General features: G+C 28.1%; 52 protein-coding genes and 1 tRNA gene (1 of these 53 running past the window's edge). 9 read left to right on the forward strand and 44 right to left on the reverse strand.

Going from position 1 to position 57671, the window contains the following annotated elements; translation table 11 throughout:
• Together CP960_RS01190 and CP960_RS01195 are read left to right on the forward strand one after the other, a co-directional pair.
• On the forward strand, positions 1 to 974 hold a 974-nt coding region (locus CP960_RS01190; RefSeq protein ID WP_119184484.1), incomplete at its 5' end, for a DUF748 domain-containing protein.
• Positions 975 to 1082: 108 nt separating this feature from the next.
• Complete coding sequence (locus CP960_RS01195) at positions 1083 to 1625, forward strand: hypothetical protein (RefSeq protein ID WP_101183408.1); 543 nt, start codon at positions 1083 to 1085, stop codon at positions 1623 to 1625.
• A gap of 14 nt (positions 1626 to 1639) precedes the next feature.
• Here the strand turns inward: CP960_RS01195 and CP960_RS01200 are convergent, their stop codons facing one another.
• The 9 genes from CP960_RS01200 to aroB all read right to left on the reverse strand — a co-directional run bounded on the left by CP960_RS01200 (position 1640) and on the right by aroB (position 12731).
• The gene (locus CP960_RS01200) at positions 1640 to 2464 is read right to left on the reverse strand and encodes a mechanosensitive ion channel family protein (protein ID WP_101183410.1); all 825 of its coding nucleotides are present in this window, start codon (positions 2462 to 2464) and stop codon (positions 1640 to 1642) included.
• A gap of 10 nt (positions 2465 to 2474) precedes the next feature.
• Complete coding sequence (locus tag CP960_RS01205) at positions 2475 to 4676, reverse strand: endonuclease MutS2 (protein WP_101183412.1); 2202 nt, start codon at positions 4674 to 4676, stop codon at positions 2475 to 2477.
• Positions 4677 to 4708: 32 nt separating this feature from the next.
• Positions 4709 to 6043, reverse strand: a complete 1335-nt coding sequence (locus CP960_RS01210) for an SLC13 family permease (RefSeq protein ID WP_101183413.1) — start codon at positions 6041 to 6043, stop codon at positions 4709 to 4711.
• A gap of 200 nt (positions 6044 to 6243) precedes the next feature.
• Entirely contained in the window at positions 6244 to 6780 is a 537-nt protein-coding gene (gene mog, locus CP960_RS01215) for a molybdopterin adenylyltransferase (protein ID WP_101183414.1), read from the reverse strand.
• Positions 6781 to 6797: 17 nt separating this feature from the next.
• Complete coding sequence (bioV, locus tag CP960_RS01220) at positions 6798 to 7310, reverse strand: pimelyl-ACP methyl ester esterase BioV (RefSeq protein WP_162919075.1); 513 nt, start codon at positions 7308 to 7310, stop codon at positions 6798 to 6800.
• On the reverse strand, positions 7300 to 8775 hold the full coding sequence (locus tag CP960_RS01225) for an AAA family ATPase (RefSeq protein ID WP_101183480.1): 1476 nt from the start codon (positions 8773 to 8775) through the stop codon (positions 7300 to 7302). The genes bioV and CP960_RS01225 overlap by 11 nt, the downstream gene beginning before the upstream one ends.
• Entirely contained in the window at positions 8756 to 10024 is a 1269-nt protein-coding gene (mtaB, locus tag CP960_RS01230) for a tRNA (N(6)-L-threonylcarbamoyladenosine(37)-C(2))-methylthiotransferase MtaB (RefSeq protein ID WP_101183416.1), read from the reverse strand. The genes CP960_RS01225 and mtaB overlap by 20 nt, the downstream gene beginning before the upstream one ends.
• The gene (locus CP960_RS01235; protein WP_101183417.1) at positions 10021 to 11694 is read right to left on the reverse strand and encodes a mechanosensitive ion channel domain-containing protein; all 1674 of its coding nucleotides are present in this window, start codon (positions 11692 to 11694) and stop codon (positions 10021 to 10023) included. The genes mtaB and CP960_RS01235 overlap by 4 nt, the downstream gene beginning before the upstream one ends.
• A complete protein-coding gene (aroB, locus tag CP960_RS01240) occupies positions 11694 to 12731 on the reverse strand; it encodes a 3-dehydroquinate synthase (protein WP_101183418.1) in 1038 nt (345 codons plus the stop codon). Before aroB ends, CP960_RS01235 begins: the two co-directional genes overlap by 1 nt.
• A 170-nt stretch (positions 12732 to 12901) precedes the next feature.
• Between aroB and CP960_RS01245 the strand changes: the two genes are divergently transcribed.
• The gene (locus CP960_RS01245) at positions 12902 to 14548 is read left to right on the forward strand and encodes a BCCT family transporter (RefSeq protein ID WP_101183419.1); all 1647 of its coding nucleotides are present in this window, start codon (positions 12902 to 12904) and stop codon (positions 14546 to 14548) included.
• An 8-nt stretch (positions 14549 to 14556) separates the two neighbouring features.
• Here CP960_RS01245 and CP960_RS01250 read toward each other — a convergent pair whose 3' ends face one another.
• The 4 genes from CP960_RS01250 to CP960_RS01265 are packed head-to-tail and all read right to left on the reverse strand — an operon-like array spanning position 14557 to position 20551.
• Positions 14557 to 15147 carry a TetR/AcrR family transcriptional regulator gene (locus CP960_RS01250; protein WP_101183420.1) on the reverse strand — a complete coding sequence of 197 codons (591 nt, stop codon included), beginning with the start codon at positions 15145 to 15147 and terminating at the stop codon, positions 14557 to 14559.
• A gap of 1 nt (position 15148) precedes the next feature.
• Positions 15149 to 18247 (reverse strand): efflux RND transporter permease subunit, encoded by a 3099-nt coding sequence (locus CP960_RS01255; protein ID WP_101183421.1) that lies wholly within the window; start codon positions 18245 to 18247, stop codon positions 15149 to 15151.
• A 1-nt stretch (position 18248) separates the two neighbouring features.
• Positions 18249 to 19349, reverse strand: a complete 1101-nt coding sequence (locus CP960_RS01260) for an efflux RND transporter periplasmic adaptor subunit (RefSeq protein ID WP_101183422.1) — start codon at positions 19347 to 19349, stop codon at positions 18249 to 18251.
• A complete protein-coding gene (locus CP960_RS01265) occupies positions 19346 to 20551 on the reverse strand; it encodes a TolC family protein (RefSeq protein ID WP_101183423.1) in 1206 nt (401 codons plus the stop codon). Before CP960_RS01265 ends, CP960_RS01260 begins: the two co-directional genes overlap by 4 nt.
• A 68-nt stretch (positions 20552 to 20619) precedes the next feature.
• On the opposite strand from CP960_RS01265, the gene CP960_RS01270 reads away from it, so the two are divergent.
• On the forward strand, positions 20620 to 21096 hold the full coding sequence (locus CP960_RS01270; protein ID WP_101183424.1) for a MarR family transcriptional regulator: 477 nt from the start codon (positions 20620 to 20622) through the stop codon (positions 21094 to 21096).
• On the opposite strand, the gene CP960_RS01275 is transcribed toward CP960_RS01270, so the two are convergent.
• Positions 21093 to 23258 carry a sensor histidine kinase gene (locus CP960_RS01275; RefSeq protein WP_101183425.1) on the reverse strand — a complete coding sequence of 722 codons (2166 nt, stop codon included), beginning with the start codon at positions 23256 to 23258 and terminating at the stop codon, positions 21093 to 21095. The two genes, CP960_RS01270 and CP960_RS01275, sit on opposite strands and share 4 nt — an antisense overlap.
• The gene (locus CP960_RS01280) at positions 23255 to 24211 is read right to left on the reverse strand and encodes a substrate-binding domain-containing protein (protein WP_228151974.1); all 957 of its coding nucleotides are present in this window, start codon (positions 24209 to 24211) and stop codon (positions 23255 to 23257) included. Before CP960_RS01280 ends, CP960_RS01275 begins: the two co-directional genes overlap by 4 nt.
• A 263-nt stretch (positions 24212 to 24474) precedes the next feature.
• Between CP960_RS01280 and CP960_RS01285 the strand changes: the two genes are divergently transcribed.
• The 3 genes from CP960_RS01285 to CP960_RS01295 are packed head-to-tail and all read left to right on the forward strand — an operon-like array spanning position 24475 to position 26643.
• Entirely contained in the window at positions 24475 to 24849 is a 375-nt protein-coding gene (locus CP960_RS01285; RefSeq protein WP_101183426.1) for a RidA family protein, read from the forward strand.
• Positions 24850 to 24860: 11 nt separating this feature from the next.
• The gene (locus tag CP960_RS01290; RefSeq protein ID WP_101183427.1) at positions 24861 to 25955 is read left to right on the forward strand and encodes a threonine synthase; all 1095 of its coding nucleotides are present in this window, start codon (positions 24861 to 24863) and stop codon (positions 25953 to 25955) included.
• A gap of 49 nt (positions 25956 to 26004) precedes the next feature.
• Positions 26005 to 26643, forward strand: coding sequence for a helix-turn-helix transcriptional regulator (locus CP960_RS01295; protein WP_101183428.1), 639 nt, complete (start codon positions 26005 to 26007; stop codon positions 26641 to 26643).
• An 8-nt stretch (positions 26644 to 26651) separates the two neighbouring features.
• On the opposite strand, the gene garR is transcribed toward CP960_RS01295, so the two are convergent.
• From garR to CP960_RS01380, 18 genes are all read right to left on the reverse strand, one after another.
• Positions 26652 to 27539 (reverse strand): 2-hydroxy-3-oxopropionate reductase, encoded by an 888-nt coding sequence (gene garR / locus CP960_RS01300; RefSeq protein WP_101183429.1) that lies wholly within the window; start codon positions 27537 to 27539, stop codon positions 26652 to 26654.
• Positions 27540 to 27613: 74 nt separating this feature from the next.
• Positions 27614 to 28081 (reverse strand): hypothetical protein, encoded by a 468-nt coding sequence (locus CP960_RS01305; protein WP_133121125.1) that lies wholly within the window; start codon positions 28079 to 28081, stop codon positions 27614 to 27616.
• A 41-nt stretch (positions 28082 to 28122) separates the two neighbouring features.
• On the reverse strand, positions 28123 to 28299 hold the full coding sequence (locus CP960_RS13700) for a hypothetical protein (protein WP_162919074.1): 177 nt from the start codon (positions 28297 to 28299) through the stop codon (positions 28123 to 28125).
• A gap of 23 nt (positions 28300 to 28322) precedes the next feature.
• Entirely contained in the window at positions 28323 to 29798 is a 1476-nt protein-coding gene (locus tag CP960_RS01310) for a DUF2779 domain-containing protein (protein WP_101183431.1), read from the reverse strand.
• Positions 29799 to 29843: 45 nt separating this feature from the next.
• Positions 29844 to 30728, reverse strand: a complete 885-nt coding sequence (locus CP960_RS01315; protein WP_101183432.1) for an ORF6N domain-containing protein — start codon at positions 30726 to 30728, stop codon at positions 29844 to 29846.
• Between the two features lie 128 nt (positions 30729 to 30856).
• The gene (locus tag CP960_RS01320) at positions 30857 to 33547 is read right to left on the reverse strand and encodes an AAA domain-containing protein (protein ID WP_101183433.1); all 2691 of its coding nucleotides are present in this window, start codon (positions 33545 to 33547) and stop codon (positions 30857 to 30859) included.
• Between the two features lie 155 nt (positions 33548 to 33702).
• Positions 33703 to 34071 carry a hypothetical protein gene (locus CP960_RS01325; RefSeq protein ID WP_101183434.1) on the reverse strand — a complete coding sequence of 123 codons (369 nt, stop codon included), beginning with the start codon at positions 34069 to 34071 and terminating at the stop codon, positions 33703 to 33705.
• A 14-nt stretch (positions 34072 to 34085) separates the two neighbouring features.
• Positions 34086 to 36065, reverse strand: coding sequence for a UvrD-helicase domain-containing protein (locus tag CP960_RS01330; protein WP_101183435.1), 1980 nt, complete (start codon positions 36063 to 36065; stop codon positions 34086 to 34088).
• The gene (locus CP960_RS01335; protein WP_101183436.1) at positions 36052 to 38010 is read right to left on the reverse strand and encodes an ATP-dependent nuclease; all 1959 of its coding nucleotides are present in this window, start codon (positions 38008 to 38010) and stop codon (positions 36052 to 36054) included. Before CP960_RS01335 ends, CP960_RS01330 begins: the two co-directional genes overlap by 14 nt.
• 11 nt (positions 38011 to 38021) lie before the next feature.
• Complete coding sequence (locus tag CP960_RS01340) at positions 38022 to 41183, reverse strand: SbcC/MukB-like Walker B domain-containing protein (RefSeq protein ID WP_101183437.1); 3162 nt, start codon at positions 41181 to 41183, stop codon at positions 38022 to 38024.
• A complete protein-coding gene (locus CP960_RS01345) occupies positions 41183 to 42394 on the reverse strand; it encodes an exonuclease SbcCD subunit D C-terminal domain-containing protein (RefSeq protein WP_228151980.1) in 1212 nt (403 codons plus the stop codon). Before CP960_RS01345 ends, CP960_RS01340 begins: the two co-directional genes overlap by 1 nt.
• Positions 42395 to 42742: 348 nt before the next feature.
• Positions 42743 to 42818 (reverse strand) — tRNA-Glu (locus CP960_RS01350).
• 57 nt (positions 42819 to 42875) lie between these two features.
• Entirely contained in the window at positions 42876 to 43319 is a 444-nt protein-coding gene (locus CP960_RS01355; RefSeq protein ID WP_101183438.1) for a Sua5 YciO YrdC YwlC family protein, read from the reverse strand.
• The gene (gene carB, locus CP960_RS01360; protein ID WP_101183439.1) at positions 43319 to 46561 is read right to left on the reverse strand and encodes a carbamoyl-phosphate synthase large subunit; all 3243 of its coding nucleotides are present in this window, start codon (positions 46559 to 46561) and stop codon (positions 43319 to 43321) included. Before carB ends, CP960_RS01355 begins: the two co-directional genes overlap by 1 nt.
• A gap of 108 nt (positions 46562 to 46669) precedes the next feature.
• Positions 46670 to 47350, reverse strand: a complete 681-nt coding sequence (locus tag CP960_RS01365) for a HesA/MoeB/ThiF family protein (protein ID WP_191321656.1) — start codon at positions 47348 to 47350, stop codon at positions 46670 to 46672.
• Positions 47351 to 47487: 137 nt separating this feature from the next.
• Complete coding sequence (gene xseB / locus CP960_RS01370) at positions 47488 to 47697, reverse strand: exodeoxyribonuclease VII small subunit (protein ID WP_101183440.1); 210 nt, start codon at positions 47695 to 47697, stop codon at positions 47488 to 47490.
• Positions 47694 to 48803: a homoserine O-acetyltransferase MetX gene (gene metX / locus CP960_RS01375; protein ID WP_101183441.1), complete on the reverse strand. Its 1110-nt coding sequence runs from the start codon at positions 48801 to 48803 to the stop codon at positions 47694 to 47696. Before metX ends, xseB begins: the two co-directional genes overlap by 4 nt.
• Positions 48804 to 48894: 91 nt before the next feature.
• Positions 48895 to 49341 carry a protein tyrosine phosphatase family protein gene (locus CP960_RS01380; RefSeq protein ID WP_101183442.1) on the reverse strand — a complete coding sequence of 149 codons (447 nt, stop codon included), beginning with the start codon at positions 49339 to 49341 and terminating at the stop codon, positions 48895 to 48897.
• Positions 49342 to 49510: 169 nt separating this feature from the next.
• On the opposite strand from CP960_RS01380, the gene CP960_RS01385 reads away from it, so the two are divergent.
• Together CP960_RS01385 and CP960_RS01390 are read left to right on the forward strand one after the other, a co-directional pair.
• Positions 49511 to 49765, forward strand: coding sequence for a hypothetical protein (locus tag CP960_RS01385; protein WP_101183443.1), 255 nt, complete (start codon positions 49511 to 49513; stop codon positions 49763 to 49765).
• Positions 49766 to 49768: 3 nt separating this feature from the next.
• Entirely contained in the window at positions 49769 to 50263 is a 495-nt protein-coding gene (locus tag CP960_RS01390; protein ID WP_101183444.1) for a type II toxin-antitoxin system antitoxin SocA domain-containing protein, read from the forward strand.
• Between the two features lie 24 nt (positions 50264 to 50287).
• On the opposite strand, the gene CP960_RS01395 is transcribed toward CP960_RS01390, so the two are convergent.
• The 11 genes from CP960_RS01395 to CP960_RS01440 all read right to left on the reverse strand — a co-directional run.
• Positions 50288 to 50845 carry an LOG family protein gene (locus CP960_RS01395; protein WP_101183445.1) on the reverse strand — a complete coding sequence of 186 codons (558 nt, stop codon included), beginning with the start codon at positions 50843 to 50845 and terminating at the stop codon, positions 50288 to 50290.
• A 62-nt stretch (positions 50846 to 50907) separates the two neighbouring features.
• Positions 50908 to 51264: a thiol-disulfide oxidoreductase DCC family protein gene (locus CP960_RS01400; protein ID WP_101183446.1), complete on the reverse strand. Its 357-nt coding sequence runs from the start codon at positions 51262 to 51264 to the stop codon at positions 50908 to 50910.
• A gap of 3 nt (positions 51265 to 51267) precedes the next feature.
• The gene (locus tag CP960_RS01405) at positions 51268 to 51480 is read right to left on the reverse strand and encodes a DUF2905 domain-containing protein (RefSeq protein ID WP_101183447.1); all 213 of its coding nucleotides are present in this window, start codon (positions 51478 to 51480) and stop codon (positions 51268 to 51270) included.
• Positions 51481 to 51491: 11 nt separating this feature from the next.
• Entirely contained in the window at positions 51492 to 51620 is a 129-nt protein-coding gene (locus CP960_RS14035) for a hypothetical protein (RefSeq protein WP_265734442.1), read from the reverse strand.
• Between the two features lie 195 nt (positions 51621 to 51815).
• Positions 51816 to 52082, reverse strand: coding sequence for a hypothetical protein (locus tag CP960_RS01410; protein ID WP_101183448.1), 267 nt, complete (start codon positions 52080 to 52082; stop codon positions 51816 to 51818).
• 118 nt (positions 52083 to 52200) lie between these two features.
• Positions 52201 to 52530 (reverse strand): hypothetical protein, encoded by a 330-nt coding sequence (locus CP960_RS01415; protein WP_101183449.1) that lies wholly within the window; start codon positions 52528 to 52530, stop codon positions 52201 to 52203.
• A gap of 325 nt (positions 52531 to 52855) precedes the next feature.
• Positions 52856 to 53104 (reverse strand): hypothetical protein, encoded by a 249-nt coding sequence (locus CP960_RS01420; RefSeq protein WP_101183450.1) that lies wholly within the window; start codon positions 53102 to 53104, stop codon positions 52856 to 52858.
• A gap of 318 nt (positions 53105 to 53422) precedes the next feature.
• Positions 53423 to 54868 (reverse strand): IMP dehydrogenase, encoded by a 1446-nt coding sequence (guaB, locus tag CP960_RS01425; protein ID WP_101183451.1) that lies wholly within the window; start codon positions 54866 to 54868, stop codon positions 53423 to 53425.
• Positions 54869 to 54889: 21 nt separating this feature from the next.
• Positions 54890 to 56251: an Asp-tRNA(Asn)/Glu-tRNA(Gln) amidotransferase subunit GatA gene (gene gatA / locus CP960_RS01430; protein ID WP_101183452.1), complete on the reverse strand. Its 1362-nt coding sequence runs from the start codon at positions 56249 to 56251 to the stop codon at positions 54890 to 54892.
• 167 nt (positions 56252 to 56418) lie between these two features.
• Positions 56419 to 56772: a 50S ribosomal protein L17 gene (gene rplQ, locus CP960_RS01435; RefSeq protein ID WP_101183453.1), complete on the reverse strand. Its 354-nt coding sequence runs from the start codon at positions 56770 to 56772 to the stop codon at positions 56419 to 56421.
• Positions 56773 to 56787: 15 nt separating this feature from the next.
• On the reverse strand, positions 56788 to 57671 hold the 3' portion of the coding sequence (locus CP960_RS01440; RefSeq protein WP_101183454.1) for a DNA-directed RNA polymerase subunit alpha. Its footprint extends 115 nt past the window's final position; 884 of the gene's 999 nt are visible here — the last part of the coding sequence; the start codon falls outside the window, past its right edge; it ends in the stop codon at positions 56788 to 56790.

Consider the following 57671-nt stretch of genomic DNA (forward strand, 5'->3'; position numbering starts at 1 on the left):
ATGAAAATATAAAAGAGCTTACAGATGTAAATTTACTCTTTAAAAATATTGCAATTAAGAACTTTACTCCTTATTCTGGAAAATTTATAGGAAGAGAAATTGATACTGGAAAATTAAATCTTGATTTAAAATATAATATCAAGAAATCAAACCTTGATGCTAAAAACAGTATTATTATAAGTGATATAAAATTTGGAAATAAAGTAAAAAGTGAAGATTCTGTATCTTTACCTTTAGAGTTAGCAATTGCTTTACTTGAAGATTCAAATGGAATAATAGATTTAGATATTCCAATCTCTGGAAATGTAGATAATCCTGAATTTTCTATCGCACCTATTGTATGGAAAGCATTTACAAACATTATAATAAAAGCAGTAAGTGCTCCATTTAGTTTCTTAGCTTCTCTTTTAGGAATTGAAGCAGACCAAATAAAATCAATAGATTTTCATTTTGCAGATGCAAAAATATTACCATCTGAGAAAGAAGCATTAGATAATATTGCAAAAATTATGGTAAAAAGACCAAATATAGCAATCAAAATAAACCAAACTTATACAAAAGAAGATATAAATAAACTAAAAGAGATAAAAACACAAAAGAAAATAGAAAAAACAATGAAAGAGTTTTCAAAAGGAGATAAATATCAACTGGCATTAGAAAAACTATATCTTTCATATGATAAAAATAAAACCTTAGATAAACTAAAAGAAAAGTTTATTTCAAAAAATAAAGAAAAAAAGATTTTTCAAAAAGAGAAATATTTAATCTATTTAAAAGAGTCTATCTCTTCTAAACAAATTATTAGTCAAAAGACAATAGAAAATTTAGCAATTAATAGAATTAAAAACATTAAACACTATTTAATTAATGAAAAAAATATTAAAGAAAATAGAGTAATTATAAAAAAACTAAAAGAGTCAGTATCAAATAAAAACTTTACAAACTTTGAATTAGAAATAAGTGTAGTAAAATAGAAGTAATATCATATTTACTTATATTAATATAATTATATTGACTTTATTTTGGGTTTTTGATAAGATTTCATAATTTTAATTTTATTATAACTTTTATAAGGATAGATTATGACTAGAGTTTTGTATTTTTTCTTGGCACTATTTATTGTGGCAATCTCTTATGGAGTATATACTCAAGTTACTAAAGAGTCAATCAAATCAAAAAGAGTTGCATGTCAAAATAAAACTACTACTTTTGAACGAATTTATAGTAAACAAAATATTCAAAAAGCAAAAAAACTTTTGTTGACTTCAAACTACGACCTTCATCTTACTATTGACTACTCAAAATATATGCCAAGTAATCTAAAAACAATAATAAACAAAGAAAAACTTGAAACAATGATAAAAGATATTATTAGTAATTATGAAGATACAAATAAATCATCTAAAAATAATTTGCAAATTGATGCGTATCTTTATGAAAATGACAAAGAAGATAAAGGTAAAAAAAGTAAAAAAGCTAAACTATATGCTGGATATATAGTTTTTGAATTTAAATTAAACAATAAAAGTATTTATAAAATACAAACTGATTATATGCATTTAGATGCAAGCGATTTAGAAGATAGAATCAACTGCTCGATAAAATCTTTTGTTTCATTAAAATAGAAGAGATAACTCTTCTATTTATTATGAACATAAATATCTCTAATTGGATAAGGTATTTGAATATTATTACTTTTTAAACTCTCAAATATTGCTAAATTTATTTTATATTGTATTTCAAAATAACTATCAGTTTTAGCCCAATATCTATACTCAATATTTACAGATGAATCTGCAAACTCTTTGATACCAACTTGAGGTTTTGCACTATTAGAGATATACTCTTCAAAATCATCAAATACTTTCAATATTAAGCAGATTGCTTTTTGCATATCACTATCATAAGATACACCAATTGTAGCTTCGACTACTCTATATTCATATGAATTTACAATAACTTCTCCAATAATATATTTATTTGGAACAGTTATTTTTTCTCCATCTTCTGTAAGCAATATTGTATGACCAAGTTTTATCTCTTCTACTATTCCAGATACATCTTGAACAGTAATTGTATTACCCACAATAAAAGGTCTTGTAACAATTATAGATAATCCAGCACCATAATTTGATAATGTTCCTTGCAAAGCAAGTCCTGCACCAAGAGAAGCAGCACCAATACCAGCAATAAATGGAGTTAAAGTAATACCTAATTTTCCAACAGCAATAATTACTGCTCCAATTATAATACTAAATTTCACAATATTAACAATAAACTTAGTAAGGGTAACATCAAGACTATTCTTATTGCAAAGTTTTTCTACGGCTAAAGATAATTTTTTCCCAATAAAAAAACCTAAAATTAATATTATAATAGCTCCAAGAATTTGGAAACTATAATTCATAAAAAACTCTATTAGTAGATTATAAATTTTTTGAATTGACTCAATCTCTTGCTGCATTAATTAGCCTTTATAATTTTATAACTTTTGCACCAAATCCACCACTACTTGGATGTGCATCTTCATAAGCTCTAATTTTTGGGTGCTTATCAAGATATTTTTTAACTGCAGCTGCAAGTTTTCCTGTTCCTATTCCATGATAAACAAGTACTTCATCAAAGCCTGCTATTAAAGAATCAGATAAAAATTTATCTAAATTCTCCAATGCTTCTTCAACTCTTTGTCCATGTAAATCTAACTTTACATGTCCTGTTTCTGGTTTAGCTACTGTTATTGTTGCTTTTGGTTTTACAATAGGTTTTGGAATATTTCCACTTCTTGATAAATCTTTTAATGGAACTTTCATTTTCATTCCTGAATCATTCTCAATAAAAGCTTGTTTTCCTTTTATAGATACAATCACACCTTTTGAAGTTCTATACTTAACTCTATCTCCAACTTTTAAGTCTTCAACTTCTGTGACTTTTTTTGTTTTAATACTAGAAGCTTTTGTATGTGCAGTATTTAAATGTCTATGTCCCTCTTTTGAGATTTTTGCTTTTATTGCTTTTTTAGCTTCTTCTCTTGCATCTTTATACTCTTTATGAAGTTTAGATTTTTCAGAATATATTAATTCATCTAAACTCTCTTTTTGTTCCTTTAGACTCTTTTTAAGTCTTAAAGTATCATCTAACTCTTCATTTAATTTCTGAATCTTTTGTTTATACTCTCTTTCAAGCTCACTACTTCTTTCAATAAGTTCATTTAACTTATCCTTATCTTCGCCATAAACCTCTTTTGCATGTTTAATTATATTATGAGGAATACCGTATCTACTAGCAGTTTCAAAGGCATAAGACTTACCAATTGTTCCATGTAAAAACTCATATGTAGGTCTTTGATTCTCTTCATCATAAAGTGCTGCTATTAGTGTCACATCTTCGTTTGAAGCAAGTAGTGCTGCCAATCTTTTATGGTGAGTTGTAATAATAATCTTTATATCTTTTTTAATTAACTCTTCAATTATTACTTTAAATAAACTTGCTGCCTCATCAGAATCAGTTCCAAGCTCTATTTCATCTACTCCAACTATTGCATTTTTCTTTGAAAAAAGTGTAGAAAACTCTACCATTCTACCTGCAAAAGTTGAAATGTCATTTTTTACACTTTGAGGGTCATCTAAAACAGCCAAAATATTCTTAAAACTTCCAATTTGTGAAGACTTATGAGTATTATATGGAATTAAATATTTAGATAATAAAACAGCTGAAAGTATTGATTTTAACATCATTGTTTTACCTCCAGCATTTACACCAGTAATCATAATAACTGATTTTGAGAAATCAATGGTTATTGGTTTAGCATCATGAAGTGCAGGATGTCTAAAATCAATCAATTTACAACTATTTTTTCTACTTGGTAATAAAAAGTTTCTATCATTTGCTTTTGCAAAAAATAGTCTTGCTTGATAGTGGTCAACCCTATCAAACTCTTTATTTATGAACTTTAAAAACATTAAGTTCTTTTCAAACATTGAAGATATTTGTTTACAAAGTTTTAATAAAACCTCTTCTTGTTTATTGATTAAATCGCTTCTTTTTTGTTTTAATTCACTAACATTATGAGGAACAATATAAAAAAATCCTGAGTTTGATCTATGTATAACTGTTGCCTTTACAACATGATTAAAACCACCTCTTACTAAAATAGCTTCTTGGTCATTTACTAAATGCACTTGTGAATCAACCAAATATGGTTTTAATTTTGATGAATTTATTATTTTATATAAAGCCTGTCTAATTAAATCTTTATTTTTATAAATAGCATTTTGAATATTATCAAAATCCTCATCAACACCCTCTTTTAAATTACCTTTTGAATCAAAATAGCCATCTAATTTCAAAATATCATTTGGAATGATAATCTTATCTATCCATTCTTGTAGTTTTCCATCAAAATTAAATCTTTTCAAATATAAAAAGTATCTTATTATTTTAGTAAACTCATAAATATCATCAAGTTTTAACACACCTTGTTTTTGTATATGAATTAAGGCATTATCTAAATTTGCAACCTCTTTGGGTGCATTTATATCAAACTTTGAAAGCTCTTCTATAAGTTTATAATGTAAGTTAATATCTCCTTCAAGAATTACTGATTTTTTCCGTGAAAAAAGTTCTTGAAAGGATTCAATATAATCTGTTAAGTCTAGTTTTTTTAATATATCTTGCATTTGCGTATTATAGCCAAAGGGCTATAATACTTTTATAAATAAAATTGCCAATATACTAATGCAACAGTAGTAATAGCTAAAATTCCTAAAATATTAAATAATAATCCAAATTTTGCCATATCTTTAACTTTTACAGCACCACTACTCATAGCAATAGCATTTGGAGGAGTAGCAATTGGTAACATAAAAGCGTATGAAGCACAGATTGTAGATACAAATAAAATAAGAGTCATATTTATTTGTGCTGCTTGCCCAAGAGAGTAAATAATTGGTAATGCAATAGATATAAGTGCAGTATTTGAAGTAACTTCTGTTGTAAAAGTAATAAGTGCTGCAACTAATATTATTAATAAAATTATTGGAAGGTTTGTTAATTCTAGTAAATATTGTGCAATCTCATTTGCAAGTCCTGTTGATGAAAAAGCAGCTGCAATAGAGAAACCTGCTCCAAATAAAAATATAATTTCATATGGAACTTTTTTAGTATCTTCCCATGTTAAGAAACCTATTTTAGGCATAAACATCAATAATCCATATCCAAGTAAGATACCTTTTTCATTAAGTCCTAAACCAGAATAATACGGTTCAATTTTAGAATTTATAAAAAGTAATACAACTAAACTACCCATAATATAAAGTAATCTTCTTTGCTCACTAGTAAGATGTTCTCTATCTTCTAAATGTGTATCAAACTTCAAATGTTGCACACCTAATGATAAGAAAAATGGGATAATTGTAAGCATTAATGCAGCTAATGGAGCTGTTAATAAAATCCATTTTACAAAAGGGATTGCTTCCATTGAGTGTTGTTCCATAAAACCTAATAAAATTAAGTTGGGTGGAGTTCCAATAGGTGTAACAATACCACCAATACTTGCACCATATGCAATAGCAAGTACAAGCCTAACTTTTAAATTTAAATCAGTTGTTAAAAACATTGCAATAGGTATTAAAAGTAAAGCTGTTGTTGTATTTGAAATAAGTGAACTTAAAAAAGCTGAAGTAATAGCTAAAGAAAAAATAATTCCTCTTGGCGTATTGGGGAAAATAGTCAATAACTTGTTTGATACATATTTATGTAAATTGGTTTTTTGAGTTGCAATTGCAATCATAAAACCACCAAGAAACAGAAAGATAATTGACTTTGAGTAGTTAGCAGTTGTTGCATTTGTACTCATTATATCAAATGTAGGAAATAAAATAATTGGTAGTAATGATACTACTCCAATTGGTAATCCTTCATTTGTCCATAGAACTACAAGTAGAACTATTAAAGCTAATAAAATTGCGTGTTGTGTAGTAAAAGCAAAACTAGCAAATACAAACATAGCAATAGCTAAAATTAATGCAGTAAGTAGCTGTTTCAAAATATTCCTTTTGTATAAAATTTACTCTTGTTATATTTATTGTAATTATAAAAAACTAAATTACTTTTATATTTCAAAATTTTTTTTGAATAAAATAAAAAATATTACGTAAAGTTACACGAAAAAATTATTTCACATTTTACCTACACAGACACCACATTTTTTATACATTTTTAAGTAACATATGTTCTTTTCAAATACTATTTTTTCTTTGGTCTAAAAGGTTTTATTACCTCTTCATTACACTCTAAATAAGGTCCATGCATTAAATCAATACAATATGGAATTGCAGGAAAAACTGCATCTAAACACTCTCTAATTGATTTTGGTTTACCTGGTAAATTTACAATAAGAGAACTACCTCTTAGCCCTGCTGTTTGTCTTGAAAGAATTGCAGTTGGTACAAATTTTAAAGACTCTGCTCTCATAAGCTCTCCAAATCCTGGCATCATTCTATCGCAAACTGCTTCTGTTGCTTCTGGAGTTACATCTCTTGCAGCTGGTCCTGTTCCTCCAGTTGTTACTACTAAACAACACCCTTGTTCATCTACTAACTCTTTTAAAGTATCTTCTATTGTTTTTTGGTCATCTTCAATACATCTATATACTGGTTCCCATGAAGAGATAAGATAATCATTCATAGTATCTACAATTGCTTTTCCACTAATATCTTCATAAATACCTTTACTCGCTCTATCACTTGCTGTTACTATTCCAATTTTTGCTTTATTGCTCATAATAATCCTTTATATTTTTATAATATATGGCCTGCATCATTTATAAAATAAACTGTTGCAAACTCTTTAAAAAACTCTTTTGCTTCATATGATTGTATTATTTTATCTTTTGCTCCAAGATAAACTTCTATTTTAGTACCCTTTTTTATAAGTTTTTTAAGTTCATCTTTTTTCCACTCATAATTTAATAACTCATCTAGTTGTTCAAAAGTACCTAATTGAAAATATTTTGAAGTATCAATAGTTTTAGGGTAAGAGATATTGTTTAAAAAGTTTTTACAATACTCTTTTGCATCTTTTTTAAAAAACATAAGTTGTATTCTTTTATATTTTTTATCTTTTGTTTGAAAAAATGCAGGAGAAAAAAGTTGTAATAAATCTACTCTTTTTTGAGTATTCAAAGCTTCATTAAATGCTTTTATAGCACCATATGAAAAACCACTAATAGTAAAATCGTTTTTTATTATATAATCGGAAAAAAGTTCATCTTCTTTACTTAAACAAAAACCACTATAATAATTAGAAGTCATTTTCACTAATTACCTCATTTTTAATCATAATATCTTTTAATCTATTAATCTCAATGGCATTATGTGAAAGTTCTGCTCTTAACTCATTTTTTACTCTATTAATAAGCTCATTAGCATCATTTGCCATTTTATATTTTTCTACCATACTTGAAGCAATCTTCATTGCATGTTTTAAATCTTCACTATTTACTGCATATTGTTCTTTTTTAATGACTTCTACACCAATATTACCAGCAAGATATCTTCTAATATTCTCTATTAACTCATTGTAAGAAGGATAAGTTGTTTCAAGTTTTGAAACACCTTCATCAAAAAGAGCAACTTTACTTTTACATACAAATGCCTTACTTGCTTGATAAATAGATAAAATCTCTTTTTGTTTTTCATCTAAAATTTTTGTTTGTTTCTTACCAAATTGAAGTTTATTCTTTGCAATTTCAATATCTTCTTCTTCTAATACTTTAGACTCTCTTTTTATCATATTTAATAATGCTTCATTAACTAAAGTAGCTAATGCAGCAGAAGAGAATCCAGCAGTTGTATCTGCAAGTTTATCTATATCAAACTCAATATTTTTTCCTTTTAAGTAAAGTTCTAAAATATGTTTTCTATCTTCAATATTTGGTAAGCTTAAAAATACTCTTCTATCAAATCTTCCTGCTCTTAATAGTGCATCATCTAAAACATCGATTTTATTTGTTGCTGCAATTACTATAACTCCACTATCACCTTCAAAGCCATCCATTTGAGTTAAAAGTTCATTTAAAGTAGCCTCTCTTTCATCATTTGAAGTACCAGTTCTTTTTTTACCAATAGCATCAATTTCGTCAATAAATACAATAGCAGGAGCACTAGCTTTTGCTTTTATAAAAAGCTCTCTTACTTTTTTTGCACCCATACCAACATATATTTGAACAAAACTTGCTCCACTTTGATAAAAGAATGGAACATCAGCTTCGCCTGCAACAGCTCTTGCGATAAGTGTTTTACCAACACCAGGAGGCCCAACTAAAAGTACACCTTTAGGAAGTTTAACTCCATGAGAGATATATTTTTTTGGAGAATTTAAAAAGTCAACTATCTCTTCTAGTTCTCCTTTTACTTCAGAAATACCAGCAACATCTTTAAAAGAAAGATTTGATGTTACAGCTTTTATATTACTTGAACTATCAATATCTTCTTTTGTTAAAGTATTCTCTTTTTGCTTAGTAAGTTCTTTTTCAAAATCACTAGTTTTAATACCTTTTTTATCAAAAAATTCTCTAATTTTATCTTGTTTCAATTTTAAAAAAATTGCAGTTATTAGTAACAAAAATAAAAAAAGAAGCCCAATGTAATAAGAGCTTCCTTCTATTTGCGTACTACTTTTGTACATTGTATAAATAAACAAAACCAGCAATATGGTTGCTGATAGACTCATAAGTTTTAAATTCTTATCCATCTTTTTATTTGAATTTTGCGACATTTTTATCTTGCCTTCTTTCATAATCATCAAGGAAAATCCAATCTCCAACTAAATCAACACTACTTTCAACCTCTATTTGATTGAAAAATTGATCCAATCCTATATATTTTCCATTTTTCTTCTGTTCTATTAAGACCTCTAAAGTTTGCTTATTGTTTTTTCTAAACTCATAATTTTTATCTTCAATTATAGATGTTAATTCATTATATCTAACTTTGGCAACATCACCTTTTACAATATCTTTCATAGTTGCACTTGGTGTTCCATCTCTTTTTGAGTATGTAAATGCATGAATGTGAGTTAAAGGAAATCTTTTTAAGTTTTCCATAGCTTCTGCCCAAAGTTGATTTGTTTCTCCTGGATGACCTACAATAAAATCAGTTCCTAAAGCATATCCATTTTCTTTTAGAAACTCAAAAAGTTCTAAATCTTTTAAAACTTTATTTCTTCTATTCATTATCTTTAGCATCTCTTTTGAAGTATGTTGAAGTGCAATATGTAAATGCTTTGCCATAAAAGGTTCGTTAATAATCTCTTTAAACTCATCATCAATTTGAATAGGTTCAATACTTCCCATTCTAATTCTTCTAACACCTTTAATTTGTGACATTTTTTTAAGAAGTTTTGCTAAAGAAGTATGTTGTTTTTTTCCATAGCTTCCTACATTTGTTCCAGTTAAAATAAACTCTCCAAAACCATTTGCAGCTAATGTTGTTACTTGTTCTAAAATTTTATCTTCTTTATAACTTCTTGCATCTCCTCTTACATAAGGAATAATACAATAAGAACACCTAAAATCACATCCCTCTTGTATTTTTATAAAAGCTCTACTTTTACCTATAAACTCTTCTACAATTGTATCATCAATATGTTCTAAATCTCCAGCTTGAAAAAATCTCTCTTCTGTTTTTAAAAGTTCATTGATTTTTTCTTTTTCGCTATGACCAAATAAAGAGTCAACTTTATCCTCTTTAAATAAGTTCTCGCCCTTTGTCCATACTCCACATCCTGTAAAAACAACTCTTGGTTTTTTAGGGAGTCTATTTAACTGATTAATATAACCTCTTGCAGTTGAATCTGCACTATTTGTAACTGTACATGAGTTTATAACTACAATATCTGCTTGTTTTTCATCTTTTGTTACTTCAAAATCTTCAAGATTACTCATCATAACTTGTGTATCAAAAACATTTGTTCTACAACCAAAAGTTTTAAAATAAACTTTTGGTTTAGTTTGTGAAAATATCATATAATTTTGCCTTCATCTGGTAAATCTGCTGGTTTTTCTCTTTGTGAATTAAGATTAATACTTTGTGTAGGATAAGCAATATGAATATCATCTTCTGCCATAAATGCTTTTAAAATTTCAGGTGACATTGTGCTTCTAAGCACTAATGCTGCATATGAATTAGTAAGATACCAAGAAGAGATTACTATACCATAAGGCTCTACAAAAGTATAAACTCTTGGTTCAACTCCTGTTGCTCTTAATTGATACTTGCTTCTCATTTTAGATAACTGTTTTCTAGTAATATCAGTATATCCTTTAGAGTAATGTTTTAGTATCTCTTTTGCTATGTGTTGAGCCTTTTTGTGATTTGAATCAAAAGTAATTGTAATATCAATACCATCCCATACTGTTCTTAAACCAGAATGAGTATAGTTTGCAATCATTTCTGAAAATATATAGTTATTTGGAATAAAGAAGATTCTTCCTGTTCTTCTATTTACCATATATGATGTTAAAGTAATATCTTCTCTAATTGTCATCTTAAATAAAGAAATATCAAGTACATCTCCCACAGCTTCAAGACCACCTCTTGTAACTTTAATTCTATCTCCTACTTGAATAGAACCTGAAGTTACAATTACTAACCATCCAAATATAGACATAAACCAATCTTTTAAGGCAATCGCAATACCAGCTGATGCAAAACCTAAGATTGTTACGACATAAGAAACATTATCTATATATGAAAATAAAACAATTAAAACTATAATAAATACAACTAAAAAATTTATTATTTTATTTGTAAGATAATAACTCTCATTTTGAGAAAAATATTTTTTTAATCCTAGTTTTATTAAAAATGTAATAAAAAATAGTAAAAAAACAATAATTAAAATAGTAAATATTTTTTCAATTTGACTTGAAATTTGAGATTTTATCTCTAAAGTTACTTGTTCAACTTTTCTAGTATAAACCTCTTCTGTTGTTGATACTATCTCAAGCACCATAGTGAAATCTTTCTTTTGCTTATCTAAAAAAGCCAAAGTCTCTTTGTATTGAGGTTTTTGGTCTAAATTATAAAGCTCTAAATATAAAAAAACTTTCTCTTCAAGAAGAGTAATAAGTTTTGAAATATCTTTTTCAATAGTAATAAACTCTTTTTTATTATTTTCAAGTTTTTTAATATAAGACAAAGCATTTATTATTCCAAATGGATTTGTTATATCTTCATACTTTTCTACTTCTGGTGGATTTAGTAAACTTCCAATTGGAGAGCCCTTATATTCAGAAATCAACTCTAACTCATTTTGTTTAATTCTAATTTTATTATTTAATTGAGAGTAATGTTCATCTGTTTTACCCTTTTTTTTAGAACTTTGTTTCAAAAGTTCAAGCTCTTTAGAGATTTTTCTATAAGCTAAATAGTTACTATATCGTTTTAATAAAATATTATCTTTTAGTTTTTCATCTAACTCTTCAATTCTCTTTTGCAAAACTTTAATTTGAGCAAGGTCTTGCATACTTCGTTTTTTTAAGGCAGCTTGTCTTTGTGCGATCTCTTGATTTGCTATTTCTTGTGCACTTAACTCTTTATTTGTAGTAGCTTCACTATTATCACTATTTGCAAAACTTAAAATACTTACAAACAATAATATTGTAAAAAGTCTAAATAGAAAGTTTTTTTTCATTAATTAAATACCTTTAAAACTTCAATAACATCCTCTTTTTTTACTTCATCAGTAATTACACATCCTCCAATACTATTTGGAAGAATAAATTTAATTTTATTATCAAGCGACTTTTTATCTAAAAAAAAGTGCTCATAAAAATTTTCTACATCTTTAATTTTGTAAGAAGTTGGTATATCATATTTTTGTAAAAGTTTTTTTATTCTTAAAGCTTCATTTTCTTTCATTAATCCTAATTTAACAGAAAGTTCATTTGCCATAATCATACCAATACCCACAGCTTCTCCATGTAAATAAGTTTTATACTCTGTTTCATTTTCAATTACATGAGCAAATGTATGACCATAATTTAAAGCAGCTCTTATTCCATTCTCTTTCTCATCTTTTATTACCACATCAGCTTTTGTTTGAACAGATTTTTGAATAGCAATTTTAATATTCTCTTCTTGTGTTAAATCATTTTGTTCTAACCATGTAAAAAAGTTTTCATTAAAAGTAACTGCCATTTTTATAATTTCAGCAACACCTGCACTAAACTCTCTTTTTGGAAGTGTTGTTAAAAAGAAAGGGTCAATTAACACAGCTTTTGGTTGATGAAAAGCTCCAATTAAATTTTTCCCATACTTATTATTAATACCTGTTTTCCCACCTACACTTGCATCAACTTGTGAAAGTAAAGTCGTAGGAATTTGAACAAAAGAGATACCTCTTTGATATATTGAAGAAGCAAAACCTGTCATATCACCAATTACTCCACCACCAAATGCTATAAGTAGTGACTTTCTATCTAATCTATGTTCAAAACAGTGATTTAAAATAGAATCAATTGTCTGCATATTTTTATACTCTTCCCCATCAGGAATAGTAACTACACTTAACTGTTTTGCTGTAATTTTTTGTTTTAAGTACTCTAAATGAAATCCACTAACTGTGGGGTTTGTTACTATTACAACTTTAGTGTCATAATATATTTCATTTAATCTGTCAATTGTAATATCATAAGAAGTCTTATCTGGCAAAGTAATGTTAACTATCATATATAAAATCCATTTAGTATAATTTGCTTGATTTTATCTAAAAAGAGCTAATTTTAGCTTTAAAAATATAACTATTTAGGGCATTGTTACACAAAAGTGAGATATTAGCTAAAGCTTAAGAAATTTATGTTATCTTAGAAAAATCTATTTTAACTACAAAAGGTCTTAATATGAAAATTGCAAGCGTAGGAGTCTTTAAAGGTATGAATAGAAAAATGTCAATCTTAAGTATATTTCTTATACTTTTAAGTGTTGGTATTACTGGATATTTTCCTTTAAAAAGTGCAACAACATTAAAAAACCTAAGAGAATTTTTAAATCCCTTTTTAGAGTGGTATTATGTTCTTTTAGTAGCTTTTTTATTGGCTTTTATGATTTGGCTTGGTATGGGAAGATATAGAAATGTTAGACTTGGAGGTGATTTAGAGCAACCAGAGTTTACATTTTTTTCTTGGGTTTCTATGCTTTTTGCAGCAGGAACTGGTGTAGGAATTCTTTTTTGGTCAGTAGCTCAACCAATAATTCAGTTTCAAAACAATCCTTTTACTGGTACGGCTATGACTCCTGAAGCAGCTATAACAGGTATGAGTCTTAGCTTTTTTCATTGGGGTTTAAATGGTTGGGCAATATTCTCTTTTATTGCAATAACTATGGCTTATTTCTCTTTTAGACACGATTATCCTTTAACAATTCGTTCTGCACTCTATCCTATTTTTGGAAGAAAAGTTGATTCTTTTTTAGGTGACTTTGTAGATGTTTTAGCAGTATTTGGTACAGTATTTGGTATTGCAACAACACTAGGTTTAGGAGTTGAGCAAATGAATGCTGGATTGAAAGAAGTAATAGGAATAAACACCTCACTTACATTACAACTAATTGTAATGGCAGTAATTATGATTATTGCTACTGTCTCAGTTGTATCAGGAGTAAGCAAAGGAGTAAAACTACTATCTGTGGGAAATTTCTGGCTAAGTATCGTTGCCCTTGCTTTTTTACTTCTTTTTGGTCCTACTCAATATTTAATAGGTGTAACCATAGAAGCAACAGGTAATTATATTCAAAATATTTTAAGACTTACATTTCATACAAACGTAACCCATGATACAAATTGGCAATCTGTTTGGACAGTATTCTTTTGGGGTTGGTGGATAGCATGGTCTCCTTTTGTAGGAATGTTTATTGCAAGAATTAGTAGAGGAAGAACTTTTGGTGAATTTGTTGCAGGAGTATTACTAACACCTACACTAATTACAATAGTTTGGATTGGATTATTTGGAGGAAGTGCTTTATATGAAGAACTTTTTTTAGGTAAAGATATAGTTTCAGCAGTAAATAATGATGTATCTGCTGCACTTTTTATTATGCTTGATAATTTAGAAGTTGGTTTCTTAGGAGATATTATGTCATTTCTAATGATAATATTAATAGCTACTTATCTAATCACTTCGGCAAATGCAGGAACTTTAGTAATTACAACTATTCTTTCAGCAGGTTCGACTACTCCACCATCTGCACATAGAATTATTTGGGGAGTAATTTTAACTTTACTTACTGGAGTGCTAATAGTAGCTGGAGGTTTAGAAACCTTACAAGCAGCAGTAATTACAGCAGCTTTACCATTTTCAGTTATTATTATGATTATGATTGCAGGACTTATAAAAAGTCTAAGTTTAGAAAATACACCTGCTCGTTCTGGTAATGAAACACTAAGTGTTAGAGAACCATGGATTTTAGATGAAGAAGTGGGAGAAGAACCTACAATTATGAATGAATTTAATCCAAATATAAAAGAACTTGAGGAACCAGAGTATAAATAACTATTTATTTATACTCTTAACATATCAATAAAATTATCAATATATATATCTAAAGAAATAATTGTATTTTTAATATCAGTTTTGGAGAAAGAGAGTACAAAGTAGCCTACAAAGCTACTTAAAATACTCTCTATAAAAATAGTAGAGTTTTTTTTAATTTCATCTTTTTTTATAGCTTCATTCATAAACTTTTCTAAAAACTCATAGTTTTGCTTATACCAATGATTTTGAAAAAGCATAAAAGCACAGTTTGTTCTATAATAAGAAACACCTATTAACTCTTTAAATATCTTTCTATACTCAGAAAATTTACTTTTATAAGAACAAAGAGCTAAAGTTTTTATTTGCTCTTCAATTTTATTTTGTTGTAAAGCTATTTCATATACTTCATTTATATACTCTTTATGTAGTATATTTGCTAATTCTAAAACTATATCTTCTTTATTTTCAAAATATTCATAAATAGTTCCTTTACCAATATTTGCCTCTTTTGCTAAAGCTGATATAGTCAAGTCTTTTATGCCTTCTTGTAAGATTAAACTCTTACAAGAAAAAGCAATTGACTCTCTTTTTTGATGTTTACAAACTTTTATTGCCATATTAATTTTTATTTCTACTTAATTTTGAAACTAATATATAAAATAATGGAATAAATATAATTGCTAAAAATGTTGCTGCAATCATTCCACCAATTACACCAGTTCCTAAAGAATGCCTACTAGCAGCACCTGCTCCACTACTTAATGCTAAAGGTACAACACCTAAAGTAAAAGCAAGAGAAGTCATAATAATAGGTCTTAATCTAATTTTTGCTGCTTGAATAGCAGAATCAACTAAACTTAATCCCTCTTTTTGTTTTTGTAAAGCAAACTCTACAATCAAAATTGCATTTTTAGCAGCAAGTCCAGCTAAAACAAGTAATCCAACTTGGAAATATATATCATTTTCCAATCCTCTTAAGTGTGTAGCTACAATTGCTCCAAAAATAGCAAAAGGAACTGCAAGAAGTACAGAAATAGGCATTAGCCATCTTCCATATTGAGCTGCCAAAATTAAGAATAGTAAAACAATACCAAATATAAATGCTTGTGCACTACTACTTGAAATCTGTTTCTCTTGATAAGCTGTACCAACCCAACTAATTGTATAACCTTGTGGAAGAACCTCTTTTGCCACTTCTTCTATTGCAGTTAATGCATCTCCTGAACTATATCCAAATGCAGGCTGACCTGAAATTTTAGCAGCTTGAAAAAGGTTAAATCTCTCTACAATATCAGCACCAACAATTGGTTTAACAGTAACTAAAGAACTAATAGGTACTAATTGCCCATCTTTTCCTCTAACAAGTACAAACTTAAGATCCTCTACACCTTTTCTATATTCACCTTTTGCTTGTAAATTTACTTTATATGTTCTTCCATATAAGTTAAAGTCATTTACATAGTAGCTACCAAATGTTGCACTTAAAGTATTATATATTTCATCAACTCTAACACCTTTTGCTTTTGCTTTTTTTGTATCCACTAATACTCTATATTGTGGAATATTTGGATTTAAAGAAGTTCTTACACCTTGTAACTCTTCTCTTTGATTTGCTTTTGCAACAATTTCATTTACATATTTACTTAAGTTTTCAATTTTTCCTCCACTTCTATCTTGAACATACATTTCAAATCCACCTGAAATACTCATTCCCATAATAGGAGGAGGTAAAACACCAAAAGTAAATCCATCAGAAGTAGCCATTAATTGTTTATTGAATTTTTGATTTATTACTGTTGCATGTTGCATAGCATTAGGTCTTTCTTCCCAATCATTTAATTTAATAATTGTAGCTGCTGCATGTGTTCTTTGACCAAATGTAACCAAATCTAATCCTGCTAAAGATACTACTTCTTCGACATTTTTATCTTTCATAACAATCTGATTAATTTCATCAGTAAGTTTCTCAGTTCTACTTAAAGAAGCTCCTGGAGGGTTATAACTAAATAAAAAAATCGTACCTTGGTCTTCTTGAGGAACAAGTCCTGTTTTTAAATCTTTTAACATATCATAAGATACAAAAATAAGTCCACCAAAAAGTAATATACTTATAATAGAGTATCTTATTGTTTTTTGAACTAAATATGAATATTTTTGTGTTGCATTATCAAACATATTATTAAACCATTTGAAAAAACCTTTTGGTTTATTATGCACATCTTTTAACATAATAGCACAAAGTGATGGAGTAAGTGTAAGAGCAACAAACCCAGAAATCGCAATAGATACAACAATAGTAATTGCAAATTGTCTATACATTTCACCACTTAATCCACCCATAAAAGCAACAGGAATAAATACAGATGAAAGTACTAAAACAATAGCAATCAATGCACTTGAAACCTCTTTCATAGCTTTAAAAGATGCTTCTTTAGCACTTAAACCTTCACTCATATGCCTTTCAACATTTTCAATAACAATAATAGCATCATCAACAACTATACCAATAGCAAGAACAAGTCCAAAAAGTGTAAGTAAGTTAATACTAAAACCTAAAGCATACATACCTATAAATGCACCAATAATAGAAACAGGTACAGCTAAAACAGGAATAAGTGTCGCTCTCCAGTTTTGTAAAAATAAAAATATGATTGCAATAACTAAAATAATCGCTTCTAAAAATGTTTTTGCAACCTCTTTTATAGATATTTCTACAAACTCTGTACTATCATAAGGTATTTTATACTCTAATCCAGCAGGAAAACTTTTACTTGCTTTTTCAAGTACATCTTCTACTGCATTTGCAGTTTCTAATGCGTTTGCACCACTTTGTAAAAAAATACCAATTGGAATAGCTGGTTTATCATTTAATTTTGTTGTCATATTATAACTTTGTGCACCAAGCTCAATAGTAGCTACATCTTTTAACATTAAAGCACTACCATCTTCATTTGCTCTAATTATAATATCTCCAAACTGCTCTGGAGTACTCATTCTTTCTTGAGTTTGTAAAGTATAAGTAAACATCTGTTTATTTACTATTGGCTCAGCTGCAAACTTACCTGCTGCATATTGTGCATTTTGTTCTTTAATGGCATCAATAACTTCTGCTGTTGTAAGCTTTTGTTTTGCTAATTTTTGTGGGTCTATCCAAACTCTAATAGAGTAGTCTTTAGCACCAAAAATAGTAGCATCACCTACTCCATTAATTCTTTTTAAATCATCAACAATATTAATCAATGCATAATTTGATAAATACTTAATATCATGGGCATTTGAAGGAGAGTGTAACATAGCTACTTGTAGTAAACTAGGTGACCTTTCTCTTACATTTACTCCTTGTCTTTGTACTTGTTCAGGCAGTTTAGACAAGGCTGCTTGCACTCTATTATTTACATCAATTTTTGCATCATTTGGATTTGTTCCAACTTCAAAAAATACATTTATACTAATTGTTCCATTATCAGAAGCAACAGAGTTCATATAAATCATATTTGTTGCACCATTTATTTGCTCTTCAATTGGTGCAGCTACTGTTTTTGCTATTGTTTCAGCACTTGCACCTGGATAAGCAGCAGATACAATAATTTGAGGAGGAATAACTCTTGGATACTGTTCTACTGGCAAATTAATCATAGATACTGTTCCTGTTAGAACAATTATGATTGAAACTACCGCAGAAAAAACCGGATTTTTAATAAAAAATGAAGAAAACATACTATTTTCCTAACACTTGAACTTTTGTATCTGGTCTTACTTTTGCAATATTACTAATTACAACTTTATCATTTACATTTAGTCCTGTTTTTACAACTACTCCACTTTCTAATAAAGTTCCAAGTTTTACTGGTCTTAATTTTGCAATATCATCTTTAACAACATATACAAAATCACCATTTGCAGTCTTTAAAATAGCCTCTTCTGGAATAATATGTACATTTTTAACTGTAATATTGTTTAAACTAATTTTTGTAAATTCACCAACAATTAAGTTATTATCATCATTATTAAACTTTGCTCTTAAAAGTAAAGTATCTGTATCTAAATCTAGTCTTGGAGATATATAATCAATCTCTCCTTTATAAGATTTTCCATGAACATCCAATGTTACATATACTTTTTTACTTCTTACTTGTTCAATAAAACTTACAACATCATTTTTAGTAAGTGAAAATTCAACATGAACTGGATTTATAGAAGTTATAGTAACTAGTAATGAGTTAGAAGCATTTGTTCCAACATAATCACCAATATCACTTTGTTTTATACCAACTACACCACTAATTGGAGCTTCAACCGTTGCATAGTCATACTCGATTTTTGCTTTTTGCAAACTAGCTTTACTACTTTCTAGTTGAGCTTTTGCATCTTGATAAATATATACATATTCATCATATTTTTGAACACTAATTGATTTACTTTTTAAAAGTGCATTTGCTCTTTTATAATCTTTTAGTGATTTATTATAGTTTGCTTGTGCTTTTTTTACATTTGCACTTGCCATATTTAGATTTGTTTTATAAACATCCTCTTCTATTTTATATAGAAGTTGTCCTTTTTTTACATATTGACCTTCTTTAAAAAACTTCTCTTCTAAAGTTCCTGAAACTCTTGCAATTACTTTTACTTCTTCAAAAGGTGTAATAACAGCAGGATACTCTTTTGAAATAGTTGGTGTCTCATTTTTTACTTCAAACACTTTAACAGGAAGTGCTGGTCTTTGTTTTGAAGCTGTTTGTTGCTTAGTTTGTGAATCATCACTGCAAGCAGAGAAACCTAAAACTATCAAAACTACTAAGGGTAAAACTCTTTTTCTCATCTAATATATTCCTTTATATTTTTTCCACTATGATAAATAATATTTGCTTTTTTAACTTCTATATCATATAAAGCACTTTTTAATACACTTATTGCATCATACTTTTCACTAAGTGATTCTAAAAAGGCAACATTATCTATAAGCCCACTTTGATATTTTGACTTAATTACTTCATAAGCACTATTTGCTGCTTTTAATCCAGCTTGTGCTGATTTTATTTTAAGTTTTGCAATTTCATAAGCTTTTTTTGCTAACTTCAAATCTGTATTTGCTCTATTTCTTTCATACTCATATTTTGATTTTGCACTAATATATTTTTTATATCTTGATTCATATCTATTTTTTGTCTCACCAAAAGAAAAAATATTCCATTTTAAATTTACAGAAAATATATTTTGTTCATCATAAGGTGCTTTAAAACTGTTATTATCATAATTCATATCAGTATGAGTATATGTATTATTTAAAGATATTGTTGGCAAATAATCACTTTTTTGTGCACTTGTATCTTCAAATAAAGCTTTTACTTGATACTTTAAAGACTCAATATCTGCTCTATTGCTTTGTTCTATTTGCTCTTTTAAAGGCTCTACAAAAGAACCATCACTAATAGTTACACTTTGTCCTGTAATATACTCTAAATTATGAATTATAGTTTGTAGTTGTAACTCAATTTCATGTAAATTTACATTTGCACTTTGACCTCTTGAGATGATTTTTTGTATCTCATCTTCTGTTGTAGTTCCCGCTTCTAAAAATCTACTCAATCTCTCATATTGTGCTTTTAATTGTTCTATCTCTTTTTTCTTTGCATCTTTTTTTGCTAATAAAGATAAATAATCATAATAATATTTTGTAACATCTAGTGCCAATTGATTTTTTATAGAGACCAAATCCTCTTTTTTACCTTTGATATTCATTTCATAACTTGCATATCTATCATACTTTTTTCCACCATCATATAAAGTATAATCAACAGAAGCATTAACAGAAGTACTATTATCAGGTGTTGAAGCTATCTCTTTATTTGCTTTTGAATAGTTTGCATTGATATTTATACTTGGTAAATAGCTACTTTTTACACTACTATACTCTTTTTTTAATGATTCTAAATCACTTTTATACGAATCGACTAATCTATTTTGAATAGATAAGTTGATTAATTCATCTAAACTTTTTTTATCTTGCTGGAAAGATAACATTAATTTGCTTAATTTTATCTTTCCAGCAAGATTTATTTTTTTAATTATATTTATGCTAAAATTTCCAAATGGAAAAACAACACTTAGATTATTTCTTTAATGAAACAGTAAAAAACAGTAGATATGAACAGTTCGCTTTAGCTCTTCCTATAACTTTAATATATAGAAATTTGTTTAATGAAACAGAACACTATTTAAAAGAAAACTATGACTTAAGTCATTCGGAAATCGATGTATTAGCAGCTTTATATTTTAATGGAAAAACATTATCACCTACAGATTTATACTCTGCTACAGTATTCTCTTCAGGTGGGATGACAAAAGTATTAAAAAAACTTGAACAAAGAGGACTAATATCAAGAATACCTTCTCATGAAGATAAAAGAAGCATGCTTGTATCACTAGAAGAAGAAGGAGAAAAACTTGCTCTTAAATGTATGGATGAGATGGTTGAAAGTCGAAAATACTTCTTTGATGCACTTACAAGTGAAGAGACAAAGATACTAAAAAAAATATTAAAAAAACTGACCTATAAACTCTTTTAAATCTTAAATACTATATTAAAGCAAGCACCTCTATATTCTGTATTATCTACTTTAAACGTATCATTTGTTACTTCAATAATTGCATTATGATGTTCAGTTATGATTTGATGTGTTATAGACAAGCCAATACCAGTACCAACACTTTGATGTTTTGTTGTAAAGTATGGTTCAAATACTTTATCAATATGCTCTTTTTTAATTCCTCCACCACTATCTTTTATACAAAGTATTAGACACTTATCAACTAGTTTTGTACTAATATGTACTAATTTTTTATCATCATTTGATACATTTTCAACAATTGCATCTTTTGAATTATTTAATATATTCATCATAGCTTGAATAAGCTGATTTTGATAACCTTTTATCTCAATATCATCTTTAAACTCTTCAACTATTTTTATATTATTGTTTACATAAGAAGAGTGGATTATACTCAAGGCTTTTTTTACAGTTTCAACTATACTAAAAACCTCTTTTTCATTTGTATCTTTAATAAAATTTCTAAAATCATCTATTGTTTTTGATAAATATTGTGTTTGTTCCATTATATTTGTCATATCATCTAATAAATCTTCAATTTGTATATCTTGTCCAAACTCATTTCTAACTTTTATACTACTTGCAACAGTAGAAATAATATTTAAAGGTTGTCTCCATTGATGAGCAATATTGCCTATCATTTCTCCCATAGAAGCAAGTTTAGCTTGTGATTGAACAATGCTTTGCTCAGTTATATCTTTTGCACTTAAAAGAATAGTTTTCTTATCAGGCAATAAAACCAAAGACATATTAACTCTTACAGCTCTTCCATCTTTTACTAAACAATTTTTTTCAAAGTTTACTTTTGAACCTGTTGACAATACTTCATCAAGAGCTTCTTTTGTTCTTAGCTTATCTTCTAGTGTAGTTAGCTGTATACAAGATTTTTTTAATAGTTCATCTTTTTCATAACCAGTTAGTTTTAAATAAGCATCATTAAATTTTAAAAAATTACTTTTTGTATCCAATAAAGCAAGACCATCTTTTGTATATTTGAAGATAGCTTTAAACTCATCTTTTTGTTTAGTCAATTCTTTTTGAAGCTCTTTTTCTCTTGTTACATCATAAAACCAACCAATTATAGAGTCTTCTTGGTCGAATTTTATATTCATATAAGAAGCAAGTGCCCAAACAGTTTTGTTATTTATATTTAATTCAACTAACTGATTAAATACTTTTTCATTATTATTTATTTTTTTAATTATCTTATCATAATCACTTTTATTTGCATAAAAAGTTTTAGGGTCTTTATCTTCTGCTGAGTTTTGCATAATTAAGCTTGCATAAGTATGATTTGCAAAAACCACTACTCTTCCATTGTTTTTAGCAATTCTAACAGCAATAGGACTCATCTCTAAAAGATATTTTAATCTATTTTCACTCTCTTTTAAGATTGTTCTTGAAAATCTTATTGAAGCAATCATTATATTCATTGTTGTTGCAAGTTCATTTAACTCTTTTGTTGAGTTTTCAGGTAATTTTTCTATAGGAATACCATCATTATCTCTATTATTTAAAGCATCTATCATTTTGGAAATAGGTTTCAAAAGAAAGAAGTGAAATAGTATAAATAAAGAACAAATCAAAACAATAGACATTATTATAGTATTTTTAACAGTATCATAAATTATACCTTGAAGCTCTTTTTTCATATTTTTATTAGATATACAAATACTTATATAACCTAAGTCTTTTTTTAATATAGATTTTATATTAAAATCTTTTTTGTAATAGCAATTTTTTAAAACTTTAGTATGCAAACTATTTTTTATATCAAAATCTACAATTTTTTTGCCTTCTCTTATTTTTCCTGTAATATAAGCCTCTTTACCAATAATTTCTCCCATAATATAATCTTTTACGACAATTGCGTCTATATCTTTATTTTTTATCTCATTTTGTAAAAGATTCGTATATTCATTTACTGCATATGCAGGAATAAGATTTTTAAGATTACTTTTTAAAGTTATAATTGAATTTTTTGAGTTTTCCTTCATCTTTGCAATTAGATTTGTTTTTGTGTTGTTATAATTAAATGTAGCATTAATACTCATAAAAATCACTACTATTAGTACAATACTAATACCAAATGTAAAATACAAAGATTTTTTTGTTTTCATTTTAACTCTTTTATTCCTAATACATTTCTTTTAATAATTAAAAGGTTATCTTCTATATTATCTTTTGAAATAGCAAGTATTGGCATTTGAATATTCTTTTTAACTTTTTTATTATTAAAATAGTTATAAAACTGATTCACTGCTTCTTGTCCCATTAAAAAAGGTTGTTGCATTGCTGAACCAACTAAAGTTTCATCTTGAATCAATTTGATAAACTCTGGTTCTGCATCAAATGTTATTAATAAAACCTCTTTTTGTTTGTCTAATTCATTTATGGCATCTAAGGCACCTTGATACCTATCAGAACCTTGCAACCATACAGCTCTTAAATTTGGATATTTTAAAATAAACTCTTTTGTATAAGAGTATGTTTCTTCTTGTGTCCATGTTATTTGCTGTTTTAAATCAGCTCCTTTAATCCCAGCTTCATTCAATGCTTTTAAAAAGCCTCTTGTTCTTTGTTGTCCATTTAATCTTTTTTGAGGAATAGCAACAATTGCAACAGAGCCATTTTCATATCCTAATTCTTGCATTTTTTTTACTAAAACTTTTCCTATATTATAAGCACCTTTTTTATTATCTGAAGAGATATATGAGATATACTCTCCACTATCTGTTCCTATATCTAAGATAATTACAGGGATTTTTGCTTCTTTTGCTAATTTAAGAATTGTTACACAAGCTGAAGAGTTTGTAGGAGAGACAATTATGCCATCAACATTTTTTTTAATAGCTTTTATTGTATTTTGAAGTTCAATTTTTGCACTATTTGAAGAGCTGTAAACTTCAACATCATAAGAAAACTTTTTAGCTTTATTTTTAACACCTTTACTCATGATTTCCCAAAAAGGTATTCTAATATCTGAGACAATATACACAAGTTTTTTTTCTGAAGCATTTGCTAAAGAAATTACAAAAAACATAAAAATAATAAAAAATCTAAACTTAAACACCCTATTCCCTTTAGTTTTCTTATCAATAATAACATAATAAAAATAATAATTTGTTATAGTTAGAATATTTTAATATAAATAACTAAGAATTTAAAACCTTTTTTGTATAAATTTTTATATATACAATATAAAAAACAATAAAAACTTTAAATATTTAAGCTTTCCTATATAAAATTATAGATTTTTATATAATTTTTTATATATTTACTTGACTTAATATATAAAAAGTTATATAATTTTCAAAACATATAAAAGGAAATATGATGAAAATAATTAGAAAAGTACAAAATCTAAAAGCAAATGGGCACTATGCTTTAGCATTGATAGAAGACAATAGAGTCTATATTTCAGGGCAATTTTCTATTAATCCTAAAACTGGTGAAAAAGAGTTTGGAACAATGCAAGAAGAGCTAAAACAAGTTCTAAATAATATAGAATTAATTCTACAAGAAGCAGGTTCATCTAAACAAAAAGTTTTAAAAGTTAATGTTTATATAAATGACTTGGATGAATGGGGAACAGTTGATAAAATATATAGTGATTTTTTTGCAGAACATACGCCTGCAAGAACTATTACAGCTTTAGCAAAACTTCACTTTGGTTTTAAAGTTGAAATTGATGTTATAGCAGCTTGCTAAAGGAGACTATTATGAAATATATTTGTAGTAAATGTGAGAAAACTGAAGATATAAGAACACACAAAGCAAAGTGTGATTGTGGTGGATTGTGGAAACTACATTTTCATGTACCAAAATTTAATTTAGATTTAGTAGATAAAAACACATGGGGGCTATTTCGATATAGAAAGTTTATGCCCATAATCGACGATAGTTGGGAAGATATTACTTTAGGAGAAGGGATGACTCCCATTATTGAGTTTGATAAAGATGTTTTATTAAAAATGGACTATTTTATGCCAACACTATCTTTTAAAGATAGAGGTGCAGCTATGTTAATATCTCATTGCAAATCAATAGGAGTAGAAAGTGTTGTACAAGATAGTAGTGGAAATGCAGGAAATAGTATCGCTGCATATTGTGCAAAAGCAAATATAAAGTGTGAAATATTTGTACCTAAAGGAACATCTCCTAAAAAAATAGATATGATAAAATCTCATAATGCAAAAGTTACAATAACAGATGGTTCAAGAGATGAATGTGCTGATATTTGTAGACAAAAAGTAGAAAAAGAAAAAGTTTTTTATGCTAATCATGTTTATAATCCATTTTTTTATCAAGGAACAAAAACTTATATTTATGAAGTGTATGAACAACTAAACAGAATTCCTAAAAATATATTTGTACCACTTGGAAATGGAACTTTATTTATAGGTGTGATTAAAGCTTTAGAAGAACTTCTTGAAAGTAAAATAATCAAATCTATGCCAAATATCTATGCAATTCAAAGCCAATACTGCCCTCCTTTTGTAGAAGCTGTAAAAAATAAAGAAACAAAACCTGCAAAAGTAAGTCTAAAACCTACATTAGCAGAAGGTATTGCAATTGGTGTACCAATGCGTGGAGAAGAGATTTTAGAGTATATTTATAAATACAATATCAAAACAATTATTGCACCAGAAGATAAAATAATTGAAAGTAGAAAAATCCTTGCTAAAAAAGGCGTATATTGTGAACATACAACAGCTGCTTCATATGCAGCATATTTAGAGTATTGTAAAACAAATGAGAAACTAAGTGATTGTTTAATCTCTATGTGTGGAGCTGGATTGAAATCTGACCACTAAATAATTTAGCATTTTTTTGATATATTACACTTTGACAAGGAGACTTTTAATGCACTTAGTTCTTAAAGCTTATGTACCCATTGCAAATATGATAGTAAAAACATTTGGAAAAAACTGTGAAGTTGTATTACATGATTTGACACAACCTAAAAATTCAGTAGTTTATGCTGCAAATGGTGAAGTTACTGGTAGAAAAGTTGGTCAAAGTTTTGACCACCTAATAAAAATGGTTTTACTAAATAAAGATTTTAAAGATGATTATGTAGTTAACTACTTTTTTGAAACAGAAGATGGAAGAAAAATCAAATCTTCATCAGCTTTGATTCGTGATGAAAAAGACGAAGTTATAGGTATGTTATGCTTAAACTATGACTTAACTCTTTCTCATCTTCTACAAGAAGAACTACAAGATTTTTTAGGAGCATCAACAGGACAAGAAACAACAAACCCAGAGCAATATGTACTTGACCAAGATATAATAAGTATCCTTGATAATCTTATAGAAAAGATTTTTGAAAATACAAATATAGAAAAACTAACAAGAAAAGATAGCCTAGAAATCATCAAGTTTATGGATGAAAAAGGTATTTTTTTAGTAAAAGGCTCTATTGATAAAGTCGCAAAATATATGGGCGTTTCAAAAGTGACAATATACAGTTACTTAGATAGTATTAGAGGAAAAAGGTAGAGTAGTTTTTACTCACCTTTTACTTCAACTTTTGCTAATCTTTCATAATATTTAACTAAAGCCCCATGGTCTAAATGCTCTTCACCCTCAGCTTTCATAGCTTGCATAATCTCCATCACACTAGCAGTAAGATGAACAGGAGCTCCAATCTCATGGGCTGTATCAAGAGCATTTTGTAAATCTTTTATATGTAGATTGATTTTAAATCCTGGTTTAAACTCTCTATTCATAATTAAAGGAGCTTTTGCATCTAAAACAGTACTTCCTGCTAGTCCTCCTCTAATTGCTTCATAAACTAAATTTGGCTCAACTCCAGCTTTTGTAGCTAGTACCAATGCTTCACACATACCAGCAATATTTAGTGCAACGATAACTTGATTTGCTAACTTTGTAGTATTTCCAGCTCCAACTTTACCAGTATAAACAACTGAACCAGCCATAGAAAGCAAAATATCATAACACTTATCAAATACCTCTTTTTTACCACCAACCATAACAGAAAGTGTTCCTTCAATTGCTTTAGGCTCACCACCACTTACAGGAGCATCTAAAAACTCTACATCTTTTTTTGCTAACTCTTGTGCTATGTCTTGAGAAGCTAAAGGAGCAATAGAACTCATATCGATAACAATGCTTCTAGCTTTTATACCTTCTATCACACCATCTTTACCTAAAATCACCTCTTTTACTTGTGGAGAGTTTGGAAGCATAGTAATAATCACATCACAAGATTGAGCAACTTCTTTAGCACTACTTGCACCAAGCGCACCAGCAGATACCAACTCATCAACAGAAGATTTACTTCTATTTGTAACAACTAGCTCATACCCTGCTTTTAGTAGATTTTTCGCCATAGGTTTTCCCATGATTCCTAATCCTATAAATCCAATTTTCATATTTATTTCCTTAAGTGATTAAAGTTTTTTATAAATAGTATCATTTATTTAATTTAGAAACAACTACTAAGTAATTAAGGTTTTATCCTATACAAAACCTGTCCTACAAAAAAGGCAAGTAAAACACATAAAGACATAAGAGATGAGAAAAAACTCTTAGGTCTTTTTTGGTATTCTCTTTGAAACTTATGTAAATCCATCCACTTTTTTACAAGATAAAAAACAAAATCATCAGCAAAACTAAAATGCTTTAACAAAAAAATCACAGGAGCTAAAACAAACAAGTATCCCCTAAAAGTAAGCTCATCATAAATACAAGCCACCTCAACAGTTTCAAATTCATACTCTTCATCACTTAGATATTTTTTATTATTTAACACACTACAAATAGTCTCTCTTTTTTTTACCCTATCTAAATCAATATAAATTCTCTTTTTATAAAGCATCGAACCAATAAGTGAAATGATAAAGCAAAAAAGTAGCCAGATGGTAAACAGTGGTATAGTTATAATATAGGCTATTGTTTTGTATATAAGTGTCATATGTTATCTCTTACTTATTAAATTAAATTCTATCTTACTAATTAAAATGAAAAATAATCACTCTTTTCTAATTTTTTATTATATACTTTATCAATTTTATCACTTACATGATATGAAGGTATTTGAGTTTTATTATATTTTGTTCCAAGAACATTATCAATCCTAAGTGCTAAATTATAATATTTAAATAAATTGTTTAAAAACTCTTCTTTATTCATATTTTATTTACTTTCCTTTTAATCTATATCTTTTTTAATTTATTTAATATCTTCACCATAGCCAAAGTATCAAGTTTACAATACTCTAAAAGGAAAGTTCTCATCTTCTCTTTGCTTATCTCATCTAGCTTACTAAGATTTGCAAAGGCATTCATAGCTTGACTTCCATTTTGTACACCATCTAACTCTTTATAGGCTTTTTCAAACTCTGGAACTAATGCAGGTAGTACATACTTGATAGAGTAGCTTCCTTGCATACTTGGTGTTACATACCATTTCTTTTGAAAAGGTACCATAAGGTCTTGCATATTTTCATTTATGGCTAGTAAGTGAGTGCTAAGACTTGGGAAACTATTGCAAAGTCTTTTTATCACACCTTTTTCAAAACTCATATTATAAGCCAATACTGTAACATCACTTGGAATATCTTCACATAGCTTTTGTGCTAGTTCATATCTGCTATCTACACTATCTTGGCTCAAATACTCTTTATGGATTAGCGTTCCATCATCATATTCTATATGAAGTGAGTATTGAAAAGGGATTTGCTCGAAGGGTTTTATACCTTTGTATTGTGGTATGGCTTGTTGGTATGTTTCAAAGTCTAAGTGATAGATTGGGTATGTGAGGTTTTCTAAAAAGGCTTTGATATTTTCTTTGTCTATATAGCTTGCTTTTGATTTGTAGTTTTTTACTGCTTGAGCTTGGTTTGCGGTCATATCAAAATCTTCTGGAATATCTTCTATATCTATGATACCTTGATTGTATAACTCCACTTGCTTTTTACTTCCTAGATTGAAAATATTAAAAATAGAGTACTCAGGTATCTGTCTTTGTACTTTCCAACAATAGTTTTTAGCATCACACTCATAAGGTTTATTACAATGTTTTCCTATATCTATATCTGGCTCATTTACTTTATCTTCAAGATAAGTTTCAAACTCTTTTAATATGCTAGCGATATTTGACTGTAAACTTTGCACCTCACTTGTGACATCCACTATCTTAAAAAGCTTGTCTAACTCTAAAGACTCACCTCTTACATACTCATTGTTTATATGCACTACACTTGCACTTTTTATACTAAAGCCTAAGTTTTGTAAAACATAATACTGAATAGATACATCATGAAGATATATATCTTTTACTTCAGTAGAACTTTTAACCTCATAGATAGATACTCCATCACTTTCTACTTTTAAAATATCTACCATGATAAGTATGCCCTCATAGCTAAAAGTAGCTTCATAGATATTTGATACACCCTCTTTCATCCACTCTTTTGTAGTAGATATCATCTCATCGTAGTTTGTAGTGTATGATACTTCTTTTCCATCAGGGAAAAGCTTGCAAGCTAAGTCTCCTACTATATTTCCAGTTTCAAATATAGCTTGGGCTTGCTCATCTGGTGGTGTTAAAACACTTGGCTTGTATTTTTTAAGCCAAAGTGCTTTGGGGCATTGGATGCCTTTTGTGTAGAGGGATTTAGATAGGTTCATTGTCTTTTACCTTTAGTTTTTTATAATTTGTGTTATAATCATACTTTAAATTCCTACTGAACGACAGTTATCCAACTTTTCTAAAACATCAAAACTTTTTAAATCCATCTTAGAAAAAGCAAACCACTTTTTACCCAAGTCTTTTAAACTAGCTCCTATATGGTAAAGCTCTTTATCATCAATTATCATAAATCTATCATGTGAATTTTCAAACTTTTTTATCTCTATTTTTTTATATTGCAAATTGTATTTTTCTAAGTCTAGCTTTAATTGTTTTGAGATGCTTTTTGTATATATAATTACATTTATATTTTGATTTTTTGAAAGTAGAGTTAAGACACTATCATCAACATAATTATCTATAATTATTATTTTAATTTTAGCACTTCTTATTAAATCAGATACAAAAGTATGTGCATCAAACATCTGTCCATCGTAAAATATCCCTTGTTTTGGTTTGATAGATTTATCTTCTATTGCATTTAAAATTGTTTCAATTTTTTTATCAGTCTTAAACTGTTTATTTTCTAAAGAATTAAGTCTTTCAAATATAAGAGCATTAGTTGATATAAATTTACGCATATTTACAAAAGTTCTAATGATATTTATGTGAATTTCAACTGCTATTTTACTTGTTAGTATTGCTGCAACTGCTGATACACCTTGTTCTGTAAAGGCAAAAGGTTTTGCTCCACCAAGATGTTGTTTTGAAGGTATCACAGATTGTGATACCATAAATTCAATCTCATCATCGTTTAATTCAAACATGAAATCACTAGGAAATCTTTCTATATTTCTTTTGACTGCTTGTTTTAAAACTCTTGTTTCCACATCATACAATTCTGCCAAATCTCTATCTAAAATTACTTGCATATTCCTAATACTATAAATCTTGTTTCTAATATCCTCATTAATTATTAATTCATTCATATTGAAGTCCTAATTTGAAATAAATATATTTATCTTTTTCTTAATATTGGCAAAGCGTTATATTATAATAACATTAAAAAATATTTTTATTTAAAAACATTGCATTTTGTAATTATCTTTCTATCTATTCATAACAAATTAATCAAATATTTTTTTAATCTTTTTTCTTCTTCACTATCATTAGTTTTAAACCTCATAATAGCTATTTCACTTTTATTTAAAATAGAGTCTTTCACTCTATCTCTTTCTAATTGTTCAGGATTATTTTCATGATATTCATACCCATCAACTTCTATAGCTAATACAGTACTATTATTAATTTTATTATATATCACAAAATCAATATGAGAATTAGGATGAAAAACAAATTTTTGTTCTCTTTCAGTCAGTATACTTAAATCCCTAATTATTCTATTTAGTGGTATATGAATAACTCTAGTTAAGTGAGAGAACATCTCTTCACTTAATACTTTTTCGATAACAATATTCATTAAATTTTCTGATTTATGCTTGCTCAAACTTTTATATTTTGTTAAATATTTTTCTAAGTATGGGGAATAACTTTGATATAGTAAATCAAATATTGAATATATTTTACTTTCTTTTATCTCTAAGTTATTATATTTAATATAATTTACTAAATCTTTCATATTTTTATTTTTTTCTCTATCAGAAACAACAACAAAAAGCTTATCAACTGCTCTTGAAATTGCGACATTTAGAAGATTTTCATTATCAACAAAGTCATTTTCTTTATCTACAACAGTTGATAAAATCATTATATTTTTTTCTCTACCTTGATATTTATGAACTGTATCTATAACAATCTCTTCATCATTTTCAAATAAATCATTTAATTTAGAAACTTGTTTTCTAAAAGGTGATGCAATTCCTATATTTATTTTATCAATATTTGGTAATATCTCTTTTTCAATTACATCTATCTGACGTTGATTATATGTGCCTCTTGCATGATTTCCTTCTACAGTTTTATATAAAGCAAGAGGCATATCTTCATCATTTTGTTTTGTTAGAACTATTAACTCATTATTATAAAACTTCTTATTACAAAATTCTATAATTCTGGGATGACACCTATAATGCTCTCTTAACAATGTTTTAGGAATATCTTTATAAATTTTAGAAATAGAAGATAATAAACTTTCTTCATAATTATAAGGATTACCAACTTTGTAGTTATTATATATATTATTAACAATTTCTTTTGTTTCATCTTTTATTACATGAGGTAATTGCTTTAAATCTCCAACAACTACAACATTTTTTGCACAAGACAATGCTAATGAGCCAGCTACAATATCTACTTGCGAAGCTTCATCAATAATCAAATAATCATATAACTTCCCATTGGCTATACAGTATCTTAAGGAGTGTGTTGTACTTAAAACCACAGGATACTCTTCAATGAAATTATCAAACTTATCACTTTTCCATACAACATCATCATCAAAGCTATCTCTTTGGGTTTTAAAACCATATTTATTTGATAAGAAAGCTTTAAATAAAAACATTGATTTTTCACTAAATGATTTCATATTATTTTCAAAATCAAAGTCTTTTAAAGTATCTTCTAATTTTTTTATCTGTTTTAATATCTCTTTTTCTTTTTGTATATAAAAATACTTTTGTAAAAGTAAAATAATAGAATCTATAGAGTTCTTATATAATGAAGTTAAAAGAATTCGATATTTTATTAAAATTTTAAATTTAAATGAAAATGATATTTTCTTATTCAATTTTTGTCTTTTCTCAAAATCAGCCCACAATGACAAAATATCTTCTGTATCAAATCTATTAAATTTATGATAACTATCTATTTTATCTTCTCTTTTTTCATATAAATCTAAAAAATGGTTTTTTTCTACTTTAAGTTCCATTTGAAGCTGTTTTAATTTTGATAGTTCATTATTCTGTTCTAACATCACTTTTAAAGATTCTATTTCATCAACTATTGTTTCTGCAACATTATTTAAATCTATATCTTTTTTATCTTTTATAAACTCTGGATATTTTGTATTTTGATTTGAGAAAAATTCTTCTTTATTATCTTTATTCCCTAAAAAAGCAGAGATAAAAGACAAATCATATTTTTCTAATTTTTCAAATACATTTTTCGTAGCGGCATTATTATTCGATACTATTGCTATAGTTTTATTTCTCATAATAAGATTTGCAATAATATTAAGAATAGTTTGAGTTTTACCTGTTCCAGGAGGACCTTCTATCACACTAATTTGATTTAACAAAGCTTTTTGAACAGCTTTTTCTTGACTTAGATTAAAACCAAAAGGGAATATTATACTTTCTTTGTTTTCATTAGTATCTATTTCTGAAGCATTTAGATATTTAGATAAAACACTTTTTTCACTAATAAATGTCATCTTATCATAGCTATTAAATAAAAAATCATTCTCTTCATCAACACTTTTTGATAATTCTTTTAAATACTCTAAAATATTTTTTGAATTTTTATTTGTCAAACAATTTTTTTCAAAAGTTAAACGAGAAGATTTATAAATATTTTTTCTTCCATTTTGATAAAAAATCCTAAAATATAGTTTGAAACTTTGAATTTTAATTATATTTGAAAGGAGTTTTCCATCTAAATGCAATATATAATCAGATGGGTCTAATTCTTCTAACAATTCAAGTTGTAAAACTCTATCTTTCTTATATTTATAAACTGTATCATTATTTATAAATTTAATATTTGCATAATCACTTTGAAAATTTAATTGCTCTAAATCTTCTGTTTTATCTTTATTATCTATAAGTATTAAATATCTGTTTTTATCCATTACTTCTCAATATATCATTCATCAATTTTTTTACATACTCCTATTTAAATGTAACCTGCGCTTGCTCATCTGGTGGTATTAAAACACAGCTCTTTACTTTTTTAAGCCAAAGTGCTTTTTGGGGGGGACACTGGATGCCTTTTGTGTAGAGTGATTTAGATAGGTTCATTAGGCATATAATCTTGTTCAGTTATTAGTATAATTGGAAAATCTTCATCTTCTTCCCAAAAATCAAGATCATTAATTACTTTAAATATTTTTTTTGCAATATTTGGAAAATAGTATATTGCTGTAGAACTTCTTGTTCCACTCCCCGATTTGTAATAATATTGAAACTCATTCATATCTCTAATTGCAAAAAAACTGTTGTTTTGTAAAGATAATTTATACTCAAAGTTTCTATTTTTTGGAGGCATTGTAGCTATTTGCAAAATTTCATCTTTAGTAAAGGTAAAAGTTTCTTTTCCATGATATGCTGAGAACATTAATGTAATTTTTGGTTCTAAATCGATTATATCATCCATACTAATACTCCTATTTATAAACTTACATTTATTGCATCTGGATAAAATTGTTTTAATAAAGTTTCTTCATCTTCTTTAATTAATCTCACACATGTTAAATTTGTTTTTGTCCTTGAACATGCAACATAAAAAAGTTTTTGACTATCAATTTTTTTAGCTTCATTATTACTAGAATCAAATAAATTTGTAAAATCATATTCATTCCAAAAATATTCATCTAATACTACTATAACGTTATCAATACCTGAACCTTTTGTTTTGTGCATAGTTATATAATCAATCTCTTCATTCATATAATTGTAATAGTTAATTATTTCATTAAAAGTTACAGTAGGAGAAAATAGTCCTAAATAAAAGTTCTCTTTCTTTAATTCTTTTTCTAACTCTTTAAATTCTTCCTCTTCTATTTCTATGCCTGAATCTCGCATTTTCTTTAAAGTATTATGAGAACTATAGTTTGATTTAAAAGCCTGGTAATCTTCATTATTTAAATCAGATAAAAAAGCATCTTTTCTAGACATATATGAATCAAAAGATTCTGATTTTTTTATTAAATTATTATTAAAAGCATAATTTAATGCATCAATTGCACTTCCATCAAACCCTAATAAATGTTCAATATCATCTTTTAATTTTTGTTTATCTTCAATTGTTCTAATTGGATAACCAACTTTTTTGAGTTCACTTAATATATAATTGTAATTTCCATTTTTATAAGATTGGCAAAGTTCTATTAAATCCATAAACTGTAACCTTATTAATACTTCCTCAATATACTCTTTAGGTTCTTGATATCTTTCTGCAAAAGTATCATAAAGCTTTGAAAATCCTGCTTCTACAGAAATGGACTTATTTGTTAACATTAATAGTTTAGAATTTGCCTGAGTAGAATTAGCTAAATTTATTAATGTATTTATTTTTCCTATATATTCATTCTTATCTTCTGGACTTGAAAATGCATTTGGTTTACTTTCAACTATTGAGTAATAAAAATTTACAGTACCTTGCCTTTCATCTAAACTTTTTTCACTATGTTTTAATGCAACCTCTTGCCTTAAACCATCATTTCTAATTTTATTAATAAAATCTATAACTTGAACAGAACATCTATAATTATCTTCTTTAGGTATTTCGTTTAATAAACCAATAGAGATGTACTTTTGAACATCACCTATTCCATCACTATAAATTGACTGCATTGAATCACCAAATAAACCAATAACAGTTTTTTCAGTTTCAGGCAGACATTCTAAAAAGACTTTTATAATTTTCTCATTAGCATCTTGATATTCATCAATAAAGACATAATCAAATCTATCTTGAAGGATTTTACCAATTTTAGGAAATGTTCTAAAAAGTTGATATGAGATTTCTAATAATCCATCATGTCCAAAAGTTAAATCATTATAACTATCAAAGCGTGTTTCATTATACTTGATATTATTATAGTTCATTTCTTTAATTTGACTTTTTATTATTTCATTTAACTCATCTATTCTCGTGTTTAAATCAAAATTATATGATATTGGGTCTTTATCATATTCTCTTTTTCCGATCGCTTTTCCTATACTTTCAGATTGAATAGTAAATAGCTTTTTTGCATATTTTTCATATATTTTTTTATATTTTTCATGTTCTTTCTTTTTCTGTACTTTTTCGTCCCCTTCATAAAACTCTATTTCTTTTCGTTCTATTTTTTTAACTTTAAAAAGTTCAGAAATACATTGAGATATATTCTTCTTATAATCTTTTATAATTGAATTTAAGAAAGAATGAATTGTACTAATTGTGTATTGTTCCCCAACTCTTGATTTTATCTCATCAACTGCTAAGTTTGTATGTGTAATACAAGCAACTTTTTTATCTGGATAATTTTCAGTAATATATTCTAAAACCTCTTTCAATGTTTCAGTTTTACCACTACCTGCACCACCTTGAAGAACAAAAGATTTATTTTCTTCAATAGATTGTTTTATCTTATCAAGAGGCGTCATTTTGAATCCATTCTAAAGCATTTTTTATATATAAAGGCATTTTCCATTCAATATTTTTTGATAAAGCCAAATACAATAATGAAAATGCAAAATCTGATTTCTTCTTTAATATTCTCTCTGTTAAATCATATATTTCTGTAGTCTCTACCAATTCACTTTTATTTTGTAAACCCCTTAAATTATCTTTTTGAGTAATTAACTCAGTCAAATTAACTTTTATAAAAGCATCTTCAAAACTTCTTGCATGATAACTATCTTCACTTATTTGATAAAAGACTTTTATTTTACTTGTATCAGTAATTGACAAAGCATTATTTTTTAAATTATTAAACCATTGAGGGAAATCAACAGAATTTATATCTGGTGCGTTAAAATATTTTTTAATTGTTGCATTGCTAGTGTGAGTTGCTCCATCAACTTTATGTGCTGGATAAGTAGTTCCTGAAGAATTAGTTGTCTTTAACGTTGTATCTATATCTGTTATGATTAAAGTCTGAATATCAAAGAACCTTACTAACTTATCAAAGGCTTCAGCATTAGCACCAACCTCTAAAATTGAAATATTTTGAGAAGAAATTGGTACATAATTTGGATTAATTATTTTCTCTTCGTCAAATTTATTAATATAATAGGGAAGTAACATTTTTTCCGTTGTTCCCTCTATAAATATAATTTTATTTGCAAAAAACAATTCTGAAGCTTGTAAAGTTAAATACTGTTCTATGAATTGAAATTCTTCCTCTTCTGTTGCATATAATTCTTTTAATTCAGTATGAAAATTTTTAATCTTAATATTTTGATTATCTTCATTTAATAAATATCTTATATCTTTAAAATCACACTTAGAAACTATTTGAGCTGAGTGTGTTGTTATTAGTGTTTGTAAATTATCGATTTCTTTAAAAACTTTTTTTATTTTATCAATAAATTTATATTGCATTTGTGGGTGTGTATGTGCTTCAGGTTCTTCTATAAACAATAAATTTATATCTTTTTGTTCTTCAATAAAATTTTCTTTTTTCATTTCTATATCTAAAAGAAGATACAATATGTTCATATAACCTAGACCATTTAAATGTTCTGGTAAATGATTTGAAGTATCACCATATACTACTTTTGATGAATTAGAAATAATTTCATTTGATTCTAAGTCTGATACAACTTTTAAAGTGTCTAAATTTAAGAAATCTTTCCCTGATGCAAGAAAGTTTCTAAATTCAGTGTTATATTCGTCATTTAACGTTTCATCCATTTCAATCATTTTTGTATTAATATCAGAAAAATTTGGATCACTAATATTTTTTTGATTAAAATATTTTGTAGTCATAATTGATAATATTTTTTTACCTTTATTATCATCTGAACTTGATACATTTCTTTTTGCATGTATAATCTGAAAATTAATTAATTTTCTAATTTGACCTATATCTTTTTTAATTAATTTATATCTATTTTCTTCTAATAAATCCTCTTCATCTTCAAATGAATAAATAGAAGTTTTTAAATAGTTATGTAGATTTTTCTTTAAATATCTAATCTTTTTATCAGGTTCAGTAAGTGGTTCTAAAAGAGGGAGTAACTTGTCTTTTTTTATCGTAACTTCAAATAGTATTTTTACACTATTATTGTCTGGATCTAAATCTAAAATGAACTCTGATAAATGTTCTAAATTATCTATTTGATTATAGCTTACCTCTAAAATCATTTGTATAGTTAAATCTAAAATATTAGTATCTTCATTTATAGTATTAATTTGTTCTCTTAAACATAAACTAAAATCATCATATTGAAAGGAATCATTATTATAAAACTTTTCAAACAATACTAATAAAGATGTCTTACCACTATTATTTCTACCTATCAATAAGGATAATTCATCTTTCATTTCTAATACAGAATCTTTTAACAATCTAAAATTTTTTATTTTAATTTTTTCTATTTTCAAATTTATTCCTTCTAATTTAAATCCAAACCACTCGTCCCATCACCCTTAGGCTCAACCTTTATCTGCAATGGAATTCGCTCTTTTAGTGCTTCCACGTGGGAAATCACACCTACCATTTTTCCTGAACTTTGTAGTTGATTTAGTGCATTTAGTGCCAGCTCTAGGCTATCGCTATCTAGTGTTCCAAACCCTTCATCTAGGAAAAGTGAGTCTATACTTATCTTTTGGCTTGCTAGACTTGATAGTCCTAAGGCTAAAGATAGACTTACTATGAAGCTTTCTCCCCCTGAGAGTGTGTTTACACCTCTTACCGCGTCACCTTGGAAGCCGTCTATTATCTCTATATCTAAGAGTTTGTTTGATTGGGTGTTTCTTTGGAGTTCATATCTTGGGCTTAGTATTTCTAAGTGTTTATTTGCTAGATAGATTAATTGGTCTAGGGTTATACCTTGGGCAAATTTAGCGAACTTGTCCCCTTGGCTTGAGCCTATCATATCATTTAGTTTTACCCATACTTGAAAGGCTTGTTTTTTCTTTTCAAGTTGTTTGATTTTGTCCTCTGATTTTTTTATATTTTGGGTATTTATCTCTAACTCTTTTGAGATACTTCCTATGGATTCTTGTAGTTGGTCTATTGTACTTTGTAGGTTTTGTAACTCTTTGTTTATATCATCTTTGTTTTGATTTGTTGGGTTTATCTCTTTTTCTAAGAGTTTGTGTTCCTTTAGTTTTTTGTTTGTGTCTGTTTTTAGAGTTTGTATTTGAGTGTATTTCTCTTCTATGGTTTTGCATAGCTTTGTTAAGGTTTCAAACTCTTCTTTTGGTAGGTTTGCTTTTTCAAACTCCTCTTGTGAACTAAAGCCATACTCTACTAAAGCTTTTTCAAACTTCTCTTTTATGAGTACTAGGGTTTGTTTGTCATCTTCTTGTTTTTGGTTTAGTTGGATTATCTGTTTTGAGAGAGATTCATCTTTTGATTTTAGGCTTGAAAGATGGTTTTGCAAATTGTTAAAGTGTTTTGAAACAGTATCTAAACTCTCTTGGATATTTTTCTCAAAAAGGTCTAAATCTTCTATATCTAAGATATTTTTGCTTTGGGTTTGAAGCTTTGTTATCTCTTCTTTTAGTTTTGTTTGTTCCTCTTTTAGCTCTTTTATTGTGTTTATGCTTGTATTTATCTGCTGTTGTTTTTGCAGCTCTTTATTTAAAGATGTTTGTAGAGACTCTTTTTTTGTTTGTAAAGACTCTTTTTGCTCTCTTAAAGTTACATACTCTTTTAGCTCATTTTCGCAAAATTGCATTTGCTCTTGTAGTGTGGTTTTTGAGTCTTCTTGTAGTTTGAAATCATTTGTTTTAAAGTACTCTTCTATTTGCTCTTTTGTAGTTTGTTGTTTTTGTAGTTCTAGGTTTGAGCTTTCAAGTTTTGAGCTAAGTTTTGCTAGGTTTATTTGAGCGTTGTTTAGTTCGCTGTTTTGCTCTTGTAGATAGTTTTCTTGCTCTTTTATTTTGGCTAGTGTTTGACTTATCTCTGTATCTATATTTAAAGAGTGGTTTATATATGGATGCTCTTTTGACCCACATAAAAAGCACTCTTGCCCATCTTTTAGTTTGGCTCTATCTTGCTCGTAGTTTTTGATAAGAAGTTCTTTTTCTCTTGTTTGTTTTAGTGAAGTTAGAGTTTCGTTTATTTGGCTTATTAGTTTTGTTTTTTCTTGGTTTAGTTTTGTTTGTGATTCTATTTGAGCGTTGTACTCTTTTATCTTGTTTTGTTCTTGTGTGATTTGTTCTTGTAGTATCTCATAATCACTTAGGGCTTTTAGAAGTGCTTCTATCTCTTTTAGTTTGGCTCTTGTGTTTTGCTCTTTTTGGTTTATATCTTTTGTTTTTGTTTCTAGTGCTTTATATTCTTCTATTAGCGTTTCTAACTGCTCTTTTTTTGTGTCTAGATTTGATGAGAAGTTTTTGTATAAATTGTCTATTTGTGATTCGTCATTTAAAAGTGTTTCAAAAGCTATCTCAAAATGTTTTGCCAACTCTTGTAAGTGTTGTGATATTTTTTTACTTTTTTCTACATATAAAGAGTTTTTACCATCGCTTTGTGTTTTTATTGTTCTTAGCTCTTTTAGTTTTTTATAGTTTTCATTGTATGTTGTTTGCTCTTTTTCAAGGCTTTGTTTAGAAAGTTTAAACTCTTGCTCTTTTGTTTGAATTTGTTCTTTTAACTCTTTGTCTTCTTTTTGCAAAGATTCTAAGCTTTGTTTATCATTTGTGATTGTGTTTATTAGTTGATTTTTCTCTTGGTTTAAAGCTTGTATTCTTATGGCTTTATTTGCAAGTTCTAGCTTTGTAAACTGCTCTTTGTTGTTTTCTTTTTCTTTGCTTATTTGCTCAAACTCTTGATTGTACTTTTGGCTATCTGCTTCTAGTTTAGCTAGGGTTTCTAGATAGTTTGATAGTTTTTTTAGTTCTGTTTCTTTTTTATCTAATTCTTGCTTTTCTTTTTTGTTTGTTTCTAGTTGTTTTGTTTTCTCTTCCGCTATTTCTGGTTCTAGTAATTCTATACTTCCTAGTGCTATTTCATCTGCTTCTATCTCTTTTTTCTTTGACGAGTATGTTTCATAGATACTTTGTGAGATTTGTTTGTAGATATATGTTCCAGTAATCTTTTCTAGTAGGTTTGAACGCTCGTTTTCTTTGGCTTTTAAAAAGGCATCAAAACTTCCTTGGGCTAACATCATAGATTGAACAAACCTATCAAAATCAAGCCCTGAGATTTCCTCTACAACCTTTGGTACTTTTGAAAGGTATGATTCTAGTATTTTATTTGTGTCTAGTTCTACTATCTCCATCTTTGCAGATTGGAAATTTCCATTTGGATTTTTTCTTGCTCTTTTTTGCGCCCAAGAACTTCTATAAACTTTGCCTTTGATTTCAAACTCTACTTCACATAAACACTCCCCTGTGTGTCTACTCATCAGGTCATTTGGGTTTGTTAGTCTGGCTGTTCTTCCATATAAGGCGCAAGTGATTACATCTAAAATTGTACTTTTCCCTGCTCCTGTTGGTCCAGTTATGGCAAAAAGAGATTCATCTTTTAGAAACTCTTGAAAGTCTATTTCAAACTCACCTTTTAGGGAGTTTATATTTAGTAATTTTACTTTTAGTATCTTCATTAGATTTGCTCTCTTTCATGAAGATTTGAAACTACTTCATTGAAAATTTGTGATAACTGCTCTTTAAACTCACTATTTTCTATCTCTTCTAAGTCTAATCTTTTTTCAAAAACCTCTTGCACACTTAGTTCATCTAGGCTTATAGCTTTTAACTCTTTTGCTCTTAATTGCTTTTCGCTTTTTTCTATTTTAACTGCTAGGATTGTTAGCTCTAGTTTTGAAGCTAGTTCTCTTATCTCAGTGTTTGCAAACATTGGGTTGTCATCTTTTATATGAACTTCTATCCATGTTGTCTTATCTTCGATAGCTTTTAACTCTTTTTTGATAGTTTCCAAATCGCCTTTGATAACTTGTAGTTTTTTTGTAAGTGGTACTTCTAACTCTTCTACTTTTACATTTTCATCTGCACTATTATTTATAGTTACTAGATTTACTTTTTGAGTATTTTTAGACTCACTAAAACTAAGTGGTATTGGAGAACCTGAGTATCTTACATGTTCATTTCCAACCGTTTGATTTATGTGTAAATGTCCTAAAGCCACATAGTCAAACATGCTAGCTAAATAATCCCCACCAATATCAAGTGTTCCACCTATGTAGATATCTCTTTCACTCTCACTACTTCTACTACCAACTGTAGTCAAGTGTCCCATAGCTATGATTGGAACATTTGAGTCTAACTCTTTTGCTTTTTTGTAGGTTTTTTCATAGTAAGTTTTAATACCATCATTTGCTAGTTTTTCTTTGTCGCTTACAGTTTCCCCACCAAGTGATTGTCTTATAACACTATCTCTTAAAAATGGAACTGCACAAACTATTGCTTTAGTAGTATCAGCTTCTTTTATAGGTATGATTATATTTTCATCTTCATCGCCATTTACTACTACATGTACATTTAGTGCTTCAAGTAGTTGCTTTGGTGCTTTTAGTGTAGAAACTGAGTCATGGTTTCCTGCTGTGATGATTGTAGTTTTTAAACTCTTTTTTGAAGATAACTGTTTTAAAAAGTTGTAGTAGAGTTCAAGTGCATAATTTGGTGGTGTTCCTGTATCAAAAATATCTCCTGATACTAGTAAAAGTTCTATTTGTTTTTGCTCAATTGTTTCTAAAAGCCAAGATAAAAAAGCTTTGTGCTCTTCTATTCTGCTTTTGCCCATAAAGTTTTGACCTAGATGCCAGTCTGATGTATGTAAAATCTTTATACTATTCATACTAAGATTATAATTAAAATTTGTTTTACATTATGTCAAAATATAAGTTTTTATTATTTATTTATCTATTCTGTAACTTTTTGAATTATATTTTTATATTTATAAGTTTCAATTAAGTAAGATTATAGAGTATGGTTTTCTTATTTTTCATAATTTTAGTTGGACTAATACTACTTAACAAGATTAAATTAAAAATATTTTATTATAAATATTATCTAACTACAAATAAACTATATGTTTAATAAACAATAATTTATTATTTATTGTATTAGTATTACATATATTAATTATTTATTTGACTATTTGGGGATAAGATAATTTTGATTTGAAGTTATACAATTTTTTAGATGGCGACCCCAGCAAGATTTGAACTTGCGTCATCAGGAGGAAATCCTGAGGTCCTTGGCCACTAGACGACAGGGTCATAAAGAGTGAAATTATATTTTAGATTTAATTTTAGTTTGCTTAAATCCCAAAGAATTTATCTAATTTTTCTAAGTTTTTTCTTCTTAAGTAGATAAATAGATGAAGAAGTAGTTTCACTAAATCCTTTTTTTGTTTCGACAACTATATCAGCACTATTTAAAGCAAACTTTTCATCAAAACTTTTTGTAGTTATATTTGCAGAAGTAGAATAGATATTTCTAAATTTTCTCACAAAATCATAAAATTCATCATCTCTTGGTATAACTCTAAATGAGTGTGTATTTGGATAAATAAAAGTAGTTCTTTTTGCTTTTCTTATTAGTTTTCTATACTTTTTAGGTACTCTAGTAAACTGTTTTAGAGTGCTAAAACTATCTACTACTTGCAGTATCTTTTGTGTGGGTGGTCTTTTTTTTAATTTTGATAGCTTCTCATCATCTGTTGATGAGAAGCCAACTGTCGTATCAGTTTGTACTAAATATACAAGTTTTGAATCCATTAGTTATTTAAAAAGTCTTGAATAGACTTAACTGATACTCCATTTTTTTGTTTTAGTGATTTCATTGCTTCAACACAAGCCAACGCACCAGCTGCTGTCGTTACATATGGTATATTATTTTTAAGAACTGTTCTTCTTATGTTTTTACCATCTTCTTTTGAAGACTCTTTTCCATCACTTGTATTTAATGCAAGTGCAATTTCTCCATTTGTTATAGAGTCAGTAATATTTGGTCTTCCTTCAGAAATTTTAAGTACTTTTTCACACTCTATTCCTGCTTGTGTAATAGCTTTGTGTGTTCCACCTGTTGCTACTATTGTAAAGCCTTCATTTACAAGACCTTGAGCAATTCTAGGAGCAAACTCTTTATCTAAATCACATAAAGAGATAAATACTTTTCCACTTGTTGGTAAGTCATTTTTTGCTGCACTTTGAGCTTTTGCATAAGATTCACCAAAGTTTTCAGAAATTCCCATAACTTCACCAGTAGATTTCATCTCTGGAGTTAAAATCATATCCGAACCACTTAATTTAGTAAATGGGAAAACTGCTTCTTTAACTGCAACATGGTCTTTTAAGATTGGTTTTAATACTCCATTATCTTCATATACAATATTTTTATCATATACATCCAATGCTTGTCTTAAACTCTCTCCCCACATAACTCTAGTTGCAACTTTTGCCAATGGCATACCTGTTGCTTTACTTACAAAAGGTACAGTTCTAGAAGCTCTTGGATTTACTTCAATTAAGTAAATTTGTCCTTTGTGAATTGCATATTGAGTATTCATAAGACCAACAACACCAAGCTCTAAAGCCATCTTTTTTGTTTTATCTTCAATCTCAATAATTAACTCATCACTAATTGATACAGGAGGCAATGAACAACCTGAATCTCCTGAGTGAACACCCGCTTCTTCAATATGTTGCATGATTCCACCAATATATACTTCTTTACCATCGCAAATACAATCAACATCAAGTTCAATTGCTCTATCTAAGAACTTATCAATTAATACTGGTGCATCATTTGATACAGAAACAGCTTCATCCATATATTGCTTTAACTCTTCAGTTGAATATACAATTCTCATGCCTCTACCACCAAGTACAAATGATGGTCTTACAAGTACAGGATAACCAATATTTTCAGCAATTTCTATTGCTTGTTCTACTTCTACGGCTGTTCCATTTTCTGGTTGTAATAGTTCTGCTTTTTTTACAAATGTAGAGAATTTTTCTCTATCTTCTGCTAAGTCGATAGTAGCAGCAGTTGTTCCTATTATTTTACCACCAAAATCATGAATAGCATTTGCAAGCTTTAATGGAGTTTGTCCACCAAAGTGAACAATAATACCATCTGGTTTTTCTTCATCAATTACACTTCTTACATGTTCAAAATCAATTGGTTCAAAGTATAAAATATCAGACGTGTCATAATCAGTAGATACAGTTTCAGGGTTGCAGTTATACATTATTGTTTTAACACCCATCTCATTTAATGCAAAAGATGCATGTACACAACAATAATCAAACTCAATACCTTGTCCAATTCTATTTGGACCTCCACCAATAATTAGAACTTTCTTTTCATCACTTTGTTCTTTTTTTATCTCTGGTAGTTTGTGCACATTTGTTGAAGAATAAAGATAAGGAGTAAGTGCTTTAAATTCAGCAGCACAAGTATCTACTTCATTATATTCAAAGTTTATATTCATAACTTGTCTTGCTTTATATACTTCATCTTCTGTTTTAGAAATAAGTTTTGCAATCATAGCATCTGAGAAACCATTTGCTTTTACATTTCTCATAGCTTCTTCATCTGAAAGTATTGTTTCATCAATACTTTTCTCAATTTCTATAATCTGTCTAAATTTTGTTAAGTACCATGGGTCAATTGAGCAAAGTTCAAATATCTCTTCATTTGTTAAACCGTGTCTCATTCCATCCATTAAGTATCTTAATCTATCAGCATTTGGTCTTCTTATCTCTGCTTTAATCTTTTCTAAGTCATCACAAATAGGGTCAAAACCTGTCAATCCTGTTTCCATAGAACAAAGTGCTTTTTGGATTGATTCATTAAATGTTCTACCAATAGCCATTACTTCACCAACCGATTTCATTCCAGTTGTCAATGTTGAATCAGCTTTAGGGAATTTTTCAAAAGTAAATCTTGGGATTTTAGTAACAACATAATCAATAACTGGCTCAAATGATGCAGCAGTTCCTGTAATATCATTTGTAATTTCATCAAGAGTAAAACCAACAGCAAGTAAAGTAGCAACTTTTGCAATTGGATAACCAGTAGCTTTTGATGCAAGTGCAGAACTTCTTGAAACTCTTGGATTCATCTCAATTACAATCATTCTTCCAGTTTCTGGATTGATAGCAAACTGTACATTTGAACCACCTGTATCAACTCCAATCTCTCTAAGAATTGCAAAAGATGCATTTCTCATATCTTGATACTCTTTATCTGTTAAAGTAAGTGCTGGAGCAATAGTAGTTGAGTCACCTGTATGAACTCCCATAGGGTCTAAGTTTTCAATAGAACATACAATAATGCAGTTATCTTTTCTATCTCTAATAACTTCCATTTCATACTCTTTCCAACCAAGCATTGATTCCATAATTTCAATTTCATTGATTGGAGAAGCTTCAATCCCTGCTGCTGCAAGAGATTTGAACTCTTCCATATTATAAGCAACACCTGAACCACCACCAGCAAGTGTAAATGAAGCTCTACTAATTACAGGAAACCCTATCTCTTTAGCAACTTCAATAGCTTCTTCAAGAGTATATGCATTTTTACTTTTTGGTAAATCCATACCAATTTTAATCATTGCTTCATTAAATAGGTGTCTATCTTCACCTTTTTTAATAGCTTCTGGGTTTGCACCTAAAAATTTTACACCTTCTAGCATACCTTTATCATACATAGAAGTAGCAACATTTAGTGCTGTTTGTCCACCCATTGTTGGTAAAATTGCATCGATATTCTCTTTTTCAATAATCTTAGCAACAACCTCTTCTGTAATAGGCTCAATATATGTTTTATCTGCAAACTCAGGATCAGTCATAATTGTAGCTGGATTTGAGTTAATAAGTACAACTCTATAACCTAGCTCTTTTAATGTCTTAGTAGCCTGAGTTCCAGAATAGTCAAACTCGCAAGCTTGACCAATAACAATTGGACCTGAACCGATAAGTAAAATAGATTTAATATCTTCTCTTTTTGGCATAAATAGTTCCCCATTAGTGTAGTTAAAAATCTGGAAAGTATATCTAAGAAGTGCTTAGAAACTGGTTATACTATAATTGTACAGAATTAATTTAGGACAAAGCCTAAATTAATTTTTTGGAAGATTAAATTTTTTAGTGTTTAACACACCCTCTTCATCAAAAGATAAATAGTATAAAATATCTTTTTTTACAGGAAGTCCTGTTAGGTGTCTAATAGCTAGATTTGCTTGAAGTGAAGCAATATGCATTACAATAGGACAAGCAATACCATTTGGCTTTCTGTCGTTTATTTGAAATACTGCTTCATAAGATGCTTCTTTGAAAAAACAAACTTGACCATGAAACTCTTCAACTGTTCCATAAATCCATGGTTGTTCATGTTTCATACAATACTCATTTATAGCTGCTCTTGTTGGTAAGTTGTCTGTTGCATCAATGATTAAATCAAACTCTAATTCTCTTTTTGCAAACTCATCAAAACCTTCAACATAAGCAGTTGCTTTTGTATAAGGACATCTTGATTCTAAAAGTTCTTTTAGAACTTCAGCTTTATACTTTCCATCATCCCCTACTTTAAAACCAATTTGTCTATGTATATTATGAACACCAACCTCATCAAAATCAACAAGCGCAAACTCACCAATCCCTGAAGCACCAAGTGCAATACCTAAAGAACATCCAAGTCCACCACTACCAATAATAGCTACTTTTTTATCTTGTAAACTATCTTGTGTTTGTTCACCCCAAAGTTTTATTTGTCTATTAAAAAACTCATGAATCTCACTCATATCTAATCCTTACTAAATAAGTCAAGTTTATTTTTGTTATTTACATATGTAATAATAGCACATTAAAATTAAATTTGCATGATATAAATCAATAATAAACTTGACTATTATACTAAAGTTTAATAAAAACAATAATTTTAGTTATCATCTTTCTGTTTTGTAGTAAAAATTAGTTTTGCTTCATCAAGTAATTTTTGAGCTTCTTCTAACTCTTTTATTCCTGATTTGTAAACTTCAATAGAGTTTTGAAGTGTTATATCTTGACTATTTAGTTTTTCTAAAAGCTCTTTTGCTTTTAAGATTTTTTCTTCAAATGCTAATTTTTCTTCTTGTTTCTCTTCACTCATATTTTTTCCTCTAATATATCTTTTACATAATTTTCAAATTTATGAACTTCCACTAAAAATGAATCATGTCCTGACTCACTCTCTATCATCTTATAAGTAACTTGTTCTTCTTTTCCAATTTTACACATAATATCATATATCTCTTCCATCTCTTCAGGGAAAAATAACATATCATCAGAAAATGATATAAGATGTAATTTACACTTTATCTTAGAAAAAGAGTCTTCTAATTTATCTTTATTTCTTCCTGCATCAAAAATATTCATTGTTTTACAAATATAAAGATATGATAAAGGGTCAAATATTTTTGGAAAGCTATAAGAGTTATATTCTAAATATCTTTCAACTTCAAATCGCCCAAATAGTTCATAAAGACCATCAGTATGGGCATAATTTCGTGAAAATTTTTTGTTAAAAAGTGTTGGACTTAAATAGCCTATTAAACCTGCCATTCTTCCTATTGCAAGTCCTGGTAAACCATTTGCAAGTAAGTCATCCTTATCATAATGTCCATTATTAAAGGCTGGGTCATGTCTTACTGCTTCCATTGCAATTTTATTAAAAGCAATAGCCCAAGGTCTAGTATAAGCAGTAGTTGCCATAGGAATAACAATATCAGCAAATCTTGGATGCTCAATAGCATAACAAAGTGCTTGCATTCCACCCATTGAACCACCTATTACTGCTCTTACATGATGTATACCTAAAGAATCAAAAAGATTTCTTTGTGCTTTAACAATATCAGATATTGTAAGAACTGGAAATTTAAATCTATATGGTTCATTACTTGGATAGTTTGGACTCATTGGGTTGGTTGAACCAAAACAAGAACCAATATTATTTGTACAAATTACAAAGTATTTTGTAGTATCTATAGCTTTACCATCGCCAATAAATTTATCCCACCAACCAGGTTTAGCTTCATCTGCATATCTTCCTGCTGCATGGTGACTTCCAGCTAATGCATGGCATATTACTATTACATTTGATTTATCTTCATTTAGAGTTCCATATGTTTCATAAATTATCTCATAAGGTTCTAAAATCCTACCACTTTCTAAGTATAAAGGGTTGGTAAATCTTGCTGTTTTTGTCTCTATTTTCAAAATTTATCCCACAATTTTTAGTATATTTTATTATTATTTTTATTATAAACTTGGCAATTGTATCTAAATCTATCATAAAAGAGACTTTTACTTAAGACTGCAACTCTTCAAAGGTTATTTTCATAAGGTCTTGCCACTGTTTATTTGGAGTCCAAATATCAAACATAGATAAATTAATCTGTTCAAAAGGTGTCTTTAAAAAATATTTATGAAATACGTACATAAATGCTGTTACTCTATAATTTTTAGAACAATGTATCCAAACTTTTTCATTTATAAAACCATTTAAGATGTTTAAAAAAATCTTCAAGTTTTCTATTTCTGGATTTTGAAAATCTACAGGAATATGTATATATGTAAGTCCTAAATCACTTACAATTTTATCTTCATTATCCAAAGCTAAAGAGGAGTCACACAAGGCAAGATTAATCACTACTTTAAAATCATCTTTTGCAATCATTTTAAGTTCATCCACTGTTGGTTGACCTGATGTTGAAATATTTTCATTTATCTTGATGTAATTTAAAATAGTCTGCATTTTACTTCCTTGTATTTGTTAATTGATTATATCACAAGAAATTTGATTTTTATGAACTATTTTCATCCTATAGCACTTATTTTAACAAAATTTATGTTTCTAGTTTAATGTTTACTAGTTTTATCATTTTTATTTAGTTATACTTTCAAAAAAGTTAAAAGGAATTAATTTGACAGCAAAAATCAAAGAGTTAAAAGACTTATTAGAAGATGATGCACTTTTAGAGCTAGATGAAACTATCAAAGAAGTATCTCAAAATATCAAAAATGATGATGATAAAGAAGAGCTTCAATATTTAAAAGACTTAAAAAAATATTTCGAAGAGGTTTTAAGAGTAATTGCAAAAGATGAACTAACAGAAGAACAAGCAGTGGAAATTCTTGCTGTTTTAGAAGAGATGCAATTACAAGATGAGGAAATCTAATTTATGAGTTTTGATATTACAAAAGTTTCAAATGCAATTTTATATATGTTAGAAAATGAAGTACAGTTTGTCAATCAAAAAAAGGTTAGTACTCTACTTTTTCTAATAGATTATGAAAATTTACAAAAAAATGGTCAAAAAATATTCGGTGATGAGTATATAAAAGACAAAAGAACTCCATCTGCTAAAATCATGCAAGAGATTTTTTCAATAATTGAAAATGATGAAGATTTAGATGAAGAAGATGAAAGACTATTTTTAATAAGAGAACTTCTTGAATACATAGATATAGAAATAATTACAAAAAAGAGTCACACAGAACTACAATTTATAAAAGTTGATGAAGAATTCGACAGCTCTTTATTTGAAAAAAATGAGTTAAAAACTATTAAAGAAGTTATAAATAAATATAAAGCAACAACTCCAAGAAATGTAGCAAATGATACATTTAAAATCCAACTTGTTAGAGATACTAACTTAGGTGAGTTAATCATATAAAAAGAGTGTTATTCACTCTTTTTATTACCATTTTTGATTTGGTGATTTATAGTTTTTTATCAATTCTAACATTTCATGTTTATCATCAGTTTTAATTAACATATTTACATACTCTTCTTTTAAAAAACCTTGTTTTACCATATTATCCATCATTTCAAATAAACTATCATAAAATCCATTTGTATTAAAAAATACACAAGGCTTTGTATGAAATCCAAGCTGAGCCCATGTCCAAACTTCAAATATCTCTTCTAAAGTACCTGCACCACCAGCAAAAGCTATAAAAGCATCAGCATTTGCAGCCATTTCAGCTTTTCTTTCATGCATATCTTTTACTATTTTTAATTTTGTAATTCCCGTGTGAGCAAGCTCTTTTTCTTGTAGTTTTTCTGGAATAACACCATAAACTTTTCCACCATTTTCCATAACGCTATTGGCAATTGCACCCATTAGTCCAACTTTACCACCACCATAAACTAACTCAATGTTATTTTTTGCAAAAAACTCTCCAAGTGCTTTTATATCTTCTAAATATTTTTTATTATTTCCTTCACTTGAACCACAAAAAACAGCTATTCTCATGATAATTTTCCTTTTGTTTGTAAGTAAGGCATAAATTATAGTCAAATTAACTTAACAGCAAATCAACTTCTAATATTTGCATCTTTTCTAAGTAAAAAAAGTAGGAGTTTTCTTAAAACTTTTATAATATTATAAATATAAGGTGTTAATTTTTCATTTTTAAAAATAGATATTTTTCTTTTTGAATATTTTTCTAAAAAGAGTAAAGCTTGACTTCCTTGCATTACTCTTTTTTCATCTATTAAGATTATAAAGCCATCATTTATATCAAAACCATCTTTATAAAACTTATCAATTTGCATTTTATGTTCTCTAGCATTTAAAACTACTAAACTGCAACTATTTTTCAACTTTAAATAGTTTGCATAATTGGAACAAAAAGGACAATCTTTATCATAATATAGTTTGATACTATGCATTATTTAACTTAACTTATTGAAAATACTTAAAAGTAAAGATAAGGCAACACTAACTAATATCATAGAAGTTAAAGGAAACATTACTTTAGTATTTTCATTTTCTATATGAATATCTCCTGGAAGTTTTCCAAACCAATTAAAAACATTTGGAAGGAAGTGTAGTACAAGACCTATAATAACAAGTACTACACCTGCTAAAATAAACCATCGTGCCATAAAAAACTCCTTTATTTAATCTTTTTTTGTTGTGCTATTTTTTTATTTGTTTCTTCAATAGTATTATACTTATCTTTCATCATCACAAACATATAAAAAATAGCTACTATAATAATACTAATTACTAAAAAGTTTTTCATAATCTCTCCACTATATTTTAAGTATCATAACAATTAAATATTTTAAAGTTAGTTAATAATTGTATTTATATCTTACGACTATTTTATAATATGTTAAAAACTCACACAAGATATAAAATTTAAGAAATATATGATAAAGAGCAAATGTGTAGCAGTTAAAAAAGGTTATAACCAAAAGAAATAATTATAAATTTATTATTTCTTTTCAGGAGGAGGTAATAAACGATTGAAATCGTATGGAACAATATTTCTTTCTATCTCTTCAGAAAAATCATATAGTTTTATAACCACTCCAAATAGTATAAACCATGCAAAAATTTTATTTATTATAGGTATCGAACAAACTAAACCTAGTAATACTCCTGTAAGACCAGCAAGTATCATATAGCTATCAATTTTTTTCTGTTTTGTTAACTTATAGTAATATTTGATTTTATTAATGTATTTATTATTTTTTAACATAGTTATTTCCATTTATAATTTATATTAAATCTTACTATTTAATAAGTTAGACTATTCTAAAATCTATTACTTTAATAAAAATTATTTTACACTTACAAGTAGATTTTAATATAAATACCTATTCAACTGTTTTTATATCTACAAGCTCAACAAAAGAGTCCTTTTTCAAAAGCTTATTATTTGTTGCATGGTCTTCTGCAAGTGCAATTATATCTGCAAAATCATCTTTTAAAACATTAAACGTATAGTGCTTTTTTATTGTTTCAAGTTTTATTTTATCATCTAATTGTGAATCAGTTTTAATATCAATATTTCTATAACCTTTAGCAAATTCACTCTTTATAGTTTTTACTACTCTTTCATTTTTTAAAAGCTCTTCTAAACTAAGAGTTAAATTTAAATCTTTTTTATTTACTATTTTATATGTAACTTCTATATTACCATTCACTTTACTTTCCTTCATCTTGATTATAGTAACCTCTGTTTTATTTATAAAATGATACAACAATAAGAACTAAAGATTCAAAAATATTACATATTGTAAAGTTTAGAAGCTTATGGTGCCAGATGATAACAATAACCCTAAAGCTAATTTGGCAACTGTGCCCTATTTTCAAATAATTATAGCAAGAGTTTTTTTTAACTAACTTTCTTATTAGTAATTACCTTGATTATATTTTATAACGCTATTATAAATTTTTTTCTATTCGTTTATACATTAAGTTATCGTTATCACCTGACTTCTATTTTTCTTTTTCTATTTTTCCTATTTTTTATTTCTTAATAAGTCTATGCACAGTCCAAGCAGCTAAAATAGCCCCAAATAAAGTAAATACAACGCCCGGAACGAAACTATAAAAATTAATAGTTACATCTTTGGTCTTAACTGTTAGTTCGGTAAGTCCATTATCTGAACCGACAAACATTAGGATAAAGCCACAAATAATACATAAGCAAGATGTGATAAACGATCCTCTAGCTGTTGTGATACTTATATCAACTGTTGTTTTTTCTCTTGACAATATAATGCTCCTATTAAAGAACTTAATTTTAGTGAAAACATAACTATTTATTAGTAATACATTATATATTAATTACCCATAAAATTACTTAATAGGATTACATTTTTAATGTTATGATATTAAATTAGACAAAACCCTATAAATAGACATACTTTAATAAAATATCATGATACTCAAAAAGATGTTTAGAACTGACATTTTTATAAAGTTCAAGGCTAGAGCAAAATTTTTTGTGGGAGCATACTAAAGTATGTGAGTAAAAAAATTTCTGCGATAACGCAGAAATTTGTAAAAAGAGGCTGTTATAAACCTCTTTTTTTATACGTGGTAATTAGGCGCTTCATTTGTAATAGTCACATCATGAACATGACTCTCTTTAAGCCCAGCAGATGTAATCTCTACAAATTCCGCTTTTTCTTGAAATACAGAAATACTTTCACTTCCTACGTATCCCATAGAAGCTCTTAATCCACCTACCATTTGATGAATGATATCTGAGATACTTCCTCTGTAAGCAACTCTTCCTTCAATTCCTTCAGGTACAAGTTTATCAGCAGCTGTTCCTTCTTGGAAATATCTATCATTACTTCCTTTAGTCATAGCTCCAATACTTCCCATACCTCTATATGTTTTAAACTTTCTTCCTTGGAAAAGTACAACTTCACCTGGACTTTCATCTGTTCCAGCTAAAGCACTACCCATCATACAACAACTAGCACCAACTGCTAATGCTTTTGCTACATCTCCAGAGTATTTAATACCACCATCAGCAATAACAGGAACATTATGTTTTTTACCTTCAGCAGCACACTCATCAATTGCTGAAATTTGAGGAACACCAACACCAGCAACAATTCTTGTTGTACAAATTGAACCAGGACCAATTCCTACTTTAACAGCATCTGCACCAGCAGCAATTAAATCAGCTGTTGCTTCAGCTGTCGCTACATTTCCTGCAATAATATCTATATCTAATTCAGCTTTGATTTGTTTAACAGTTTCTAAAATACCTTTTGAGTGTCCATGTGCAGAATCTAAAACTAAAACATCAACACCTACATCATAAAGTGCTTTTGCTCTATCCATTTGTCCTACACCAATTGCTGCACCAACTCTTAGTCTACCAAATTGGTCTTTGTTTGCATTTGGATATTCTCTTTTTTTATTAATATCTTTAATTGTAATAAGACCAATAAGTTTATTATCAGCATTAACAATTGGAAGTTTTTCAATCTTATTTGCATGCATAATATCAGCAGCTTCATCTAATGTTGTACCTTCTTTTGCAGTAATTAAAGGCATTTTAGTCATTTTATCTTTTGCTATTAAAGTAAAATCTTTAGTAAATCTCATATCTCTGTTTGTTAAAATACCTAATAAAGTATTATCTTTATCAACAACAGGTACACCAGAGATTTTATATGATGCCATAATATCTTCTGCATCTTGTAAAGTTTGCTCAGGTCCAATTGTTACAGGGTCAATAATCATACCTGATTCACTTTTTTTAACTTTTTTACATTGTAAAGCTTGAGTTTCAATATCCATATTTTTATGTATGATACCTATTCCTCCAAGTCTTGCCATTGCAATAGCAGCTCTATACTCTGTAACTGTGTCCATAGCAGCACTAACAAACGGGATATTTAAACTAATATTTTTTGTTAGCTTTGTTTCTAAACAAACTTCTTTTGGTAAAACTTCTGATTTTTGTGGTACTAATAGTACATCTTCAAACGTTAATGCTCTTTTCTTGATTCTCATTTAATATCCCCTTTTATAATATTATTTCTTGTAATTTACACTCTTTTCTAATGATAAAGCGCCATCAAAAACAGTCTGTTCATCATATGCTTTACCAATTAATTGAACACCAACAGGCATTCCACTATTATCTTTTTGTACAGGCAATGAAATTGCAGGAAGTCCCGCTAAGTTTACAGAGATTGTATAAATATCACTTAAATACATATCAAGTGAAGTTTTAAAACTTCCAAACTCTACAGCTGTAGTTGGAGATACTGGAGAAAGTATTAAATCAGCCTCTTTAAAAATCTCTTCATATTCATCTTTTATAAGGTGTCTAACCTTTTGAGCTTTAATATAATACGCATCATAGTATCCAGAACTTAATACAAAAGAACCTAACATGATTCTTTTTTGTACCTCTTCACCAAAACCTTGTGATTTTGTTTGAGTGTACATATCTTTAAGACCTGCATCACCTTTTCTATTTCCATATCTTACACCATCAAATCTACTTAAGTTTGCACTAGCTTCTGCCGTTGCTACTATATAATAAGAAGAAAGTATCTTTGAAGTGTCTACCATATTTTTATAAACAATTGTATGTCCCGCTTCTTTTAATGCAACAACAGCTTTATTAAAACCTTTTTTAACTTCATCACTTGCTTGTTCAATAAAGTTTTCAATAACTGCAATTGTCATCTTTCTATCGCTATTCAAATTTTGGCTAACTTTTGTGTATTCAACATTTGCAGAAGTTGAATCCATAGGGTCATTTCCAGAAATAATATCATATAATATTGCAGCGTCTTCAACATTTTGAGTTATTGGTCCACATTGGTCTAAAGAAGATGAATAAGCAGTAATTCCATATCTTGAAACTCTTCCATAAGTAGGTTTCATACCAACACAACCACAATAAGCAGCAGGTTGTCTAATACTTCCTCCTGTGTCAGTACCAAGTGCAGCAATTGCAATTCCACCAGCAACAGCAGCAGCACTACCACCACTACTTCCACCAGGAACTTTGCTATTATCAATAGGATTTAAAGTTTTACCATAACAAGAAGATTCAGTTGAGCTTCCCATTGCAAACTCATCCATATTAGTTCTACCAAAAGCACTTAATCCAGCTTTTTCAAGATTGTTAATTACTGTAGCATTATAAGGAGATACATAACCTTTTAAAATATTACTAGAGCAAGTAATTTCCCAGTTTTTTACATTTATATTATCTTTAATAGCAATTGGTATTCCTTCACCTGAAGTTGAAATATCACTATTAGTTAATTGTTCTACATAAGCACCTATATTACTCTCATTTATTTTTGTTTTTAAGTCGTTTCTTAAATCTCTTATTTCCTCACTACTAAGTTGTAGTGCTTCTTTTAGAGTTATCAATTATTGCTCCTAAAATTTGTTTACAAATATAGTATTACGCGGTATTATATAAAAAAAATGATTAAATTCTAGTAAAGTAAAAAAAGAGTTGAAAAATTTATTTTTAGGTATAAAAAAAGGGGATAGAAGCAAAGCCTCTATCCCCTTTTTAGTTATATGTTAAATAATTATTTAACAAATGAGATGAATGCCATTTGAGTTGCATCACCTCTTCTAATTCTTGTTTTAACGATTGAAGTGTATCCACCATTTCTTGTTTCAAATTGTGGAGCAATTTCGTTAATTAGTTTTTTAGTTGCTTCTTTATCTTGTAATGATGCAAATACTTGTCTGTGAGTATTTAAATCAGCATTTTTAGATACTGTAACTAATTTTTCAATATATCTTCTTAATTCTTTTGCTTTTGGAACAGTTGTTTCAATTTTTTCTCTTGTTATTAAAGCAATTGCCATGTTTTTTAACATTGCCTTTCTATGAGAAGATGTTCTATTTAGCTTTCTATAACCATGCTTATGTCTCATATTAAACCTTTACTACTATGCTTTTAATTGTTCTAGCTTTCTTCTTAAAGCCGACGCAATATTTTCTGGAAGTGTATTATCAATTGGGAAACCTAAGTTTTCTAATTTTTCAGAGATTTCATCAAAAGATTTTTTCCCTAAATTTTTGATATTTTTAACTTCTACTTCACTCATAAGTACTAATTCACCTAAGTATTTTAACCCTGCTCTATCTAAAGAGTTAAAACTTCTAGCACTTAAATTTAAATCATCAATTTTTACAATTAAGTCTTTTAACTCTACTGGCTCTTCACCAGCATCATTAACTGTTACTTCTGATAAATCAAACACTTTATTGAATACTGACATTTGAGAGTACATTACAGACACTGCTTCTTTAAACGCAGTGATTGGTGTAATTTGACCATTTGTCTGTACTGTAAATACAGCTTTTTCAAAGTTTGGATTATCTTCAACTAACATTTTTTCAATATCATAAACAACTTTTTTTACTGGCGTGAAAAACGCATCAATAGGAATATAATCAGGTCCAACAATCTCTCTAATATCTTCAGAAGGCATATAACCAATACCTTTTTGAATAACAATTGAGAAAGTTAAATTACAATCACTATTAATTGTAGCTAAGTGTGCTTCAGGACTAACAACTTCAACATCTGCATTAGCTAAATCAGCACCCTTAATCTCTTTTGGTCCATCAAAAGAGTACTCAACTACAACTTGATCTTCATCACTATTGATTTTAAACTTAATATTTTTAAGATTAATAATAAAAATAGCTATATCTTCAAGCATACCTCTTAAAGAATCAAATTCATGATTAGCACCTTCTATTTTCACTGCAATTGGAGCGTATCCAATTGAGCTACTTAATAGAAGTCTTCTTAAAGGGTGAGCTA

The organism is Malaciobacter halophilus, from assembly GCF_002837275.1.
Taxonomy (GTDB): Bacteria; Campylobacterota; Campylobacteria; order Campylobacterales; family Arcobacteraceae; genus Malaciobacter; species Malaciobacter halophilus.

Bases quoted from the DNA above. Each gene is read 5' to 3' on its own strand.
- CP960_RS01200 (WP_101183410.1), bottom strand. From the start codon at position 2,464: ATGCAGCAAGAGATTGAGTCAATTCAAAAAATTTATAATCTACTAATA.
- CP960_RS01365 (WP_191321656.1), bottom strand. From the start codon at position 47,350: ATGAGTGAGATTCATGAGTTTTTTAATAGACAAATAAAACTTTGGGGT.
- CP960_RS01320 (WP_101183433.1), bottom strand. From the start codon at position 33,547: ATGGATAAAAACAGATATTTAATACTTATAGATAATAAAGATAAAACA.
- CP960_RS01265 (WP_101183423.1), bottom strand. From the start codon at position 20,551: ATGTTATCTTTCCAGCAAGATAAAAAAAGTTTAGATGAATTAATCAAC.
- mog (WP_101183414.1), bottom strand. From the start codon at position 6,780: ATGAGCAATAAAGCAAAAATTGGAATAGTAACAGCAAGTGATAGAGCG.
- garR (WP_101183429.1), bottom strand. From the start codon at position 27,539: ATGAAAATTGGATTTATAGGATTAGGAATCATGGGAAAACCTATGGCG.
- guaB (WP_101183451.1), bottom strand. From the start codon at position 54,868: ATGAGAATCAAGAAAAGAGCATTAACGTTTGAAGATGTACTATTAGTA.
- CP960_RS01260 (WP_101183422.1), bottom strand. From the start codon at position 19,349: ATGAGAAAAAGAGTTTTACCCTTAGTAGTTTTGATAGTTTTAGGTTTC.
- CP960_RS01250 (WP_101183420.1), bottom strand. From the start codon at position 15,147: ATGGCAATAAAAGTTTGTAAACATCAAAAAAGAGAGTCAATTGCTTTT.
- carB (WP_101183439.1), bottom strand. From the start codon at position 46,561: ATGCCAAAAAGAGAAGATATTAAATCTATTTTACTTATCGGTTCAGGT.
- CP960_RS01355 (WP_101183438.1), bottom strand. From the start codon at position 43,319: ATGGATTCAAAACTTGTATATTTAGTACAAACTGATACGACAGTTGGC.
- CP960_RS01310 (WP_101183431.1), bottom strand. From the start codon at position 29,798: ATGAACCTATCTAAATCCCTCTACACAAAAGGCATCCAATGCCCCAAA.
- CP960_RS13700 (WP_162919074.1), bottom strand. From the start codon at position 28,299: ATGAATAAAGAAGAGTTTTTAAACAATTTATTTAAATATTATAATTTA.
- CP960_RS01195 (WP_101183408.1), top strand. From the start codon at position 1,083: ATGACTAGAGTTTTGTATTTTTTCTTGGCACTATTTATTGTGGCAATC.
- CP960_RS01225 (WP_101183480.1), bottom strand. From the start codon at position 8,775: ATGTCGCAAAATTCAAATAAAAAGATGGATAAGAATTTAAAACTTATG.
- rplQ (WP_101183453.1), bottom strand. From the start codon at position 56,772: ATGAGACATAAGCATGGTTATAGAAAGCTAAATAGAACATCTTCTCAT.
- CP960_RS01255 (WP_101183421.1), bottom strand. From the start codon at position 18,247: ATGTTTTCTTCATTTTTTATTAAAAATCCGGTTTTTTCTGCGGTAGTT.
- CP960_RS01315 (WP_101183432.1), bottom strand. From the start codon at position 30,728: ATGAATGAATTAATAATTAATGAGGATATTAGAAACAAGATTTATAGT.
- CP960_RS01295 (WP_101183428.1), top strand. From the start codon at position 26,005: ATGCACTTAGTTCTTAAAGCTTATGTACCCATTGCAAATATGATAGTA.
- mtaB (WP_101183416.1), bottom strand. From the start codon at position 10,024: ATGATATTTTCACAAACTAAACCAAAAGTTTATTTTAAAACTTTTGGT.
- CP960_RS01340 (WP_101183437.1), bottom strand. From the start codon at position 41,183: ATGAAGATACTAAAAGTAAAATTACTAAATATAAACTCCCTAAAAGGT.
- CP960_RS01380 (WP_101183442.1), bottom strand. From the start codon at position 49,341: ATGCAGACTATTTTAAATTACATCAAGATAAATGAAAATATTTCAACA.
- CP960_RS01325 (WP_101183434.1), bottom strand. From the start codon at position 34,071: ATGGATGATATAATCGATTTAGAACCAAAAATTACATTAATGTTCTCA.
- bioV (WP_162919075.1), bottom strand. From the start codon at position 7,310: ATGACTTCTAATTATTATAGTGGTTTTTGTTTAAGTAAAGAAGATGAA.
- CP960_RS01405 (WP_101183447.1), bottom strand. From the start codon at position 51,480: ATGGCACGATGGTTTATTTTAGCAGGTGTAGTACTTGTTATTATAGGT.
- CP960_RS01390 (WP_101183444.1), top strand. From the start codon at position 49,769: ATGAGTTTTGATATTACAAAAGTTTCAAATGCAATTTTATATATGTTA.
- CP960_RS01305 (WP_133121125.1), bottom strand. From the start codon at position 28,081: ATGACACTTATATACAAAACAATAGCCTATATTATAACTATACCACTG.
- CP960_RS01345 (WP_228151980.1), bottom strand. From the start codon at position 42,394: ATGAATAGTATAAAGATTTTACATACATCAGACTGGCATCTAGGTCAA.
- CP960_RS01285 (WP_101183426.1), top strand. From the start codon at position 24,475: ATGAAAATAATTAGAAAAGTACAAAATCTAAAAGCAAATGGGCACTAT.
- CP960_RS01205 (WP_101183412.1), bottom strand. From the start codon at position 4,676: ATGCAAGATATATTAAAAAAACTAGACTTAACAGATTATATTGAATCC.
- CP960_RS01245 (WP_101183419.1), top strand. From the start codon at position 12,902: ATGAAAATTGCAAGCGTAGGAGTCTTTAAAGGTATGAATAGAAAAATG.
- xseB (WP_101183440.1), bottom strand. From the start codon at position 47,697: ATGAGTGAAGAGAAACAAGAAGAAAAATTAGCATTTGAAGAAAAAATC.
- CP960_RS01395 (WP_101183445.1), bottom strand. From the start codon at position 50,845: ATGAGAATAGCTGTTTTTTGTGGTTCAAGTGAAGGAAATAATAAAAAA.
- CP960_RS01275 (WP_101183425.1), bottom strand. From the start codon at position 23,258: ATGAAAACAAAAAAATCTTTGTATTTTACATTTGGTATTAGTATTGTA.
- CP960_RS14035 (WP_265734442.1), bottom strand. From the start codon at position 51,620: ATGAAAAACTTTTTAGTAATTAGTATTATTATAGTAGCTATTTTTTAT.
- CP960_RS01270 (WP_101183424.1), top strand. From the start codon at position 20,620: ATGGAAAAACAACACTTAGATTATTTCTTTAATGAAACAGTAAAAAAC.
- CP960_RS01235 (WP_101183417.1), bottom strand. From the start codon at position 11,694: ATGAAAAAAAACTTTCTATTTAGACTTTTTACAATATTATTGTTTGTA.
- CP960_RS01400 (WP_101183446.1), bottom strand. From the start codon at position 51,264: ATGCATAGTATCAAACTATATTATGATAAAGATTGTCCTTTTTGTTCC.
- aroB (WP_101183418.1), bottom strand. From the start codon at position 12,731: ATGATAGTTAACATTACTTTGCCAGATAAGACTTCTTATGATATTACA.
- CP960_RS01290 (WP_101183427.1), top strand. From the start codon at position 24,861: ATGAAATATATTTGTAGTAAATGTGAGAAAACTGAAGATATAAGAACA.
- CP960_RS01330 (WP_101183435.1), bottom strand. From the start codon at position 36,065: ATGACGCCTCTTGATAAGATAAAACAATCTATTGAAGAAAATAAATCT.
- CP960_RS01410 (WP_101183448.1), bottom strand. From the start codon at position 52,082: ATGTTAAAAAATAATAAATACATTAATAAAATCAAATATTACTATAAG.